This window comes from Kitasatospora sp. NPDC001540, assembly GCF_042894345.1.
Taxonomy (GTDB): Bacteria; Actinomycetota; Actinomycetes; order Streptomycetales; family Streptomycetaceae; genus Kitasatospora; species Kitasatospora phosalacinea_C.
In genome coordinates, this window is sequence record NZ_JBIAVO010000031.1 from 56,446 (window position 1) to 97,965 (window position 41,520).

40 protein-coding genes (1 of these 40 only partly in view) are annotated in these 41,520 nt (G+C 72.6%); 33 read left to right on the forward strand and 7 right to left on the reverse strand.

Annotated features, from left to right (window positions below):
* Nucleotides 1-314: the start of a class I SAM-dependent methyltransferase gene (locus ACFY00_RS29010; RefSeq protein ID WP_388034635.1), read on the reverse strand. Its footprint begins 502 nt before the window's first position; 314 of the gene's 816 nt are visible here — the first part of the coding sequence; it begins with the start codon at nt 312-314; its stop codon lies off the left edge, out of view.
* Between the two features lie 281 nt (nt 315-595).
* Between ACFY00_RS29010 and proS the strand changes: the two genes are divergently transcribed.
* The 18 genes from proS (at nt 596) to ACFY00_RS29100 (ending at nt 18,167) form a co-directional block, all read left to right on the forward strand.
* Nucleotides 596-2,008, forward strand: coding sequence for a proline--tRNA ligase (gene proS, locus ACFY00_RS29015; protein ID WP_388034638.1), 1,413 nt, complete (start codon nt 596-598; stop codon nt 2,006-2,008).
* A gap of 353 nt (nt 2,009-2,361) precedes the next feature.
* The gene (locus tag ACFY00_RS29020; RefSeq protein WP_014138263.1) at nt 2,362-2,940 is read left to right on the forward strand and encodes a hypothetical protein; all 579 of its coding nucleotides are present in this window, start codon (nt 2,362-2,364) and stop codon (nt 2,938-2,940) included.
* 345 nt (nt 2,941-3,285) lie between these two features.
* The gene (rpsP, locus tag ACFY00_RS29025) at nt 3,286-3,714 is read left to right on the forward strand and encodes a 30S ribosomal protein S16 (protein ID WP_176190176.1); all 429 of its coding nucleotides are present in this window, start codon (nt 3,286-3,288) and stop codon (nt 3,712-3,714) included.
* Nucleotides 3,715-3,716: 2 nt separating this feature from the next.
* Nucleotides 3,717-3,956, forward strand: a complete 240-nt coding sequence (locus ACFY00_RS29030) for an RNA-binding protein (protein WP_014138265.1) — start codon at nt 3,717-3,719, stop codon at nt 3,954-3,956.
* A 188-nt stretch (nt 3,957-4,144) separates the two neighbouring features.
* Nucleotides 4,145-4,777 (forward strand): ribosome maturation factor RimM, encoded by a 633-nt coding sequence (gene rimM, locus ACFY00_RS29035; RefSeq protein WP_388034641.1) that lies wholly within the window; start codon nt 4,145-4,147, stop codon nt 4,775-4,777.
* 5 nt (nt 4,778-4,782) lie between these two features.
* A complete protein-coding gene (gene trmD, locus ACFY00_RS29040; protein ID WP_388034705.1) occupies nt 4,783-5,601 on the forward strand; it encodes a tRNA (guanosine(37)-N1)-methyltransferase TrmD in 819 nt (272 codons plus the stop codon).
* A 156-nt stretch (nt 5,602-5,757) separates the two neighbouring features.
* A complete protein-coding gene (gene rplS, locus ACFY00_RS29045; protein ID WP_030458810.1) occupies nt 5,758-6,108 on the forward strand; it encodes a 50S ribosomal protein L19 in 351 nt (116 codons plus the stop codon).
* Nucleotides 6,109-6,548: 440 nt separating this feature from the next.
* Nucleotides 6,549-7,175: a signal peptidase I gene (gene lepB, locus ACFY00_RS29050; protein ID WP_388034644.1), complete on the forward strand. Its 627-nt coding sequence runs from the start codon at nt 6,549-6,551 to the stop codon at nt 7,173-7,175.
* Nucleotides 7,176-7,350: 175 nt separating this feature from the next.
* Entirely contained in the window at nt 7,351-8,229 is an 879-nt protein-coding gene (lepB, locus tag ACFY00_RS29055; protein WP_388034646.1) for a signal peptidase I, read from the forward strand.
* A 204-nt stretch (nt 8,230-8,433) separates the two neighbouring features.
* A complete protein-coding gene (gene lepB / locus ACFY00_RS29060) occupies nt 8,434-9,351 on the forward strand; it encodes a signal peptidase I (RefSeq protein ID WP_388034648.1) in 918 nt (305 codons plus the stop codon).
* 167 nt (nt 9,352-9,518) lie between these two features.
* Nucleotides 9,519-10,259 carry a signal peptidase I gene (gene lepB / locus ACFY00_RS29065; RefSeq protein WP_388034650.1) on the forward strand — a complete coding sequence of 247 codons (741 nt, stop codon included), beginning with the start codon at nt 9,519-9,521 and terminating at the stop codon, nt 10,257-10,259.
* 82 nt (nt 10,260-10,341) lie between these two features.
* A complete protein-coding gene (locus tag ACFY00_RS29070) occupies nt 10,342-10,815 on the forward strand; it encodes an NUDIX hydrolase (RefSeq protein WP_388034653.1) in 474 nt (157 codons plus the stop codon).
* A 56-nt stretch (nt 10,816-10,871) separates the two neighbouring features.
* Nucleotides 10,872-11,198 carry a DUF2469 domain-containing protein gene (locus tag ACFY00_RS29075; protein WP_388034707.1) on the forward strand — a complete coding sequence of 109 codons (327 nt, stop codon included), beginning with the start codon at nt 10,872-10,874 and terminating at the stop codon, nt 11,196-11,198.
* 166 nt (nt 11,199-11,364) lie between these two features.
* Entirely contained in the window at nt 11,365-11,871 is a 507-nt protein-coding gene (locus tag ACFY00_RS29080) for a YraN family protein (RefSeq protein ID WP_388034655.1), read from the forward strand.
* A gap of 1 nt (nt 11,872) precedes the next feature.
* Entirely contained in the window at nt 11,873-13,540 is a 1,668-nt protein-coding gene (locus ACFY00_RS29085; protein ID WP_388034657.1) for a YifB family Mg chelatase-like AAA ATPase, read from the forward strand.
* A 142-nt stretch (nt 13,541-13,682) separates the two neighbouring features.
* Nucleotides 13,683-15,200, forward strand: a complete 1,518-nt coding sequence (gene dprA / locus ACFY00_RS29090; protein WP_388034659.1) for a DNA-processing protein DprA — start codon at nt 13,683-13,685, stop codon at nt 15,198-15,200.
* 1,409 nt (nt 15,201-16,609) lie between these two features.
* On the forward strand, nt 16,610-17,452 hold the full coding sequence (gene whiG / locus ACFY00_RS29095; RefSeq protein WP_388034661.1) for an RNA polymerase sigma factor WhiG: 843 nt from the start codon (nt 16,610-16,612) through the stop codon (nt 17,450-17,452).
* 109 nt (nt 17,453-17,561) lie between these two features.
* Nucleotides 17,562-18,167 (forward strand): TetR/AcrR family transcriptional regulator, encoded by a 606-nt coding sequence (locus ACFY00_RS29100; RefSeq protein WP_388034664.1) that lies wholly within the window; start codon nt 17,562-17,564, stop codon nt 18,165-18,167.
* 6 nt (nt 18,168-18,173) lie between these two features.
* On the opposite strand, the gene ACFY00_RS29105 is transcribed toward ACFY00_RS29100, so the two are convergent.
* Nucleotides 18,174-18,581 (reverse strand): M23 family metallopeptidase, encoded by a 408-nt coding sequence (locus ACFY00_RS29105; protein WP_388034667.1) that lies wholly within the window; start codon nt 18,579-18,581, stop codon nt 18,174-18,176.
* A gap of 701 nt (nt 18,582-19,282) precedes the next feature.
* Between ACFY00_RS29105 and rpsB the strand changes: the two genes are divergently transcribed.
* From rpsB to rlmN, 6 genes are all read left to right on the forward strand, one after another.
* Nucleotides 19,283-20,167 (forward strand): 30S ribosomal protein S2, encoded by an 885-nt coding sequence (gene rpsB, locus ACFY00_RS29110; protein ID WP_388034669.1) that lies wholly within the window; start codon nt 19,283-19,285, stop codon nt 20,165-20,167.
* A gap of 132 nt (nt 20,168-20,299) precedes the next feature.
* Nucleotides 20,300-21,139, forward strand: a complete 840-nt coding sequence (gene tsf / locus ACFY00_RS29115; RefSeq protein WP_388034671.1) for a translation elongation factor Ts — start codon at nt 20,300-20,302, stop codon at nt 21,137-21,139.
* Nucleotides 21,140-21,429: 290 nt separating this feature from the next.
* Nucleotides 21,430-22,185, forward strand: a complete 756-nt coding sequence (gene pyrH, locus ACFY00_RS29120; RefSeq protein WP_033215167.1) for a UMP kinase — start codon at nt 21,430-21,432, stop codon at nt 22,183-22,185.
* Between the two features lie 80 nt (nt 22,186-22,265).
* Nucleotides 22,266-22,823: a ribosome recycling factor gene (frr, locus tag ACFY00_RS29125; protein WP_014138333.1), complete on the forward strand. Its 558-nt coding sequence runs from the start codon at nt 22,266-22,268 to the stop codon at nt 22,821-22,823.
* Nucleotides 22,820-23,875 (forward strand): phosphatidate cytidylyltransferase, encoded by a 1,056-nt coding sequence (locus tag ACFY00_RS29130; RefSeq protein WP_388034710.1) that lies wholly within the window; start codon nt 22,820-22,822, stop codon nt 23,873-23,875. The genes frr and ACFY00_RS29130 overlap by 4 nt, the downstream gene beginning before the upstream one ends.
* 84 nt (nt 23,876-23,959) lie before the next feature.
* On the forward strand, nt 23,960-25,060 hold the full coding sequence (gene rlmN / locus ACFY00_RS29135) for a 23S rRNA (adenine(2503)-C(2))-methyltransferase RlmN (RefSeq protein WP_388034673.1): 1,101 nt from the start codon (nt 23,960-23,962) through the stop codon (nt 25,058-25,060).
* An 81-nt stretch (nt 25,061-25,141) separates the two neighbouring features.
* On the opposite strand, the gene ACFY00_RS29140 is transcribed toward rlmN, so the two are convergent.
* The 4 genes from ACFY00_RS29140 to ACFY00_RS29155 all read right to left on the reverse strand — a co-directional run bounded on the left by ACFY00_RS29140 (nt 25,142) and on the right by ACFY00_RS29155 (nt 29,124).
* Nucleotides 25,142-26,281, reverse strand: coding sequence for a hypothetical protein (locus tag ACFY00_RS29140; RefSeq protein ID WP_388034675.1), 1,140 nt, complete (start codon nt 26,279-26,281; stop codon nt 25,142-25,144).
* A 10-nt stretch (nt 26,282-26,291) separates the two neighbouring features.
* Nucleotides 26,292-27,002, reverse strand: coding sequence for an ABC transporter ATP-binding protein (locus ACFY00_RS29145; protein WP_388034678.1), 711 nt, complete (start codon nt 27,000-27,002; stop codon nt 26,292-26,294).
* 257 nt (nt 27,003-27,259) lie between these two features.
* Nucleotides 27,260-28,654: an aspartate aminotransferase family protein gene (locus tag ACFY00_RS29150; protein ID WP_014138338.1), complete on the reverse strand. Its 1,395-nt coding sequence runs from the start codon at nt 28,652-28,654 to the stop codon at nt 27,260-27,262.
* Nucleotides 28,651-29,124 carry an Lrp/AsnC family transcriptional regulator gene (locus ACFY00_RS29155; protein ID WP_014138339.1) on the reverse strand — a complete coding sequence of 158 codons (474 nt, stop codon included), beginning with the start codon at nt 29,122-29,124 and terminating at the stop codon, nt 28,651-28,653. The genes ACFY00_RS29150 and ACFY00_RS29155 overlap by 4 nt, the downstream gene beginning before the upstream one ends.
* A 266-nt stretch (nt 29,125-29,390) precedes the next feature.
* Between ACFY00_RS29155 and ACFY00_RS29160 the strand changes: the two genes are divergently transcribed.
* The 5 genes from ACFY00_RS29160 to ACFY00_RS29180 all read left to right on the forward strand — a co-directional run bounded on the left by ACFY00_RS29160 (nt 29,391) and on the right by ACFY00_RS29180 (nt 34,514).
* Nucleotides 29,391-30,836 carry a gamma-aminobutyraldehyde dehydrogenase gene (locus tag ACFY00_RS29160; protein WP_388034682.1) on the forward strand — a complete coding sequence of 482 codons (1,446 nt, stop codon included), beginning with the start codon at nt 29,391-29,393 and terminating at the stop codon, nt 30,834-30,836.
* A 253-nt stretch (nt 30,837-31,089) separates the two neighbouring features.
* Nucleotides 31,090-32,448, forward strand: a complete 1,359-nt coding sequence (locus tag ACFY00_RS29165) for an aspartate aminotransferase family protein (RefSeq protein ID WP_388034685.1) — start codon at nt 31,090-31,092, stop codon at nt 32,446-32,448.
* A gap of 115 nt (nt 32,449-32,563) precedes the next feature.
* The gene (locus ACFY00_RS29170) at nt 32,564-32,878 is read left to right on the forward strand and encodes a WXG100 family type VII secretion target (protein ID WP_388034687.1); all 315 of its coding nucleotides are present in this window, start codon (nt 32,564-32,566) and stop codon (nt 32,876-32,878) included.
* Nucleotides 32,875-33,894, forward strand: coding sequence for a hypothetical protein (locus ACFY00_RS29175; RefSeq protein ID WP_388034690.1), 1,020 nt, complete (start codon nt 32,875-32,877; stop codon nt 33,892-33,894). The genes ACFY00_RS29170 and ACFY00_RS29175 overlap by 4 nt, the downstream gene beginning before the upstream one ends.
* The gene (locus ACFY00_RS29180; protein ID WP_388034692.1) at nt 33,891-34,514 is read left to right on the forward strand and encodes a hypothetical protein; all 624 of its coding nucleotides are present in this window, start codon (nt 33,891-33,893) and stop codon (nt 34,512-34,514) included. Before ACFY00_RS29175 ends, ACFY00_RS29180 begins: the two co-directional genes overlap by 4 nt.
* A gap of 27 nt (nt 34,515-34,541) precedes the next feature.
* Here ACFY00_RS29180 and ACFY00_RS29185 read toward each other — a convergent pair whose 3' ends face one another.
* On the reverse strand, nt 34,542-36,188 hold the full coding sequence (locus ACFY00_RS29185) for a PucR family transcriptional regulator (protein WP_388034694.1): 1,647 nt from the start codon (nt 36,186-36,188) through the stop codon (nt 34,542-34,544).
* A 185-nt stretch (nt 36,189-36,373) separates the two neighbouring features.
* Between ACFY00_RS29185 and ACFY00_RS29190 the strand changes: the two genes are divergently transcribed.
* The 4 genes from ACFY00_RS29190 to ACFY00_RS29205 all read left to right on the forward strand — a co-directional run bounded on the left by ACFY00_RS29190 (nt 36,374) and on the right by ACFY00_RS29205 (nt 40,968).
* Nucleotides 36,374-37,888, forward strand: coding sequence for a gamma-aminobutyraldehyde dehydrogenase (locus ACFY00_RS29190; RefSeq protein ID WP_388034696.1), 1,515 nt, complete (start codon nt 36,374-36,376; stop codon nt 37,886-37,888).
* A gap of 129 nt (nt 37,889-38,017) precedes the next feature.
* Nucleotides 38,018-38,467 (forward strand): hypothetical protein, encoded by a 450-nt coding sequence (locus ACFY00_RS29195; protein ID WP_388034698.1) that lies wholly within the window; start codon nt 38,018-38,020, stop codon nt 38,465-38,467.
* 28 nt (nt 38,468-38,495) lie between these two features.
* Complete coding sequence (locus ACFY00_RS29200; protein ID WP_388034699.1) at nt 38,496-39,335, forward strand: hypothetical protein; 840 nt, start codon at nt 38,496-38,498, stop codon at nt 39,333-39,335.
* 106 nt (nt 39,336-39,441) lie between these two features.
* Nucleotides 39,442-40,968: a CoA-acylating methylmalonate-semialdehyde dehydrogenase gene (locus tag ACFY00_RS29205; RefSeq protein ID WP_388034701.1), complete on the forward strand. Its 1,527-nt coding sequence runs from the start codon at nt 39,442-39,444 to the stop codon at nt 40,966-40,968.
* Nucleotides 40,969-41,520 lie beyond the last annotated feature (552 nt).

A 41,520-nucleotide genomic window follows, 5' to 3' on the forward strand; every position in this document is an offset into this window, starting at 1 on the left:
TCCTCCGCCCGGCCGCCGGGCGACACCTGCAGCCCGCGGGCCGCCGCGAGCTCCCGCAGCCCGCCGTCCGCCTCCACCCCCGCGACCTGCGCGCCGCGCCCGGCGGCGAGCAGCAGCGCCAACCCGGAGCGGCAGCCGACGCCCAGCAGGCTGGTGGCCGCGCCGACCTCCAACCGCCGGTAAACGTCCTGGTAGAGGGGGACGAGCATGCGCTCCTGGATCTCCGCCCAGTCCCGCGCCCGACCGCTGCGCCCCGCCGGGGAGTCCGTCCGGACCCGGTCCACGGTGCTGCCGGTCACCTGCGCTGAAGCCATCGCGGCCTCCCAATCGGTCCTCGGAATCGGCTGCGGCCCCCGCAGCCCTGCCCCCCGGTCCCCCTCCCAGCGAACAGCGGGTCGCCCCCGCCGTCCAGAGGGGTGCGAGCAGGTATCCGCGCGCCGCGGGTGTGCGCCCCGGGGTGTGCGCGGGCGCGGCGCAGTCCGGCCGGCCCGGCCCCGGGGGTTTGGGACGGCGCGGCGGGCGCGGGCGGTGGCCGCACGGCCGTCCGGTGCACCGGATTCACGGTCCGGCCCCGGTTTTCCGTACCATTCGGCCCATGGCTAAGGCACCCGTTCTCACCCCCCAGGCGGAAGACTTCCCCCGCTGGTACCAGGACCTCATCAACAAGGCCGAGCTGGCCGACAACGGTCCGGTGCGCGGCACCATGGTCATCCGACCGTACGGCTACGGCCTGTGGGAGCGGATGCAGCAGGAGATGGACGCGCGGATCAAGAAGGCCGGCGCGCAGAACGCCTACTTCCCGATGTTCATCCCGCAGTCCTACCTGACCAAGGAGGCCGAGCACGTCGAGGGCTTCGCCCCCGAGCTCGCGGTGGTCACCCACGGCGGCGGCAAGGAGCTGGAGGAGCCGGTCGTCGTCCGGCCCACCTCCGAGACCATCATCAACGAGTACTTCTCCAAGTGGGTGCAGAGCCACCGCGACCTGCCGCTGCTGATCAACCAGTGGGCCAACGTGGTCCGCTGGGAGCTGCGCCCGCGCGTCTTCCTGCGCACCACCGAGTTCCTCTGGCAGGAGGGCCACACCGCCCACGCCACCTACGAGGACGCCCGCGCGTACGCCTCGCGGATCCACACGGACGTCTACGGCGACTTCATGACCAACGTCCTCGGCATCGACGTGGTGCTCGGCCGCAAGACCGCCAAGGAGCGCTTCGCCGGCGCCATCAACACCCTCACGCTCGAAGGCATGATGGGCGACGGCAAGGCGCTGCAGATGGGCACCAGCCACGAACTGGGCCAGAACTTCGCCAAGGCGTTCAACACCACCTACCAGCTGCAGGGCGCCGAGCGCGAGCACGTCTGGCAGACCTCCTGGGGCGTCTCCACCCGCATGGTCGGTGGCCTGATCATGTCGCACGGCGACGACAACGGCCTACGGGTTCCGCCGCGGCTGGCCGCCGTGCAGGCCGTGGTCCTCGCCATCAAGGGCGAGGACGCGGTGCTGGCGAAGGTCCGCGAGATCGGCGCCCAGCTGGAGGCCGCGGGCGTCCGGGTGGTGGTCGACGACCGCACCGACACCCCGTTCGGCCGCCGCGCCGTCGACTGGGAGCTCAAGGGCGTCCCGCTGCGCATCGAGGTCGGCCCGCGCGACCTGGAGGCCGGCACCGCGATGCTGGTGCGCCGGATCGCCGGGGGCAAGGAGCCGGTCTCGGTCGACTCCCTGGCCGCCATCGTCCCCGGCATCCTGGAGGAGGACCAGGCGCAGCTGCTGCGCGAGTCCCGCGAGCGCCGCGAGTCCCGCACCGTGGACGTCAAGAGCATCGACGAGGCCGTCGAGGCCGCGGCCACCGGCTGGGGCCGGATCTCCTGGGCCGACCTCGGCCCCGAGGGCGAGGCCAAGCTGGCCGAGCAGGGCGTCTCGGTGCGCTGCCTGGTCGCCGCGGACGGCACCGTTCCGGCCGCCGACGACCAGCCCGGCAACTACGCGCTGGTGGCCCGCGCGTACTGACCGGAGCCGCGGGCCGGGGGGCGGAGAAATCCGGAACCCCGGTCCGCGTGCTGGCAGTTGAGACTACTGACCAGTCAACTCCCCGAGGTACTCCGCAAGCGGTACGGTATACGGCCCGTGGCCCTGTCAATTTTCGGACAGGGCGCGGGCCGTCCGTCGTGGGGATGTTGGGCTCCGCGGCGGGTGCCGAAGCCCGGCGAAGCCCGCCGGGCCCACACGTGCAGGGGGTTGGTCTTGCGTCAGTCCGGAGTCGCGCAATTCGCGCGCGAAAGTGCGTTCCTGAGAGTCCGCTGTGAGTTCCCGAATACGGGTACCCGCCGGAACACCGGTTCTCTCCCCATCGTTGGTACAGCGTGAGCACGACACAGCCCCTCGTCCTCGCGGCCGAACTGGCCGCCGCCTGGAGCGACATCCAGGCCCACCACCGGGACCTGCCCGACCTGGCGTCGCCCGAGGCGCTGATCGGCGAATCCTCGTCCGCCTGCGGCACCCAGCTCAACTTCGAGCGGCTGCTGCACGAGGCCGCCCACGGCCTGGCCGCCGCCCGGGAGATCCGCGACACCTCGCGGGCCGGTCGCTACCACAACCGGCGCTTCCTGCTGCTCGCCTCCGAGCTGGGCCTGGCCCACCCGGTCGAGCCGCACGCCAGCAGCGGCTTCTCCCAGGTCACGATGGGGCACGAGACCCGCGACCGCTACGCCGAGACCATCGAGCGGCTCGACCGCGCGCTCGGGGCGCACCAGCTCGCCGTCGCGGGCGAGGGCAACCACCGCGCCTTCCGCGGGCCGGCCGCGCGGCACGGCTCCTCGGGCGGCGGCGTCCGGGTCAAGGCGGTCTGCGGCTGCGGCCGCAACGTCCGCGTCGTCCCGTCCGTGCTGGCGCAGGCCGCGATCGTCTGCGGCGCGTGCCAGCAACCGTTCAAGATCGCCTGATCCCGTACGACCCCGGCCCGAACGGTGCCCGCCCGCGGACGCCGTCCGGCCGGAACGAGCGCTCGACCGGGGCGGGGTCCGGCGGCGCTCGACGACGTCAGGAGGTCCTGACGGGAGGTCCTGGATGTCGGGAGGTCCTGGAACGTCAGGAGGTCCTGCCGTACCGCGCGGGGGCGCGGTTCGGGGGGACCTTCGTGGTGTGGCACAATTGATGGCTGAGTACTCGGCAGCCCAGCAGGACCCTCTCTCCCAAAGGCTGGCGTGTCCCTTGAACGGCACCTCACGCCGCAGCCCCACGCGGCGGAGCGCTGCTCACCCACGTCAAAACCAGGAGAATCCACACCCGTGGCTGTCAAGATCAAGCTGAAGCGTCTGGGTAAGATCCGCGCCCCGCACTACCGCATCGTCGTCGCCGACTCGCGCACCAAGCGTGACGGCCGCGCGATCGAGGAGATCGGCATCTACCAGCCGACCTACAACCCCTCGAAGATCGAGGTCGACGGCGAGCGCGCCCAGTACTGGCTGTCCGTCGGCGCCCAGCCGACCGAGCCGGTCCTCGCCATCCTCAAGCTCACCGGCGACTGGCAGAAGTTCAAGGGCCTGCCGGCTCCGGAGCCGCTCAAGGTGGCCGAGCCCAAGGTCGAGGACTTCTCGCACCTGTTCGCCAAGGCCGTCGCCGGCTTCGAGGACGCCACCACCGGTGTCGCCATCACCCCGAAGGCCAAGAAGTCGGACAAGGCTGACGAGGCCGAGGCCGCTTCCACCGAGGCCTGAGCATGATCGAGGAAGCCCTCGACCACCTGGTGAAGGGCATCGTCGAGCACCCCGACGAGGTGCAGGTCCGCTCGCGCAACCTGCGCCGCGGACACACCATCGAGGTGCGCGTGCACCCTGACGACCTCGGCAAGGTGATCGGCCGGGGCGGCCGCACGGCTCGCGCGCTGCGCACCGTGGTCGGCGCCCTGGGCGGCCGCAACGTCCGGGTCGACCTGGTCGACGTGGACAGCCTCCGCTGACCTCCGCTCGACCACCGAGGGCGCCGACCACCAGGTCGGCCACCGGGTTTCAGGACCGGCCGGGACGCATCCGTCCCGGCCGGTCCTTCCCGTTTCCGGGGCACCGCCGGGGCCGCCCCGCCCCCGCCCCACCCCGCTTCCTCCGCAAGTACCTTCCAGCTCCATCACCTCTCAGGAGAACGATCACCGTGCAGCTCGTCGTCGGCAAGATCGGCCGCGCCCACGGCATCCGGGGGGACGTCAGCGTCGAAGTCCGCACCGACGAGCCGGAACTGCGGCTCGGGCCCGGCGCGGTCCTCCTCACCGACCCCGCCGCCATCGGACCGCTGACCGTCGAGAGCGGCCGGGTGCACAGCGGGCGCCTGCTGCTGCGCTTCGCCGGGGTCAAGGACCGCACCGCCGCCGAGGCCCTGCGCGGCACCATGCTGATCGCCGAGGTCGACCCGGACGAGACTCCCGAGGACCCGGACGAGTACTACGACCACCAGCTCATCGGCCTGGACGTGGTGCTGGCCGACGGCACCCGGGTCGGCGAGCTCACCGAGGTGGTCCACCTCCCGTACCAGGACCTGCTGACCGTCGAGCGACCCGACGGCACCGAGGTGCTGATCCCGTTCGTCGAGCAGATCGTCCCCACCATCGACCTGGACGAGCAGCGCGTCGTCATCACCCCGCCGCCCGGCCTGATCGACCCCGTCGACGCGGTGGTCGCCTCCGCCCGCGCGGACGTGGACGCGGACGCTGGTTCTGGTTCTGGTTCTGGTTCTGTTGCTGATGCGGGCGCGGGCGCGGGCGCGGGCGAGCAGGGGGGTGGCGCGTGAGCGACATGAGGATCGACGTCGTCACGATCTTCCCCGAGTACCTGGAGCCGCTGAACGTCTCCCTGGTCGGGAAGGCGCGGGCCCGCGGCCAGCTGGACGTGCACCTGCACGACCTGCGCTCGTGGACGACCGACATCCACCGCACCGTGGACGACACGCCCTACGGCGGCGGCCCCGGCATGGTGATGAAGCCCGAGCCGTGGGGCGCCGCCCTGGACGCCGTCCTGGCCGCCGGGCCCGAGGGCGAGGTGCCGACCCTGGTGGTGCCCACCCCCAGTGGGCGCTCCTTCACCCAGGAGCTCGCCCAGGACCTCGCCGCCCGCCCCTGGCTGGCCTTCGCGCCCGCCCGCTACGAGGGCATCGACCGGCGGGTCATCGAGGAGGCCGCGACCAGGATGCCGGTGGTCGAGACCTCCATCGGCGACTACGTGCTGGCCGGTGGCGAGGTCGCCGTGCTGGTGATGGTCGAGGCGATCGCCCGGCTGCTGCCCGGCGTGCTCGGCAACGCCGAGTCGCACCGCGACGACTCCTTCGCCCCCGGCGCCATGGCCGACCTGCTGGAGGGCCCGGTGTACACCAAGCCCGCCGAATGGCGCGGCCGGGAGGTGCCGGAGATCCTGCTCAGCGGCCACCACGGGAAGATCGCCCAGTGGCGGCGCGAGCAGGCGTTCGCCCGCACCCTCGCCAACCGGCCCGACCTGGTGGCCCGCTGGCGGCGCGAGGCGTTCACCAAGAAGGAGCGCGAGGCGCTGAGCGTGCTCGGCCTGGCCTGGGACGAGGCCGAGGGCCGATTTCGGTCCGTGGCCGAGCCTGTGGAAGAATAGGCGACTGTTGTCTGCCGCCCGGCTCCCCTCGCGGGGAGTCAGTGGACCGGTGCCCCCGCCACGGGGGGATCATCGCCAGCCGAAGCGGCCCGCAACACCACCCGGTTGAATCGAACTTCCGTGGGCGGCCCGTGGCGCCTGCGATGGAGAGCAACGATGAGCAACAAGCTCGCTGCTGTCGACGCGGCCTCGCTGCGCACCGACATCCCCGCCTTCCGCCCCGGCGACACCCTCAAGGTGCACGTCCGAGTCATCGAAGGCAACCGCTCGCGCGTCCAGGTCTTCCAGGGCGTCGTCATCCGTCGTCACGGCGCCGGCATCGGTGAGACCTTCACCGTTCGCAAGGTCAGCTTCAACGTCGGTGTCGAGCGCACCTTCCCGGTGCACACCCCGGTCGTCGAGAAGATCGAGGTCGTGACCCGCGGTGCGGTCCGCCGCGCCAAGCTGTACTACCTGCGCGACCTCCGCGGCAAGGCCGCGAAGATCAAGGAGAAGCGCGACGCGTGATCGCGCAGGCTCGACGGGGGTCGGCCCTCCAACCGGTGTAGACCGGAGGGATAAGCTCACCCCCGATGAGCACGCACGAGCCACCGACGGACCGCGACGGCAGTCCCGCACCCACGGGTGCGGACTCGCCGTCGCGGTCCGCCGTCGTTTCCGCCCCCGGAACGGCTCCCGGGACAGCTTCCGGAACGGCTCCCGGCGCCCGACCGCTCGCCGGACCGCACGCTGGACCGCTCGCTGGCTCGCGCCACGGCTCCGACGCGGGCGTCGGCACGGCCCCTGCCGCGGCGCCCGACTCCGGCCCCGGTCCTGACCCCACTTCTGACGTTGACGTTGACGCTGACGCTCACGTCGGCTCCGGATCCGGTGAGGGGAACGAGGACGGCGGTGACGGCGGTGACGGCGGGCGGCGGTGGTCGCGGGACCTGCTGTGGATCGGCGCGGTGTGCGTGGTCGCGCTGCTGTTGGTGAACGCCTTCGCGGTGCGGCCGTTCGCGGTGCCGTCCGGTTCGATGGAGGGGACGCTGGAGCCGGGCGACCGGCTGCTGGTCAACCAGCTCGCGTACGCCTTCGGCGGGCACCCCCGGCGGGGTGACGTGGTGGTCTTCGACGGCATCGGCTCCTTCCTGCCGTACCAGGACGAACCGTCCGGCCTGAAGCGGCTGTTGACCGAGGCGGGCCTGGCCCCCGCGGGCGACACGGTCTACGTGAAACGGGTGATCGGCGTCGGCGGGGACCGGATCACCTGCTGCGGCACCGACGGTCGGCTCAAGGTCAACGGCGTGCCGCTGGACGAGAGCACGTACCTGTTCCCCGGCGACTCGCCGTCGGCGGTGCCGTTCGACATCGTGGTTCCCGACGGCAAGTTGTGGGTGATGGGCGACCACCGCAGCGCCTCCCGCGACTCCCGTGACCACCTCGGCGAGCCCGGCGGCGGTGCCGTGCCCGAGGACAAGGTGATCGGCCGCGCGGACTGGGTGATGTTCCCCCTCGGCCGTGCCGGCTCCCTCGACCGACCGGCGGCGTTCGCCGCGATTGAGGGGACCGGTGGCCATGGGGAGCAGAGGTAGACCCAGGACCGCCGCCACCGGCCAGGGCCGCACCGGCTCCGCGCCCGACGTCGAGCCCGAGTCCGGGCCTGAGTCCGAGTCCGAGTCGGAGCCCGAGTCCGTGTACCTCTCCTCCGGGGACGGGGACGGGGACGGGGACGGGGACGGGGACGGGGACGGGGACGGGGCGCGTGGCGTGGGTGGTGCGGGGGCCGAGGGAAGCCGTCCCGCGCGGGGCCGCGCCGAGCGCCGCCGTGCGGCCAAGCGCGCCGCGCGCCGCAAGCAGCGCTCCTTCCTGCGCGAGCTGCCGGTGATCGTGCTGGTGGCCCTGGTCATCGCGTTGGTGATGAAGACGTTCCTGCTCCAGGTGTTCGTGATCCCCTCCGGTTCGATGGAACAGACCCTGCGGATCGGCGACCGGGTCGTCGTGGACAAGCTCACCCCGTGGTTCGGCGCCGAGCCGGAGCGCGGCCAGGTGGTGGTCTTCAAGGACCCGGGCGGCTGGTTGGAGAGCGACCACAAACCGTCCGCGGACGGGCCCGTGATGCGGAACGTGAAGTCGGTGTTCTCCGCGGTGGGGCTCCTTCCCTCCGACGACGAACGGGACTTGATCAAGCGGGTGATCGGGGTCGGCGGCGACACCGTGGAGTGCTGCGACGAGCACGGCCGGGTGAGCGTGAACGGCACCCCGCTGGACGAGCCGTACATCGCGGCCGGGAACTCGCCCTCGCGGATCACCTTCAAGGTGACGGTCCCGCAGGGGCGGCTCTGGGTGATGGGTGACCACCGCGACCTGTCCGCCGACTCCCGCTACCACATGGGCAATCCGGGCTCCGGGACGATCCCGGTGGAGAACGTGGTGGGACGTGCCTTCGTGGTCGCCTGGCCGCTCTCCCACTTCGGTCAACTGGACGTCCCCGATTCACTCTCCTCCCTGCCGGTGCGGGCCGCAGGATCCGCCGCAGTTGAACCGGTTCCTGCGGAACCCCCGCTCGTTATGGGTGTGTTGGGCGTCTTTCCGCTCCTCACCCGGTACCGCAGGACGGACCGGAGGGGCGAGTCGGTGGCCGACTGACGTTCCGGTCGGCGCGTGGGAGCACGGGCCCGTCGACCGGGAGTGATAGAGAAGTGTGAAGTGCTCGGTTGCGGCCTGGTGTCGGGCCTGCCCAGGTAGGGCAAGCCAGAGGCGGGCCCTCGACTGATCGCAGAGTGTGGTGCCCGCTGTGCGGCACTGGTGAGCGCGGGCGCGCAGGCGTCCGCACAGCAGGGAGGAGATGTCGTGGGGGATCTGGTGATCGGTGCCCGATCAGGTGCTCCGGAGCCCGACGGGGAGCCCGTCGGCAACCAGGAAGGGCTGTCCGCCGGTGACGGCGAGGAGCTCCGGGACGCCGAGGCCGGCTCGGGGACCGACGGGGACGCCGAGAATCCGTCCCGGAGGGCTCCCCGGCAGCGTTCCTTTTGGAAGGAACTGCCGATCCTGGTCGGCATCGCGCTGATCCTGGCCCTGGTGATCAAGACCTTCTTCGTCCAGGCGTTCTCGATCCCCTCGGGGTCGATGGAGAACACGCTCCAGGTCGGAGACCGCGTCCTGGTCGACAAGCTCACCCCGTGGTTCGGCTCGGAGCCGGAGCGCGGAGAGGTGGTGGTCTTCAAGGACCCGGGCGGCTGGCTGAACGACGAGCCGACCCAGCGCAGCGACAACTCCTTCGTGCGCGGCGTGCAGGACGTGTTCAGCTTCATCGGTCTGATGCCGTCCAGCAACGAGAAGGACCTGATCAAGCGCGTCATCGCGGTCGGCGGTGACACCGTCGAGTGCCAGGGTTCCGGCCCGGTCAAGGTGAACGGCGTGGCGCTCGACGAGCCGTACATCTTCCCCGGCAACACCCCGTGCGGGGAGAAGCCGTTCGGGCCGGTGCACGTGCCCAAGGGCAGCATCTGGGTGATGGGCGACCACCGCGGCAACTCGCTGGACTCGCGGTACCACATGGACCAGCCCGGGGGCGGCACCGTCCCGGTCGACAACGTGGTCGGCCGCGCCTTCGTGGTGGCCTGGCCGATCGGCGACTGGGCGACGCTGCCCGTTCCGGACACCTTCGACCAGAAGGGGCTCGCCGCCGCCGGACCGCTGGCCCCGACGACGGCCGGGGCGGCGCTCGCCGTGCCCGCGGTCTGGTGGGTGCGTCGGCGCCGCCGCTGAGTGGACACCGACTGACCGGGAACGCCTCTTGCGCGGGCCGCGGTACTGGCGAGTAATCTGCTCGCACGTGCCGCGGTCCGCAGCGCTGTCCGGACCGGGACGGCCGGCCGCGGACGGGCCGCAGGGGTTCGACCGGAGCTCCCGGCGGCCAGGAGAGGGCGGAGCCGATGAGCAGCGTCGCGGAGCGGACACCGGAGACCGGGGCCGGACCGGCCCGTCGCCGGAGTGCCGCGTCGATCGTGCAGGGCGCGGTGATCGCGCTCGGCTTCGTGATGCTGGTCGGCGGCTTCGCGGTGCTCGCCGTCCAGTACCGGCCCTACAAGATCCCCACCGGCTCGATGAGCCCGACCCTGGCGATCGGCGACACCGTCCTGGCCCGCGCCGGCGGTTCGGTCGGCCGAGGCGACATCGTGGTCTTCCAGGACCAGGACTGGGGAAACGCGACCCTGGTGAAGCGCGTGGTGGCGGTCGGCGGGGACACCGTCTCCGGCGACCGCGAGGGGCGGATCACCGTCAACGGGCACCAGGTGTCCGAGCCCTACCTCGCCCCGCTCCGGGTGAGCACGACCGAGTTCTCGGTCTCCGTGCCCGAGGGGCGGCTGTTCCTGCTCGGCGACTTCCGGGGGAACTCCCTGGACTCGCGGAGCCATCTCGACGTGGCGTTCGGCTCGGTGCCGGTCTCCGGGGTGAAGGCGAGGGTCGAGGCGGTGGTCCAGCCGTTCTCCCGGGCCGGGCTGGAGCGGCGCACCTCGTCCTTCGACGACCTGGGCGCGCCCAGTGCCCACCGGGCCGGTCCGCTGCTGCCCGCCGCGTGGACGTCGGCCGGCGGTGCGGTGCTGATCGTGGCCGCCTCCGCGGTGGGTGGAGCGGTCTCGTTGCTCCGTCGACTGCGGCAGCGGAGGGCCTGACCCCGCGGCGGAGGACGGACCGGCCCCGGCGCCGGTACCGGTGAGGAGGCGCGCGCAGCGCCTCAGGACGGAGCTGAACCAGGTGGCGGCCGAACAGCGCAGGGCCGTTCGGGTGCTGTTGCTGGACCCGGACGACCGCGTCCTGCTGCTGCGCGGCACGGACCCGGCCGAGCCCGGCACCACCTGGTGGATCACGCCGGGCGGCGGCATCGAGCCGGGCGAGGGCCCGCTGGAGGCGGCCCGGCGCGAGCTGGCCGAGGAGACCGGGCTGACGGACGTGGACTGGGGGCCGCTGGTCGCGTACGGCACGGTGGAGTTCTCCTTCCGGGGCAGGGAGTACCGACAGGAGCAGTGGTTCCGACTGGCCCGCACCACGCGGACCTCGGTGTCACTGACGGACGGTGGAGCGGACGAGCACGCGCTGTTGCTGGCCGTCCGCTGGTGGACGCTGGGTGAGTTGAGGGCCACCAAGGAGACCGTCCACCCGCGCGGACTGGCCGAACTGGTGGCACGGGTTCTGACGGATGGGCCGCCAGAACCGCCAGTAAGGCTCTGAGCACGCGCCCGGTGGTCCACAATGGGGTGGACGTGACGAGTGAGGGGACGCTTGGAATGAGTGCCGAAGACCTCGAGAAGTACGAGACCGAGATGGAGCTCAAGCTCTACCGGGAGTACCGGGATGTCGTCGGCCTGTTCAAGTACGTGATCGAGACCGAGCGGCGTTTCTACCTGACGAATGACTACGACCTCCAGGTGCACTCGGTGCAGGGTGAGGTGTTCTTCGAGGTGTCGATGGCGGATGCGTGGGTCTGGGACATGTACCGACCGGCCCGGTTCGTTCGGAAGGTCCGCGTGCTGACTTTCAAGGACGTGAACATCGAGGAGCTGGCCAAGAGCGACCTCGAGCTGCCCTCGGACGACTCCGCCTTCGGGAGCTGACCGCGCTGCGGCCGTGCCCGGGCCACCGAGACTGACCCGATCGCTCGGGCGCTGTCCAGCGCATTTTTCGATCTACGGGCATCTGTAGCTCGAACAGGTGAACGGAGTTATCCACAGGCCCGAGTTATCCACAGGATCGACGATCCCGCTGGCCCACCCCCGGCACATGGCGGCAACCTTCCGGCCGGAGGTGATTGCCGTGCAGAACCCCAACAAGACGTCCACCAACAACGGCCTCGGGCGCTACGGCGAGGAGGTCGCCGCCCGTCGGCTCGCCGAGGACGGGCTGTGCATCCTGGAGCGCAACTGGCGCTGCGCCGAGGGCGAGCTCGACATCGTCGCGCTCGACGGGGACACCCTCGCGATCTGCGAGGTGAAGACCCGTTCCGAGCGGGGCTTCCAACAGCCCGCCGAGGCGATCGACCAGACCAAGGCCGACCGGCTGCGCCGTCTCGCTGAGCGCTGGCTCGCCGAACGCTGGCCGGTGCACTTCTCCCGCCTGGTGCTCGCTGCCGAACGGGCGGTGGGAGCCGGGGGAGCCGCCCGGCAGCCCGACGCGGAGAGCGGCGGTCCGGCTCCGCCGCCGCCCGGCGGGGTCCGCATCGACCTGGTCGCCGTGGTCAGCCCCCGCCGGGGCGCCGCCGCGGTCGAGCACCTGCGCGGGGCGGTGTGAGATGGCGTTCGCCCGCACCTGCTCGGTCGCCCTGGTCGGGGTGGACGGCGTCGTGGTCGAGGTCCAGGCCGACCTCGAACCCGGGCTCGCGGCCTTCAGCCTGGTCGGCCTCGCCGACAAGGCCCTGTTGGAAGCCCGCGACCGGGTGCGCGCCGCCGTCTCCAACAGCGGCGAGAAGTGGCCGCTGCGAAAGCTCACCGTGGGCCTCACCCCGGCCTCCGTGCCCAAGAGCGGCAGCGGGTACGACCTGGCGGTGGCCTGCGCCGTCCTGGCAGCCGCCGAACGGCTCGACCCCGCGTCGATCGACGGCCTGCTGATCATCGGCGAGCTGGGGCTGGACGGCCGCGTGCGCCCGGTGCGCGGAGTCCTGCCGGCGGTCCTGGCGGCGGCCGACGCGGGCTACCGGCAGATCGTGGTCGCCGAGCAGACCGCCGCCGAAGCCAGACTGGTGCCCGGAGTCTCCGTCCTCGGCGTGCGCAGCCTGCGCCAACTCATCGCGATCCTCACCAACGCCCCCGTCCCCGACGAACCACCGGACGCGCTCACCGGCCGCCCCGACTCCTCGTTCGCCGGGCTGCTACTGCCCGGCCTCGGCGTCCGCGACCTCACCTCGGAACAGTCCGTCCGGCCCGACCTCGCCGACGTGGCCGGGCAGTACGAAGCCCGCCAAGCCCTGGAGATCGCCGCAGCGGGCGGGCACCACCTCTACCTGAAGGGCCCGCCCGGGGCCGGCAAGACGATGTTGGCCGAACGGCTTCCGGCCCTGCTCCCGCCCCTCACCCCCGCCGAAGCCCTCGAAGTGACCGCGATCCACTCCGTGGCCGGCCTGCTCCCACCCGACCGCCCCCTGATCGACACCCCGCCCTACTGCGCTCCGCACCACTCGACGACCATGCCCGCCATCGTCGGCGGCGGCACGGGACTGCCCAGGCCCGGAGCCGTCTCCCTCGCCCACCGAGGCGTGCTGTTCCTCGACGAGGCACCCGAGTTCCCGGTCCGGGTCCTCGACGCGCTGCGCCAACCCCTGGAATCGGGAGAGGTGATGATCGCCAGGGCCGCGGGCTCGATGCGGCTGCCCGCCCGCTTCCTGCTCTGCCTGGCCGCCAATCCCTGCCCCTGCGGCCGCTATTCACTGAGAGGAGAGGGATGCGAATGCACACCCGTCATGGTCAACCGCTATCAAGCGAGGCTGTCAGGACCGTTGTTGGACCGGGTGGACCTCCAAGTCCAGGTCGCCGGAGTCACCAAGGCCGAGCTGATGCAGCGAGGCGGAAGGGCCGAGAGCACGGCGACGGTCGCCGCACGCGTGCAGGAAGCCCGGGCACGGGCCGCCGCTCGCCTCGCCGACACCCCGTGGCGGACCAACGCCGAAGTGCCAGGGCACGAACTGCGCATGCGCTGGCAACTCGCACCCGGCTCGCTGGCCGACGCCGAGCGTGACCTCGACCGCGGCCTGCTCACCGCACGCGGACTCGACCGCGTCCTGCGGGTCGCCTGGACGGTGGCCGACCTCGCCGGTCGTGGCCGTCCCAACCGGTCCGACATCCAGAGCGCGCTGACCCTCCGCACCGGCGTCCAGCGCGCCACCCGCCCGACGGACCGCAGGAACGACCAGTGCTACCCGTACGCCGACGCCACCACCGACACGGATACGGGGGACGAGTGCTGACCACGCCTCACCCGCCCCGAGTCGGAAGCCGGCCGAACCACTCCGGGCCGACCGCCCAGTCCGACCGGCCCGTCCAGCCACCGCCGTCCGCAGCGCAGAAGCGGACGGGAACCACGAGCAGACCCGAGCAGAAGGAGTACCGATGACCGTGCACCCCGCATCCCGCGCAGGCGCCGACCAGCCCGCCGCCCCGTCGGACGCCCCGGCCGTCGATCCGGTCGGCGCCCGGGTGGGATGTGACGGCGGCGAGCGGCTCCGGCACCTGGTCCGCGGCGCCGGGCCGCCGTCCGTGCACCGCTCGCGCCACGGGCCGACGGAGCCGGTCCGGGCCGTGCCGAGGACGGACGGCGGCCCGGACCCGGTCGACCCGGCGGGCCCGCCGCCCGACGGCCGACCCGGTCAGCCGCACCGGGCGGCCACGGCCACGGCCGCAGACCGACCCGCCCGTACCGGGACGGCACGGGGCGAGCACCGGGTCATCCGCCCCACGGCGTGGGCCGCGCCGACGGCTCCACCGGATCCGCCCGAGCCCGAGCGGATCTCCCGGGCGGCGCTCACCAGGCTGATCGAACCGGGCGACGCCGCGATCGGCCGGGCGATCCGACGACTCGGTGCGGTCCAACTGCTGCGGGGGTTCTACGAGGGAGCACCCGCGGACCGGCTCGGGCTCGGTGCCGACCGGATCGCGGCCTACCAGGAGAGGCTGCGAAAGTTCAACCCGGTCGCCGACCTGGAGCGCATCGCCAAGCTCGGTGGGAAGTTCATCATTCCGGGCGACAGCGAGTGGCCCTCCCAGCTCGACGACCTCGGCGACAGCCGCCCGGTCGGACTGTGGACCCGCGGCCTCCCGTCCCAGCGCCTGCCGTCGCTGCGCCTGCTCGCCCTGAGATCGGTGGCCGTCGTCGGATCACGGGCCTGCACCGCCTACGGACGGCACGTCGCCGGTCAGCTCGGGTCCGAACTGGCCGAGCGGGGCTGGGTGGTGGTGTCCGGGGCGGCGTACGGGGTGGACACCGCCGCGCACCTGGGGGCGTTGGCGGTCAACGGGATGACGATCGCCGTGCTCGCCAGCGGTGTCGACATCTGCTACCCGCGCGGGAACGAGGGACTGATCCAGCGGATCGGGCGCGAGGGGCTGCTGGTGAGCGAACTGGCGCTCGGGATGAACCCGACCAGGTTCAGGTTCGTGCTGCGGAACCGGGTGATAGCAGCGCTCACCCGCGGCACGGTGGTGGTCGAGGCCGCACCGCGCAGCGGCGCGCTCAGCACCGCACGCCGGGCCCGGGACCTCAACCGGCACACCATGGGTGTCCCCGGCCCGATCACCTCCGAACTCTCGGCAGGCGTGCACACGTTGATCAGGGCAGGGGCGGCCACCATGGTCACCAGCGGCGCAGAGGTGGGCGAGCTGATCGGCGCCATCGGGGCGGACCTGGCGCCGGAGCGGGTCGGCCCGATCCTGCCGAGGGACGCACTGGAACCCCCGGTGGCCCGCGTCCTGGAAGCGGTGCCCGCCAGCGCGGACGGCGCACCGGTCCAACGACTCGCCCACTACGCGGCGCTCTCCGAGGCCGCCACCGTCCAACACCTCCACGAGCTGAGCTCGCTCGGCTTCGTCGAACGGCACGGAGCGCATTGGAGGCTGGTGCGTCGCAAGTGATCACAACCGGGCAGAGCCGGACAGGCTGATGGGAAACGAGCGGGGCAACCGGTCAACAGGAGGTGGTGCGAGGCGAGTTGAGGGACGATGACGGAGCGGCGGGTTGAGCCGGACGCCGTGCGGGCCGACCGGACCCGGGTGCTCGACGGGGCGCGCGGGTGAGCGCCGGTCGGTGCTGGCCGGTGCTGGTCGGCGGGCGGCCCGGGCGGGAAGGGGCCCGGCCGGTCCGGGCGCCCCCGTCCGCGACGCGCCGACGCCGCCCTTTGCTGCCACCGGATCGGGCGACGCCCGAGTGGCGGTAGCACTGTGCAGCGACTCGGTCACGCTACGCTCGCCCATGGCGTCCCTATCAGCACATGACTCGGCAGAACGGCGCAGACCAACGCATGCCCACTCACATTCCCGGACACAGGGTGACCGGTGACGGTCGGTCCCCGGACGGGACGGGGGCCGAGACCCACAACGCCGCGGAACTGCGGGCCAGATCCGGGGGAGTCGTGGGAATGACGCGACCGGGCAGCCCCCCGGCCGCGCCCCCGCAGCCCCAGCCCCGTCCCGCCCCTCCCTCCCCCCTTCCGCGCCCGCCCGCCCCGTCGGGGCCCGCAGCCCGACCGGCCCCGGCCCGTCCACCGACCGACCGGGCTGGCCAGGCGCTGCCCTGCCCGCAGGCGGCGCCGCCCGGTGCGGCGACGAAGCCGCGGCCGTACGGCGACGAGACCGCCCGCCCGGGCGTGGGCGCGGGGGCGGGGGAGGGGACCGGGACGAACGGTCCGGCCGGAGCCGAGGGCCGGGACGGCGGCGACCGGGGCGAGGGCGGTCGCGGCGGCGGAGCTCCGAGGGGTACCGACGGGCAGCGGCCGGGGCCGGTCGGCACCGAGCACCCGTCTCCGGGAGCGCCCGCGGCCGGGCGTACGGTGCGCGGCCAGTCCAAGCGAGGGGCCCGGTCGAAGGCGAAGGAGCCGTCCGCCCGGAGCACCCAGGTCCGCAGGCAGGCGGGCGGGCCGCCCCCCGCGCGCTCGCCGGAACCCCCGGCACCGGCCCCGAGCGGGGGCCAGGAGGCGCGCGGAGGCCAGAACGCGAGCGGGAGTTCGGGCCCGCGGCAGGGTGCACCCTCACCGGTCCCGCTGCCGGCCCCCGCACCCGGGCCGGGCAGCGGGAGCGGCCACGCTGGCGGAAGCGGCCACGGCGGCGGGAGCGGACAGCCGTCACCGGCGCCGGGTGCGCCGTCGGCGGTGCCGTCCCCCGCAGCGGCCGTGCTCCCGGCCGGGGTCGCGGCCCCGACCGGGCCTGCATCTCCTGGAGCGCCCGGGGCTTCCGGCGGAGCCGCGCCGTCCGCGAAGACCGCCGTCCGCGACGCGCCGTCGGGCAGCGCTGCGGGCGCGGGCGCGGGCGAGCGTGCCGGAGCCACGGTGCCCGCGCCGGCCTCCGCGCCCGGTGCCCGCAGCGGTGCGGCGGACGAGGGGAAGGCAGGGGAGCGGCCGAAGGGCGCCGATCAGTCGGCGCTGCAGGCGTTGTGGCGCTCGTACAAGGAGACCGGCGACCACGGGCTCCGGGACCAGCTGATCCTGCACTACTCGCCGCTGGTGAAGTACGTGGCGGGCCGGGTCGGGGTCGGGCTGCCCGCCAACGTGGAGCAGGCGGACTTCGTGTCCTCCGGGGTCTTCGGGCTGATCGACGCCATCGAGAAGTTCGACATCGACCGGGCGATCAAGTTCGAGACCTACGCGATCAGCCGGATCCGCGGTGCGATCATCGACGAGCTGCGGGCGCTGGACTGGATTCCCAGGTCGGTCCGGCAGAAGGCCAAAGCGGTCGAGCGGGCCTACGCCACGCTGGAGGCCCGGCTGCGGCGGACGCCGCACGATCCCGAGGTCGCGAGCGAGATGGGCATCTCGCTCGACGAACTGCACACCATCTTCAGCCAGTTGTCGCTGGCCAACGTGGTGGCGCTGGACGAGCTGCTGCACTCGGCGGGCGAGGGCGGCGACCGGCTCACCCTGATGGAGACGCTGCCGGACAGCGGTGCGGACAACCCGGTCGAGATCGCCGAGGACCGCGAGCTGCGGCGGCTGCTCGCCTCGGCGGTCAACACGCTGCCCGAACGGGAGAAGACCGTCGTGACGCTCTACTACTACGAGGGCCTGACCCTGGCGGAGATCGGCCAGGTGCTCGGGGTGACCGAGAGCCGGGTCAGCCAGATCCACACCAAGTCGGTGCTGCAACTGCGGGCGAAGATGTCCGACGTCCGCTGAGCGCCGGACGGTGCGCCCGGCGCGTGGCGGTCGGCGGGAGCGCGATGTCGCGCCCACCGGTCGTCGGCGTCCGTAGAGTTGGGCCGTGCCGAAAATCCGGGCGGCCACGGTGGCCGAGCATCGACAGTTGCAGCAGGCGGCGCTGCTGGACGCCGCACGCGCCCTGCTGGCGGAGGGCGGCCGGGAGGCGCTGAGCTTCGGCGCGCTCGCGGCACGCACCGGCCTCGCCAGGTCCTCGGTGTACGAGTACTTCCGCTCGAAGTCCGAACTGGTGGAGGCGCTCTGCGCGGTCGACCTCCCGCTCTGGGCCGCCGAGGTCGAAGCGGGCATGGCGGTCCGCGACAGCGCGGTCGAGCGGATCGAGGCGTACGTCCGCGGCCAGGTGTCGCTGGCCACCGACCCGGTGCACCGCGCCGTGGTCGCCGTCGCCGAGTACGAACTCGACGACGCCGCGCGGGCCAGGATCAGAGCGGCCCACGCCGGGCTGACCGCCACGGTGGTCCGCACCCTGGAGGACCTCGGCCACGACCGGCCCGGCGTCGCGGCCGCGCTGCTCCAGGGCGTGGTGGAGGCGGCGGTCCGCCAGGCCGAACGGATCCGCGGCGAGGACGCCGCCGGGGCCGGGGCCGTCCGGGAGATCGCCGACACCGCGGTGCGCTTCGCCCTCGACGGCCTGCGCCCGGCGGACCGGGGAGGAGAGCGCCCGGCGGGCTGACCCGGCTCACGGCGGGGCGAGCGGCAGCAGCCGGGCCCGGCCGGAGCCGAGCAGGGCGAGCGGGTCGAGGTAGTGGTCGCCGCGGAGCAGCCCCCAGTGCAGGCAGTCGGCCGGGCAGTGACCGGAGCCGGCGGCCACCACCCCGATCGGGTCGCCCGCCGCGACGCCCGCGCCGACCGCTGCGGAGGCGGCCACCGGTAGGTAGGTGGTCCGCAGCGGAGGAGCACCCGACCCGGTGTGGGTCACCACGACCACCGGACGCCCGGCGACCTCCCCGGCGAAGGTCACCACGCCCGGCGCCGCCGCCCGCACCACGGTGCCCGGCGCCGCCGCCAGGTCCACCCCGCGGTGCCCCGCGGCCCAGCGCGTCGGAGGGGGATCGAACCGCCGCAGCAGCCCCGACCGATCGCCCACCGGCCACACCCGCCCCGGCCCGGGCTCGACCGCGAGGGACCCGACCACGGGAGCCCCCGCCGTGAGAGCCCCCGTTGCGGGGGAGCGCACCGCCCCCACCGCAGGCGCGAACCCGCCGAACGCCATCAGCGCCAGTCCCTGCACCAGCGACAACGCCACCCACATCCGCACCCGCACCCCTGCCACCCCGCACCACCGTCCCGTCCGCACCAGCCGTTCCTCCCCGTGTCGACACCCGTCCGTTCCCGTCAGCGTGGGGCCCGCGGTGCCCGGCGCGCACATCGGTTCCGGGGCCTGTGGACAGACCGGGGGCTGTGGACAACTGCCGTCCCCCGTAGGGGTGAACGGTGGGCGGTGGGCCGCTCGGAGCGGCGCTGAACAGGGTCGTGGGAACGCGGGGAGTCGCCCGTCGCTCGGGGCTTCCCGTACACTTCACACGCGACCCGGTCTGCCGGGTCGACTTCGCACGCCCCGCCACCGGCGGCCCGCCCCCTCGGGGGAGCGGTCGTCACGGTGCGAGTGCCGCTCGGTCCGCCGAGCCTGCCGAGGCCGCAAGCCTCACGCAGGCCGAGCGGCTTGGCACGTCGGGGCGTCAGGCGTGACGGTCGCCCGACCGGCACGGACAAAACCGAGTACCCCGGCACCCCACAGGCTGCAAGCCGCCGAACGGCGCGCCGGGCAACACACGAGGAGCACGGCACATGGCCGTCGTCACGATGCGGGAGCTGCTGGAGAGCGGCGTCCACTTCGGTCACCAGACCCGTCGTTGGAACCCGAAGATGAAGCGCTTCATCTTCACGGAGCGCAACGGCATCTACATCATCGACCTCCTGCAGTCGCTGAACTACATCGACCGCGCCTTCGAGTTCGTCAAGGAGACCGTTGCCCACGGCGGCAGCGTCCTCTTCGTCGGCACCAAGAAGCAGGCCCAGGAGGCCATCGCCGAGCAGGCGACCCGCGTGGGCATGCCGTACGTCAACCAGCGCTGGCTGGGCGGCATGCTGACCAACTTCTCGACCGTCTACAAGCGTCTGCAGCGCCTCAAGGAGCTCAGCGAGATCGACTTCACGGACGTGGCCGGCTCCGGCCTCACCAAGAAGGAGCTCCTGGTCCTCCAGCGTGAGTACGACAAGCTGGAGAAGACCCTCGGCGGTATCCGCGACATGCAGCGCGTGCCCAGCGCCGTCTGGATCGTGGACACCAAGAAGGAGCACATCGCGGTCGGCGAGGCCCGGAAGCTCAACATCCCGGTCGTCGCCATCCTCGACACCAACTGCGACCCGGACGAGGTCGACTACAAGATCCCGGGCAACGACGACGCCATCCGCTCCGTCACCCTGCTGACCCGCGTGATCGCCGACGCCGTCGCCGAGGGCCTGAAGTCCCGCGCCGGTGTCGCCAAGGGCGACGCCAAGGCCGAGCCGGGCGCCGACCAGCCGCTGGCCGCCTGGGAGAAGGAGATCCTCGAGGGCGAGAAGGCCGCCGAGGCCCCCGCCGCCGACGAGGCTGCCGCTGTCGAGGCTCCGGCCGAGGCCGCCACCGAGGCCCCGGCCGAGGCTCCGGCCGCCGAGGCCGAGCAGGCCTGACGTACCACCAGGGTGAGGGGCACCGGCCGGGCTGAGCCGGTGGGTGCCCCTCTCTCCCGTGCCGGGGGTCCGCACCCCGGAGCCCGGCACTTTCCCACGCAGACACGCGAGACGTGAGAAGAGATCACAACCATGGCGAACTTCACCGCCGCGGACGTCAAGAAGCTCCGTGAGCTCACCGGCGCCGGCATGATGGACTGCAAGAAGGCCCTGGACGAGGCCGAGGGCGACGTCCAGAAGGCCGTCGAGCTCCTGCGCATCAAGGGCCAGAAGGGCGTTGCCAAGCGCGAGGGCCGTGACGCCTCCAACGGCGCCGTCGCCGCGCTGATCAGCGAGGACAAGAAGTCCGGCGTCCTGGTCGAGCTGAACTGCGAGACCGACTTCGTCGCCAAGGGCGGCAAGTTCGTCGAGGTCGCCAACGCGATCGCCGCCCACGTGGCCGCCACCTCCCCGGCCGACCTGGACGCCGCCCTGGCCTCCGAGATCAACCCGGGCCAGACCGTCCAGCAGTTCGTGGACGAGGCCAACGCGACCCTCGGCGAGAAGATCGTCTTCCGCCGCTTCGCGCAGTTCGACAACGACGGCTTCGTCGCCGTCTACATGCACAAGTCGGACCCGGACCTGCCGCCGACCATCGGTGTCCTCGTCGAGCTCGACCAGGAGAACGCCGAGACCGCCAAGGACGTCGCGCAGCACATCGCCGCCTTCGCGCCGAAGTACCTCTCCCGCGAGGAGATCCCGGCCGAGGAGCTGGAGAACGAGCGCCGCGTCGCCGAGGCCACCGCTCGCGAGGAGGGCAAGCCGGAGGCCGCCCTGCCGAAGATCGTCGAGGGTCGGGTCACCGGCTTCGTCAAGGAGAACGCCGTCCTGGAGCAGGCGTTCGCCAAGGACAACAAGAAGTCCGTCGCCAAGGTCCTCGACGAGGCCGGCGTCACCCTCAAGCGCTTCGTCCGCTTCCGCGTCGGCGCCTGAGAACCGCTCCCCGCGGTCCGTCCCGCCCCGCCCGGCCCCGTGCCGGACATAAGGTAGGGGGACCGCCCCCGTCCGCGAGGACGGAGGAGCGCGCCGATCGAGCCCTCCAGCACCCCCAGGGGGCGGCGTCGGCACCATGAACGACGAGGAGGCCATTGCCGTGCAGGAGACCGTACCGGTTCCCGCGGCAGTGGCCTCCTCTCGTGTACACGGCACCGGGTCCGCACGCCCGGCGCCGTGACCAGCACTTTGCAGATCTGCTGACCAGCAGGCGGAGAAGGAGAAAGTCCATGCAGGAGACGCAGGAGACCGCGCCGGGCGGTGCACGCCGCCGGGTACTGCTCAAGCTGTCCGGCGAAGCGTTCGCCGGCGGAGGCGGCCTCGGCGTCGACCCGGACGTGGTGCACGCCATCGCCCGCGAGATCGCCACGGTGGTCCGGGCCGGGACGGAGGTCGCCATCGTGATCGGCGGCGGCAACTTCTTCCGCGGCGCCGAACTCCAGCAGCGCGGCATGGACCGGGCCCGCTCCGACTACATGGGCATGCTCGGCACCGTGATGAACTGCCTGGCGCTCCAGGACTTCCTGATCAAGGAGGGCATGGAGACCCGCGTGCAGACCGCCATCACCATGGGCCAGGTCGCCGAGCCGTACCTGCCGCTGCGCGCCATCCGGCACCTGGAGAAGGGCCGCGTGGTGATCTTCGGCGCGGGCATGGGCATGCCGTACTTCTCCACCGACACCACCGCCGTGCAGCGCGCCCTGGAGATCCACGCCGACGTCCTGCTGATGGGCAAGAACGGCGTCGACGGCGTCTACGACTCCGACCCGCGCACCAACCCGGCCGCGGTCCGGTTCGACGCGCTGGACTACACCGAGGTGATCTCCCGCGACCTCAAGGTCGCCGACCTGACCGCGATCACCCTGTGCAAGGACAACGGACTGCCGATCCTGGTCTTCGAGCTGCTCGCCGAGGGCAATATCGCCCGCGCGGTCAAGGGTGAGAAGATCGGCACACTCATCAGCGAGGACTCCGCCCGGGCCTAGGCGTCGGGACTCCGAGCAGCACCAGCCGTCCGGGGCACCGGGACGGGACAACAGCAGATGAACCGGACAGGGAGCAGACAGTGATCGATGAGACCCTCCTCGAGGCCGAGGAGAAGATGGAGAAGGCCGTCGGCGTCGCCAAGGACGACCTCGCGGCCATCCGCACCGGGCGCGCGCACCCGGCGATGTTCGCCAAGATCGTCGCGGAGTACTACGGTGCCCTGACGCCGATCAACCAGCTGGCCTCGTTCTCCGTGCCGGAGCCGCGGATGGCCATGGTCACCCCGTTCGACAAGACCGCGCTCAAGGCCATCGAGACCGCGATCCGCGACTCGGACCTGGGCGTCAACCCGTCGAACGACGGCTCCGTCATCCGGGTGGTGCTCCCGCAGCTCACCGAGGAGCGCCGCCGCGAGTACATCAAGCAGGCCCGCGGCAAGGGCGAGGACGCCAAGGTCTCGGTCCGTTCCATCCGCCGCAAGGCCAAGGACGCGATCGACAAGCTGGTCAAGGACAAGGAGATCGGTGAGGACGACGGGCGCCGCGGCGAGAAGGAGCTCGACGACCTGACCGCCAAGTTCGTGGCGCAGATCGACGAGCTGCTCAAGCACAAGGAAGCCGAGCTGCTGGAGGTCTGATCCGGACCCCTGCGCGCAACGCCCCGGACCGGCGGCCCGACCGCCCGGCCCGGGGCGCGGCTCCACCCGGGCCCGAACCCGCTCCGCACGGGACGGCACCGGCGGCCCGACCCGGCCGACACCAAACGGGTCACGCGCGGCGGCCCCCGGCATGGCGAGGGGGCGGCGCGGCACAGACTCAGATCATGCCCCCCGCCCAGGAGACCTCCGTGGCCCAGACCGACCAGCAGCCCCGCAAGCCGCGCGGCGGCCGCAACCTGCCCGCCGCGATAGGCGTGGGCGTCGGACTCGGAGCGGTGGTCGCGGCCTCGCTGTTCGTGGTCAAGGCGGTCTTCATGGCGGTCGTGGCGGCCGCCGTGGCCGTCGGCATCTGGGAGCTGACCAGCCGGCTCGCCGAGCGCAAGGAGGTCCGCGTCCCGCAGGTCCCGCTGCTGGTCGGCGGCGTCGGCATGGTCGTCACCGGCTACTTCGAGGGCGGCCAGTGGGCCGCCGCGATCCTCGCCGTGACCGGCCTGGCGATGATGGTCGCCCGGATGTCCACCCCGCCCGAGAACTACCTGCGCGACATAACGGCGGGCGTCTTCACCGCCTTCTACGTCCCGTTCCTGGCCACCTTCGTCGCCCTGATGCTGGCCGCCGAGGACGGCGCCTGGCGGATCCTGCTGTTCCTGGTCGTCACCATCTGCTCCGACACCGGCGCGTACGCCGTCGGCTACAAGTTCGGCCGCAACAAGCTCGCGCCGACCATCAGCCCCGGCAAGACCCGCGAGGGCCTGGCGGGCGGCATCGGCCTGTCGATGATCGCGGGCGCCCTGCTGATGCAGTACCTGATCGACGACGGCACCTGGTGGCAGGGCCTGATCCTGGGCGGCTGCGCGGCCGTCACCGCGACCCTCGGCGACCTCGCCGAGTCGATGATCAAGCGCGACCTCGGCATCAAGGACATGGGCACCCTGCTCCCCGGCCACGGCGGCATCATGGACCGGCTGGACTCCCTGCTGCCCACCGCCCCCGTGGTCTGGCTGCTGCTCGCCGTCTTCGTCGGCAGCTGAGCCCCGCCGCCCGCCCGGACCGGACGGCCCCCGCGACGCCACCGCGTCCGGGGGCCGTCCGGCATCTGCGACACTGGAACAACCATGCCTAAGCCCGGAGAACTGACCTTTGTCGCGCCGCGAGGCGCCAAGCCCCCGCGACACCTCGCCGACCTCAGCCCTGCCGAGCGCAAGGAGGCCGTCGCCGAGCTGGGCGAACAGCCGTTCCGCGCGAAGCAGTTGTCGAACCACTACTTCGGCCGGATGTCCGCGGACCCGGAGACCTGGACGGACATCCCGGCGGCGAGCCGGGCGAAGCTGACCGAGGCGCTGCTGCCCGAGCTGATGTCCGTGGTGCGACACGTCTCCTGCGACGACGACGCCACCCGCAAGACGCTGTGGAAGCTGTTCGACGGCACGCTGGTCGAGTCGGTGCTGATGCGCTACCCGGACCGCGTCACGATGTGCATCAGCTCGCAGGCGGGCTGCGGCATGAACTGCCCGTTCTGCGCGACCGGCCAGGCGGGGCTGACCCGGAACCTCTCCACCGGGGAGATCGTCGAGCAGATCGCGGCCGGGATGCGCGACCTGAAGTCCGGGGCCGTCCCCGGCGGCGAGGCCCGGCTGTCGAACGTGGTGTTCATGGGCATGGGCGAGCCGCTGGCCAACTACAACCGGGTGCTGTCGGCGATCCGCCGCCTGACCGACCCGTCCCCGGACGGCTTCGGCCTCTCGCAGCGCGGCATCACCGTCTCCACCGTCGGCCTCGTCCCGGCGATGCACCGCTTCGCGGACGAGGGCCTGAGCTGCCGCCTCGCGCTGTCGCTGCACGCCCCGGACGACGAGCTGCGCGACGAGCTGGTGCCGGTCAACACCCGCTGGAAGGTCGACGAGGTGCTGGACGCCGCGTGGAACTACGCGGAGAAGTCCGGTCGCCGGGTGTCCATCGAGTACGCGCTGATCAAGGACATCAACGACCAGGCGTGGCGCGCGGACCTGCTCGGCCGCCTGATCAAGAACCGCCGGGTGCACGTGAACCTGATCCCGCTCAACCCGACCCCGGGTTCGAAGTGGACGGCCTCCCGGCCCGAGGACGAGCGCGAGTTCGTCCGCCGCCTGCAGGCCCACGGCGTGCCGACCACCGTCCGCGACACCCGCGGCCAGGAGATCGACGGCGCCTGCGGCCAGCTGGCCGCTGCGGGCTGAGCAGGGCGCGGGAAGGGCCCGGGAGGACGCGTTCCTCCCGGGCCCCGGTGCGTTCTGCAGCCGCTACAGCCGCTGCAGCAGCTACAGCAGCGGGCAGAGCAGCACGGTCAGCCCGCCGGTCAGCAGCACGACGGTGCCCGCGGCGAGGGTGCGCAGGGCGGCGGTGCCGGTGAGCAGGCCGGGCGGGGTGCCGAGGCGGTCGAGGGCGTCGAGGGCGGGGCGGCGGTCGGCGCGCAGCTCGTGCAGGCGGGCGGCGAGGGCGGCGAGGGCGCAGGCGAGGACGAGGGCGCCCTCGACCAGGGTCAGGGCGGGGACGTCGCCGCCCGCCCGGGCCCGGTTGCGCCAGGCGACCAGCAGCAGCGCGGCGACCGCGGCGAGCACGGCCAGCGGCGCGCCGAGGCGGCGGGCCTGGGCGGTGAGGCCGCGGCCGGCCAGCAGGCGCAGCGGCGCGGGGCTGCGCAGGGCGAGCAGCCGGCCGGCCAGGGCGAGCAGCGGGCCGGTCCACAGGGCGAGGGCGAGGGCGGTGAGCGTCCAGCCGGTGAGCAGCGCGGGGCTGGTGGCGGGCAGTCCGGCGGGGAGGGCGAGGGTGCGTTCGGCGTCGGTCGCGTCGGGGCGCAGTCCGTACAGTTCGAGGCCGAGCCCGGCGAGCAGGACGGGTGCGGGCAGCAGCAGGCGCAGGGCGCCGTACCGGGGGACGGCGGGTTCGGCGGGGCGGCCGGGGAGGCGCTCGGGGAGGCGGACCGCGCAGGCCGCGGAGACCCCGGCGACCAGCGGGAGGACCGCGAGCAGGGTGACCGGGGCGGCGGCGGGCAGCGGGACGCCCATGCCGAGGTCGGGGGCGAGCGAGGGCCCGGCGATGTCGTTGCGCAGGATCAGGAACAGCAGCAGGGTGAACGCGGAGCCGAGCGCGCAGGCGAGCGCGATCTCGCCCGCGACGAGCAGCCGGATCCGGGTCGGCCCGGCACCGGCCGCGGTGAGGCCGGTGATCCGCTCGGGGTGCTGGGCGGGGACGGCGCGGGCCGTGACGGCGGCGAACCAGGCGACCGCGGCGAGCGGCGGCAGGCACCAGAGCAGCCGCTCCAGGTTGCCCCCGGTGCCGTGCAGGGCGCGGCCGAGGGCGCGCAGCAGGAAGGCGGCGACCACGGCGGCGGCGGTCGCGCTGAGCAGCCAGCGGGCGAGGTCGAGGGCGCGGTAGCCGCGGGCGAGTCTGAGGTAGTACACGGTGGCCCTCTCAGTGCCCGGCGGCGACGGCGGCGGCGGGTTCGGGCGCGATCCGGCCGTCGACCAGGTGGACGGTGCGGTCGGCGAAGCGGGCGAGCGCCGCGTCGTGGGTGGCCAGGACGAGGGTCAGCCCGTGCGAGCGGGCGGCGCTGGCCAGTATCCGCAGGACCTGTTCGCGGGCGTCGCGGTGCAGCGGGGCGGTGGGGTCGTCGGCGAAGACGACCGGCGGTTCGGGGGCGAGGGCGCGGGCGACGGCGATCCGCTGGCGCCGGTCCTGCTGCAGGTCGGCGGGCCGCAGCTTGGCGCAGTCGGCGACGTCCAGGCGCTCCAGCCACTCGCCCGCGGCCCGGTGGGCGGCCCGGTGCCCGGCACCGGCCAGCAGCAGCGGCAGGGCGACGTTCTCCCGGGCCGTCAGTTCCGGCACCAGGTGCGGCTCGGGGCCGACGTAGCCGAAGCGCTCGCGGCGCAGCTTCTCGCGTCCGGCCCGGCCCAGGGTGTGCACGGGGGAGCTGTGGAACCAGACCTCGCCCTCGTCGACCGGGAGCTGCGCGGACAGGCAGCCGAGCAGGGTGGACTTGCCGGAGCCGCGCGGACCGGTGACGGCGAGCATCTCGCCCTCGCGGACGCCCAGCGAGACTCCGCGCAGGGCGGGGGTGCCGTGGTGGGACTTGACGATCCCTCGGGCCCAGAGCACGTCGTTGTCGGGCGGGGCCGCTGACATGAGATCCATCCAGGTGCCGACGGGGATATGACAGTCGTCAGATTAGAACGATCGGGCGGTCGCGCGGGTACGGCGCACTGCTCCGAACAGGGAGGAATCACCCCGAAAGCGGCGTGTTGGCCCGCAGATTCACCTCGCGGGTCCGTGCGGGCCCGTTCCGGCGGGTCCGTTCCGGCGGGGCCGCGCGGGGAACGCCGAAGGGCGGCCCGGCGGTGAGGAGCCGGGGCCGCCCTTCGGTGGAGGGTGGGGAAGGAGGATCAGATCTTCTGCCACGCGTCGGAGAGGCTGGTCCGCAGGATCTGCTCGATCTCGTCGAAGGTCGACTGGTCGGAGATCAGCGGCGGGGCCAGCTGCACGACCGGGTCGCCGCGGTCGTCGGCGCGGCAGTACAGGCCGTTGTCGAACAGCGCCTTGGACAGGAAGCCGTACAGGACGCGCTCGACCTCGTCGTCGTTGAACGACTCCTTGGTGACCTTGTCCTTGACGAGCTCGATGCCGTAGAAGTACCCGTTGCCGCGGACGTCGCCGACGATCGGCAGGTCGCGCAGCTTGTTCAGGGTGGCCAGGAACTTCGACTCGTTGTCGAGGACGTGCTGGTTCAGGCCCTCGCGCTCGAAGATGTCGAGGTTGGCCAGCGCCACCGCGGAGGACACCGGGTGGCCGCCGAAGGTGTAGCCGTGCAGGAAGGTGTTGTCGCCCTTGTAGAACGGCTCGGCGATGCGGTCCGAGATGATCGTGGCGCCGATCGGGGAGTAGCCCGAGGTCATGCCCTTGGCGCAGGTGATCATGTCCGGCACGTAGCCGAACTTGTCGGCGCCGAACATGGTGCCGAGGCGGCCGAAGGCGCAGATGACCTCGTCCGAGACCAGCAGCACGTCGTGGCGGTCGCAGATCTCGCGCAGGCGCTGGAAGTACCCGGGCGGCGGCGGGAAGCAGCCGCCGGCGTTCTGCACCGGCTCGACGAAGACGGCGGCGACGGTCTCGGGGCCCTCGAAGAGGATGGCCTGCTCGATCTCGTCGGCGGCCCAGCGGCCGTAGGCCTCCGGGTCGACGGTGCCGTCGGGGCCGGCCAGGAAGGCCGGGGCGCGGTAGATGTTGGTGTTCGGGGCCTTGTGGGTGCCCGGCACCAGCGGCTCGAACGGGGCCTTCAGGCCCGGCAGGCCGGTGATCGACAGCGCGCCCTGCGGGGTGCCGTGGTAGGCGACGGCGCGGGAGATGACCTTGTACTTGGTCGGCTTGCCGGTCAGCTTGAAGTACTGCTTGGCCAGCTTCCAGGCGGTCTCGACGGCCTCGCCGCCACCGGTGGAGAAGAAGACCTTGTTCAGGTCGCCCGGAGCGTAGTTCGCCAGGCGCTCGGCCAGCTCGACGGCCTTCGGGTGGGCGTAGCTCCACACCGGGAAGAAGGCGAGCTCCTTGGCCTGCTTGGCGGCGGCCTCGGCGAGTTCCTCGCGGCCGTGGCCCGCCTGCACCACGAACAGGCCGGCCAGGCCGTCGAGGTACTTGCGGCCCTTGTCGTCCCAGACGTAGGTGCCCTCGCCCTTGACGATCGTCGGCACGGGGGAGTTCTCGTACGACGACATGCGGGTGAAGTGCATCCACAGGTGGTCGTAGGCGGTCTTGGAAAGGTCCTTCTGGGCCGGGTCGGCTGTCATCGGGTGCCCCAGGTGTAGGTCTGTTTCCGGAGCTTCAGGTAAACGAAGCTCTCGGTGCTCCGCACGCCGGGAAGCGAGCGGATGCGCTTGTTGATCAGTTCGAGAAGGTGCTCGTCGTCCTCGCACACCAGCTCGGCGAGGAGGTCGAACGAACCCGCGGTGCAGACCACGTAGTCGACCTCGTCGAAGGCGGCCAGCGCGTCGGCGACCGGCTCGATGTCGCCCTCCACGCGGATGCCCACCATCGCCTGGCGGGTGAACCCGACGGTGAGGGGGTCGGTCACGGCGACGATCTGCATCACGCCTTGGTCGAGCAGCTTCTGGACGCGCTGCCGGACGGCCGCCTCGGACAGGCCCACGGCCTTGCCGATGGCGGCGTACGGACGGCGCCCGTCCTCCTGGAGCTGCTCGATGATCGCCTTGGAGGCGGCGTCGAGGGGAACGCTGGCGTTCCGGTCACGGTTGGCCACGCCGCCACTGTGCCCGACGGGCGTCGGAATCGCAAGCCGCCCTGCTGCTGATTTCGTCGCTGTTTCGAAGATCGGGAACGGAATGCGTGGCTCTTCGCGTGGACGCCTGTCGATAACGGCAGGGATCTGGGTACCCTGGCTACGTACATGCGCGAGCCTGCACACCGCCGATCGTGGCTTGTCGCTGACATGCCGTGGTGACCCGGACCCCGGAGTAACCTGACGCCCGGGGCTGCAACGTCGCAGGCCCAGACCGAGGAGAGACCGTGAGCGAGCTTCGTACGCTGCGCAACTACATCAACGGCGAGTTCGTCGACGCGGCGGACGGCCGCACGCTCGACGTCGTCGACCCGACCACGGGCGAGGTCTACGCGACTTCCCCGCTCTCCGGCGCGGCCGACGTGGACGCCGCGATGGCGGCCGCCGCCGCGGCGTTCCCGGTCTGGCGGGACTCCACCCCCTCCACCCGGCAGAAGCTGCTGCTCAAGGTCGCCGACGCGGTCGAGGCCCGGGCCGACGAGATCGTGGACGCGGAGGTCCGCAACACCGGCAAGCCGCGCGCGCTGACCCTCTCCGAGGAGATCGGCCCGATGGTCGACCAGCTGCGCTTCTTCGCCGGCGCCGCCCGCCTGCTGGAGGGCAAGGCCGCGGGCGAGTACATGGACGGGCTGACCTCCATCGTCCGCCGCGAGCCGGTCGGCGTCTGCGCGCAGGTCGCGCCGTGGAACTACCCGATGATGATGGCGGTGTGGAAGTTCGCCCCGGCGATCGCCGCGGGCAACGCGGTGGTGCTCAAGCCCTCCGACACCACCCCCGCCTCCACCGTGCTGCTGGCCGAGATCATCGGCGGCGTGCTGAAGGACATGGAGCTGCCGGCCGGCATCTTCAACGTGATCTGCGGCGACCGCGAGACCGGCCGCCTGATGGTCGAGCACCGCACCCCCGCGATGGCCTCCATCACCGGCTCGGTCCGGGCCGGCATGCAGGTCGCCGAGTCCGCCGCGAAGGACGTCAAGCGCGTCCACCTGGAGCTCGGCGGCAAGGCCCCGGTCGTGGTCTTCGAGGACGCCGACATCGCCGAGGCCGTCGAGGGCATCTCGGTGGCGGGCTACTTCAACGCCGGCCAGGACTGCACCGCCGCCACCCGCGTCCTGGTGCACGAGTCGATCCACGACGCCTTCGTCGAGGCACTGGCCAAGGCCGCCGCCGACACCAAGACCGGCGGCGTGGACGACGAGGACGTGCTCTACGGCCCGCTCAACAACGCCAACCAGCTCCAGCAGGTGGCCGGCTTCATCGAGCGCCTGCCCGCGCACGCCAAGGTCGAGGCCGGCGGCCACCGGGTCGGCGACAAGGGCTACTTCTGGGCGGCGACCGTGGTCTCCGGCCTGCGGCAGGACGACGAGATCATCCAGAACGAGGTCTTCGGCCCGGTCATCACCGTGCAGAAGTTCACCGACGAGGACCAGGCCGTCGAGTACGCGAACGGCGTCGAGTACGCGCTCGCCTCCTCGGTGTGGACCAAGGACCACGCCCGCGCGATGCGGATGTCCCGCCGGCTCGACTTCGGCTGCGTGTGGATCAACACCCACATCCCGCTGGTCGCCGAGATGCCGCACGGCGGCTTCAAGAAGTCCGGCTACGGCAAGGACCTGTCCTCGTACGGGTTCGAGGACTACACCCGGATCAAGCACGTCATGACCGCGATCTAGCGGGTCGTGACCGTTGGGCGCAGTATGACCGCGATCTAGCGGGTCGTGACCGTTGGGCGCAGTATGACCGCGATCTAGCGGGTCGTGACCGTTGGGCGCGGTACGACCGCGATCCAGCGGGTCGTGGGACGTTCGCCGGGGCGTGGGGAGTTCTCCTCGCGCCCCTGGCGTTTGTCAGACTGTCAGGGCGTTCCGCGACGCGCGTGACAGGATGAAACTGCCCCGGGCGGGGCGGGCTCCCTACGCTGGTCGCATGAGCACTCCCACCGCTGACTCGGTCGCCGGGCAGGCCGTCAAGGCCGCCGACCGCGCGCACGTCTTCCACTCGTGGTCCGCCCAGGCACTGATCGACCCCCTCGCGGTGGCCGGTGCCGAGGGCTCCTACTTCTGGGACTACGACGGCAACCGCTACCTGGACTTCTCCTCGCAGCTGGTGAACACCAACATCGGCCACCAGCACCCGAAGGTGGTCGCGGCGATCCAGGCGAAGGCCGCGCAGCTGTGCACCATCGCGCCGGGCTTCGCCGAGGAGTCGCGCAGCGAGGCCGCCCGGCTGATCGCCGAGCGCACCCCCGGCGACCTGGACAAGATCTTCTTCACCAACGGCGGCGCCGAGGCGAACGAGAACGCGATCCGGATGGCCCGGCTGCACACCGGTCGGCACAAGGTGCTCTCCACCTACCGCTCGTACCACGGCGCCACCGCCAACGCGATCGCCCTGACCGGCGACCCGCGCCGCTGGGCGAACGAGGCGGGCGTCTCGGGCATCGTGCACTTCTGGGGCCCGTACCCGTACCGCTCGAACTTCCACGCCGAGAACGAGGCGCAGGAGTGCGAGCGCGCGCTCGCGCACCTGGAGCAGACCCTCGCGTTCGAGGGTCCGGGCACCGTCGCGGCGATCATCCTGGAGACCGTGGTCGGCACCGCGGGCATCCTGGTGCCGCCGGCCGGGTACCTGGCGGGCGTGCGGGAGATCTGCGACCGGTACGGGATCGTGTTCATCCTGGACGAGGTGATGGCCGGGTTCGGCCGCACCGGCGCGTGGTTCGCCGCCGACCACTGGGGGATCACCCCGGACCTGCTGACCTTCGCCAAGGGCGTCAACTCCGGCTACCTGCCGCTGGGCGGCGTGGCGATCTCCGGGGCGATCGCGGAGACCTTCGCGCAGAAGGCGTTCCCGGGCGGCCTGACCTACTCGGGGCACCCGCTGGCCTGCGCCTCCGCGGTGGCGACGATCAACGCGATGGCCGAGGAGGGCATCGTGGAGAACGCGAAGCTGATCGGCGAGACCGTGCTCGGCCCCGGCCTGCGCGAGCTGGCGGAGCGGCACCCCTCGGTCGGCGAGGTGCGCGGCCTGGGCGTGTTCTGGGCGCTGGACCTGGTGAAGAACCGGGAGACCCGCGAGCCGCTGGTCCCCTACAACGCGGCCGGTGCCGACAACGCGCCGATGGCGCAGCTCGCGGCGGCCTGCAAGCAGCGCGGCCTGTGGCCGTTCACCAACATGAACCGCTTCCACGTGGTGCCGCCGTGCACCATCACCGCGGAGGAGGCCAAGACCGGTCTCGCGGTGCTGGACGAGGTGCTCACCCTCACCGACGCGCACACCGTCTGACGATCCTTCACCTTTTCTCCACGGGGCCCCGGGCGATCCGCCCGGGGCCCCGTGATGTCTTTGCCAATCCCATCAGTACGATGATCGACCTGACCGGGAGAGCAAAGGAACAACCATGGGGGACACGGGGTTTCGGGTCGAACCCGAAGCGCTCACGGCGTACGCCGCCGTTCTCGACGCCCAGGCCGAACGGATCGCGCAGATCCGCTCGGCCCTGGCGGGCGTCCGGCTCTCGTCCGAGGACTTCGGCAAACTGCCGGGCTCGGGCGAGCTGTACGACTCCTACCAGGAGCACGCCGACGCCGAGCGGGAGAACTTCGCCGACCTGATCGACCTGCTCGACGCGACCGGCGGGGGTCTGCGGGCCACGGTGGACAACTACGAGACCAACGAGCAGGACACCGCCGAGGTGTACGGGGGCGGCCGATGAGCACCCTGGCCCCCGGTTCGTTCGGCGACGCCGTCGACGCGTACAGGTGGACCCGCGACCGGGTCACCGAACAGCTGCCGCCGCTGCCCAGCTTCGAGAACCCCGTCAGCGAGGGGCTCGACGCCGGTCTCGACTCCGTCGTCAAGGCGGCGCTCGACGCCACCGGGCTGATGGACAAGCTGGAGGAGGTCACCGGCAACCTGCAGGCGCTGACCGCCGCCGCGCACGAGTGGCAGGCCCAGGCGAAGGCCATGCAGGAGGTCGCCGAGGAGCTGCGCTCGGCCGGAACCGGGGTCGACGCGGCCTGGGAGGGCGCGGCCTCGGCGGCGTTCGGCGCCCACATGACCACCGTCGTCGAGGCGATCGACGCCACCGCCGCGGACATGGCGCAGGTCGCGCAGATCATCAGCCAGGCCGCCGCCGAGTGCCAGCTCGCCGAACAGCTGATCATCGAGATCATCCGCGAGGCGATCGAGACCCTGATCATCACGCTGGCCGCCGGGCTCGTGGTCGACATCCTCACCCTGGGCCTCGCCACCGCCGCCGAGGCCCTCATCGTCGAGGGCGAGATCGCCGTCTACATCGCCCGGGTGGGCCAGGTCTCGCTCAAGCTGGAGAAGGCGCTCAAGGAGCTGCACGAGGCGATCAAGGCGATGAAGGCGGCCCGCACCCTCGGGTCGATCAAGAAGGCCCGCGCGGCCGCCAAGGCCGTCCGCAAGCTCGGCGGCAGGGGCAACCGGCTCAAGTCGGGCTGGGACCTGGTCCGCAGCCCCTCGGCGGAGAACCTCGGCGAGTTCGCCACCGCCCAGGTCCTCGGGAAGGGCTTCGGCGCCGTCAAGGGCGGCGTCAAGACCGGCCTGGGCGCGGCCATCGGCGCCGGGGACTTCACCGGCGTCCTCACCGACAACCTGCTCACCGACCAGGGCCTGGACACCGTCGCCGGAGCGCTCGACGGCCCGCCCGAGGGTGCCCCGTACCGGGTGCCGCGCAACCGGGTCGAGGAGGCCTTCGGATGAGCCACCCCCACCACCCCCCGTACGGCGCCCCGCCACTGCCCGGGGCCCAGCGCCTGCCGGAGGTCGCGCACCTGCTGCCGCCCGGCGAGCAGCCGCGCGGCGTCGTCGACGCCGACCTGTGCGACCTGGTCCGCCGCCCGCCCCGGCGCTACCGCAACGAGCGCTCCGGGCGGGCCGCCGAGGCCGCGTTCGGCTGCCTGTTCGTGTTCGTCAACCTCGCCGAGTACCTCGCCGACCTGCTGGAGGACTGCACCTGGGGGCTGATCCGCAGCCTCCGCAGGCTCTTCCGCGGACGGGGCCTCACCGGCGGCTGGGAGAGCCAGGCCGGACGGTTCGCCCGCGCGGTGCGCGGCGCCGACAACGACTACGAGAACGACGACGTGCTGCTGCTCTTCACCGACCGGCGGATCCTGCTGGCCGGCAGCGGCGACAACACCCCCGCCGACCGGCGGGCCGTCCGCGTCCTGGGCGAACTGCCCTACGCCCACCTGAGGCGGGTCGAGCCCCGGCACACCTGGATCTCCTCCCGGGTCGACCTGCACTTCGCGGACGGCTCGCTGCTCGCGCTGGAGGTCTACGAGAGCGACCTCGCCGCGCTGGTCGCCCTCGGCCCGCGCTGACCCCGCGGTGCGCCGCCGACCGGGAGGTCAGCGGCGCACCGCGTCCAGCGCCAGCAGCGCCACGTGCAGCGACAGGCAGGACTCCACCTGGTCCAGGTCCACGCCCAGGATCCGCTCCACCTTGTGCAGCCGGTCGTAGAAGGACGGACGCGACAGGTGCGCGGCGTCGGCCGCCGCCGACTTGTTGCGGCCCTGCTCCAGGTAGATCCGCAGCATCTGCACCAACTGCCCGCCGTGCTCCGCGTCGTACGCCAGCAGCGGCCCCAACTCCCGTTCCACGTACGTCTGCAGGCGCTCGTCATCGCGCAGCAGGTGCAGCAGGCCGCGCAGCCGGACGTCCGGCAGGCGGTAGTACGCGGCCCGGCCGCCCGGCGCGTCGTGCAGGGCCGCGTCCGCGACCTGGGTGGCCTCCAGCAGGGTGCGCCGGGCGTCCCGGACCGAACCCACCGAGGAACCGACCGCTATCACCGGCCCGTCCGCCGAACCGTCCCGGCCCGCCTCCGCGGAGAGCCGGCGCAGCGCCGCCGCGAAGGCCTCCAGCGAGGCGTGCTCGTCCTGCTGCGAGCCGAGCGCCACCAGCAGGCCCACCCCCTCGTCGTCCAGCGCGCCCACCAGCGCCGACAGCCGCGCGTTGCGGATCGCGGTCGCCGCCAGCTCGGTGAAGTCCCGCAGCCGGGCCTGCGCCTCCAGCGCCGCGGGCAGCGGCCCCTCCCGGCGGCGCAGCACCACGCCCACCAGGCGGCGCCCCTCCAGCGGCACGCCCAGCGCCTGCGCGCGCAACGCCACCTCGGAGACCGTCAGCGCGTGCGTCAGGATGCCCGACAGCAGGGTGCGGTGGGTCTGCCGCTCCAGCGACTCCCGGTCGCGCACCACCAGCCGGTTCAGCGCCAGCGTCGCCGCGCCGCGCTCCAGCAGCATCGCGTGCGGGTGCGGTACGTCCGGCGGCAGCGGCACCGGATCGTCCACCAGCACCAGCCGCCCCCAGTCCTGGCCGCGCGCGCCCACCGTGGTCACCAGCCAGCCCGAGCGCGGGTCGTGGCCGGTGCGGCCCGGCGGGTGCACGCCGCGCGAGCGGTGCTCCCAGTTCTCCAGCAGCTCCTGCTCGCCGCGCCCCGCCGGGTCGTGCGCCAGCACCTGGTGCGCCAGGTTCTCCAGCACCACCGGCGCCCCCGCCATCCGGGCCACCTGCCGCACCACCTCGGCGGGCTCCGCGCCCTCCGTCGCCAGCTCGTTGAACACCTGGTGCACCGCCTCGGACACCCGCAACTGCTCCAGCTGCGCGTTCACCACCAGCGCGTGCACCGCCTCGGTCACCGCGACGAACTTCAGCTCCCGGCGCAGCACCACCAGCGGCAGGCCGTGCCGCTCCGCCGCCGCCACCAGCGCCCGCGGCAGCGAGTCGAAGTACCGGCGGCCGAACTCGATCACCAGCCCCGCCACCCCGACCTCGGCCAGCTCCCGCACGTACCGGGCCAACCCGTCCCGGTCCTCCGGCAGCGCGATGCCCGTCGACAGCACCAGCTCGCCGCCGCGCAGCACCCCTGCCACGTCCGGCAGCTCGCTCACGTGCACCCAGCGCACCGGGCGCTCCAGCGCCCCGGCCCCGGCCACCACCTGGGGCAGACCGCGCCGCATCACGTCGAGGTCGAGCACGCGGGCGACGGTGGGGAGCATCGGGGATACCTCCAGGGGGTTCGCAGGGTGTCAGGACAATCATGCTCGACGGCGACGCCCTGTCACCCGGACACGGCCTTGCAGCATGTAAGGCCCTTCGGCCGGGCCGTTGCTGAGTGATGCTTGCCCCGGGCACCCGAACCGAGGCATCGTCGGCCGGGTCGAGTAGGCAATGGAGGCAGCTCATGGACCTGACCAGCTTCAACGAGGGCGCGCAACACATCGCGGGCCGCCCGGCCCGGAGCTCCGGCGGTGAACCCTTCGCCGTGGTCAACCCCGCCGACGGCGCCACCGTCCAGCAGGTCGAGCTCGCCACCACCGCCGACGTCGACGCCGCCGTCGCGGCCGCCCGCGCCGCCCTCCCCGAGTGGTCCGGCGCCACCCCCGGCGCCCGCTCCGACGCGCTGAACCGCCTCGCCGGGATCCTCGCCGAGCACGCCGAGGACTTCGCCCGGGTCGAGACCGCGCAGACCGGCAAGCCGATCAAGCTCTCCACCGAGTTCGACGTCCCCGGCACCGTCGACAACACCGCCTTCTTCGCCGGGGCCGCCCGCAACCTGGAGGGCAAGGCCGCCGGGGAGTACAGCGGCGACCACACCTCGTACGTGCGCCGCGAGGCGGTCGGCGTGATCGGCAGCATCGCGCCCTGGAACTACCCGCTGCAGATGGCCGCCTGGAAGATCCTCCCGGCGATCGCCGCGGGCAACGCCATCGTCCTCAAGCCCGCCGAGATCACCCCGCTGACCTCGCTGATGTTCGCCCGCGCCTGCACCGCCGCGGGCATCCCCGACGGCGTCGTCAACGTCGTCACCGGCGCCGGACGGACCGCGGGCGAGCACCTGATCGGCCACCCCGACGTCGCCATGGTGTCCTTCACCGGCTCCACCGCCGTCGGCAAGCGCGTCGCCGAGATCGCCACCGCCACCGTCAAGCGCACCCACCTCGAACTCGGCGGCAAGGCCCCCTTCGTGGTCTTCGACGACGCCGACCTCGACGCCGCCGTGCACGGCGCCGTCGCCGCCTCCCTGATCAACAGCGGCCAGGACTGCACCGCCGCCACCCGCGCCTACGTCCAGCGCCCGCTGTACGACGCCTTCGTGGCCGGCGTCGCCGAGCTGTACGAGGGCATCCGGCTCGGCGACCCGTTGAACCCGCACACCGACATGGGCCCGCTGGTCTCCTTCACCCACCGCGACCGGGTCGCCGGCTTCGTCGAGCGCGCCCGCTCCTACGCCACCGTCGTCACCGGCGGCGCCGCCACCGGCAAGGGCCACGACGGCACCGACCTCGCGCTCGGCGCCTACCACCGCCCCACCCTGATCACCGGCGCCGCCCAGGACAGCGAGGTCGTCCAGGGCGAGATCTTCGGCCCGGTGCTCGTCGTGCTGCCCTTCGACAGCGACGAGGAGGGCCTGCGGCTCGCCAACGACACCCCCTACGGCCTCGCCGCCTCCGCCTGGACCCGCGACGTGCACCGCTCGCTGCGCGCCACCCGCGAGATCGCGGCCGGCTGCGTCTGGGTGAACGACCACATCCCGATCATCAGCGAGATGCCGCACGGCGGGTACAAGGCCTCCGGCTACGGCAAGGACATGTCGCAGTACTCGCTCGACGAGTACACCCAGGTCAAGCACGTCATGTTCGACACCACCGCGGTCGCCCGCAAGGACTGGCACCGGACGATCTTCGGCGACCGCTGACCGGGAGCCCCGCCCCGGACGCCCCGCGATCCGTGTAAGAGAACCCCGGTACCCCGCTCTCCCGGGTGACGGCAGCAGGCACCCCGCCCGCCGCCCGTTGCCCCGCCCGGGAGAGACGAGGAACCGCACGTGAGCACCACCCGCCATCCCAGCGCCCTGCACTGGCTGGCCGCCGCCGCCCCCGACCCCGACGCCTGCCGCCGCACCTGGGAGCGCACCCGCTTCGGCCTCGCCCTGCTCCCCGCCGGACACCGCTGGGACGTCCTGCACGCCCCCGGCCCGCTCGGCCGTCCCGCCGCCGCGCTGCTCGACCGGCCCGGCGGCGGTCCCGTCCTGGAGGACCCCGACGGCGACACCGTCGGCTTCCTCGTCCCCGTCGGCACCGCCGAACGCTGGACCGGCACCGGCATCCGCGGCTCCGGCCACGGCACCTGGATCGCCGTCCCGCACCCCACCCGCCCCACCGCCCGCGGTCCGCACTGGCTCGTCCCCCCGCACCCCGACGGACGGCTCGTCGACCCCCGCGCCCTCGAACTCGCCCTCCACGACGCCGCCGCCCACCTGCACCGACCGCACTAGACGGCGCCGGACGGGACAGACTGTCCCCATGGACGACGTGAGCACCGTGAACGGCGTGGAGGACGTCGACGCCGGGAGCGTCGGGGAGAGCGGGGACGTCCCGGCCGCCCCGGGGAACGGCCGCGGCCTCGACCGCGGCGTCGATGCGCTGCCCGCCCGGCGCGCCGCGCTGCTCGCCGACGCCCGGCCGTACTGTCTGGAACAGGCCCTCGCGCTGGCCGGCCCCGACGCGCTGCGCCTGCACGGCCTGGCCGCGCCCGTCCGCGGCACCGACCTGTTGCTGGTCACCGCCGAGGGCCCGCCGCTGGCCGAACTCGCCACCGGACTCGCCGAAACCCTGCGCGCCGCCGGGCACCGCGTCGAGGAACCGCCCGGCACGGCCCGCCGCCACCAACTCGCCGTCAGCACCGGCGAGGCGTCCCTCGACAGCCTCGCCGGGGAGCCACCGCTCGGCATCGAACTGCGCCGCGAACCGCTGCGCCACCCGCCGACCCTCCCCGCCCTCGTTTCCGTTCCCGCCCCCGTCCCCGTCGCCGCGCTGGACGACGCCGCCGCCCTCGCCGTGCTCACCCTCTGCGAACGCGCCCTGCCCGCCGACCTGCAGGCGCTGCGCGCCCTCACCGACCGGCGGCGCGAAGGCGAACTCCTCGCCCTGGCGGGCGCGTTCGACGAGGACTTCAGCCCCCGCACGCTCGCCGACCGGCTGGAGAGCGCCGCCGCCCTGCTCTCCGCCGACGGCGCCGAGGCGGTCGACACCGTGAAGTGGGCCGAGGACTGGGCCCAGGACCTGCGCCTCGACCTGCTGGAGACCACCGAACTCGCCGACGGCCTGCACGACCCCTACCTGGACCGCTCCGACGACCTGTAAGGGTGAATCGCGCTTCCCCGTCAGGGTGCTCGTTGAGCGGGCCCGCCGCCCCGCGCAGACTGGAGAACGAGCGCGGGACATCCGTGGACATCGGAGGCAGAGACCCTTGAGCAGCAAGCACATCACCCACTGGATCGGCGGCCAGTACGTCGCCACCGCCGGAACCGCGCCCCGCCGCGGCGACATCCACGACCCGGCCACCGGCCAGGTCACCGGTCAGGTGGACTTCGCCGAGATCGCCGAGGTCGATCAGGCGGTCGCCGCCGCCGCCCAGGCGTTCACCAGCTGGCGCAAGGCCTCGATCGCCAAGCGCACCCAGGTGCTGTTCAACTTCCGCGAGCTGTTCAACGCCCGCAAGGACGAACTCGCCGCGATCATCGTCTCCGAGCACGGCAAGGTGCACTCCGACGCCCTCGGCGAGCTCGCCCGCGGCCAGGAGGTCGTCGAGTACGCCTGCGGCATCCCGCAGCTGATCAAGGGTGGCTTCACCGAGCAGGCCTCCACCGGCGTCGACGTCTACTCGATCCGCCAGCCGCTCGGCCCGGTCGCCATCATCTCGCCGTTCAACTTCCCGGCCATGGTGCCGATGTGGTTCTTCCCGATCGCGATCGCGGCCGGCAACACGGTCGTGCTCAAGCCCTCCGAGAAGGACCCGTCCGCCGCCAACTTCATCGCCGAGCTGTGGAAGGAGGCCGGCCTCCCCGACGGCGTCTTCAACGTCGTCCACGGCGACAAGGCCGCCGTCGACCGCCTGCTGGAGCACCCCGACGTCAAGTCGGTCTCCTTCGTCGGTTCCACCCCCATCGCCCGCTACGTGTACGAGACCGGCACCCGCTACGGCAAGCGCGTGCAGGCCCTCGGCGGCGCCAAGAACCACATGCTGGTCCTCCCCGACGCCGACCTCGACCTCGCCGCCGACGCCGCCATCAACGCCGGCTTCGGCGCGGCGGGCGAGCGCTGCATGGCCGTCTCCGTCCTGGTCGCCGTCGACCCGATCGGCGACGAGCTGGTCGCCAAGATCAAGGAGCGGATGGCCACCCTCAAGGTCGGCCCCGGCTGCAACGGCGACTCCGAGATGGGCCCGCTGGTCACCGGCCAGCACCGCGACAAGGTCACCTCCTACGTCGAGTCCGGCATCGCCGACGGCGCGGAGCTCGCCGTGGACGGCCGCAAGCACGCCATCGCCGCCGAGGACGCCACCGGCGCCCCCACCACCGACGGCTTCTGGCTCGGCCCGACCCTGTTCGACCACGTCAAGCCGGGCATGTCCGTCTACAACGACGAGATCTTCGGCCCGATCCTGTCGGTCGTCCGGGTCCCCTCCTACGACGAGGGCCTGGAGCTCATCAACGCCAACCCGTACGGCAACGGCACCGCCATCTTCACCAACGACGGCGGCGCGGCCCGGCGCTTCCAGAACGAGGTCGAGGTCGGCATGGTCGGCATCAACGTGCCGATCCCCGTCCCGGTCGCCTACTACTCCTTCGGCGGCTGGAAGGCCTCGCTGTTCGGCGACACCCACGCCTACGGCCCCGACGGCGTCCAGTTCTTCACCCGCGGCAAGGCCGTCACCCAGCGCTGGCTCGACCCCTCGCACGGCGGCATCAACCTGGGCTTCCCCACCAACAGCTGAACAGCCCACCGCGTCACGGCGCACCCCGGAAGGCCGGCCCCTGGTGGGGGTCGGCCTTCCGGCAGTTCAGGCCTGGCGCCGGAGACCCTCGACGCGTGGCGGGGCGCGCGTTTGCATCCGTTCGCCAGTCGGCGTAGTGTTGACTGGTCGCTCGGCAGGGAGCACCGGACACGCATCTGTGTGGACGGTCCCGGGGCGGCCAATCCCTTGGAAAACCAGTGAGCTGATCCGTGACGGGTCGCGTCCTTTTCGCGTCCCCGTTCGTATTCCGCTGTGCGGTTTTCCGGAGATTGCGGCCGATTCGCTTTCCGGAGCGGGGATCGGCTAGAGTTTGAAACGTCGGACGGGCCGTCAGGGCGCGGAAGACGAAAGCGAGTCGGGAAAGAGCACAAGCTCGGATCTGATAAGCTGGAAACACGAAAGAACGAAGCGCCCGGAGGGTCCGCAGGGATGCGGCTCGAAGGAAGCGTCCGTTCCTTGAGAACTCAACAGCGTGCCAAAAGTCAACGCCAGATATGTTGACATCCCCGGCCTCGGCGATCTCGTCGGGGT

Bases quoted from the DNA above. Each gene is read 5' to 3' on its own strand.
- proS (WP_388034638.1), top strand. From the start codon at position 596: ATGGCTAAGGCACCCGTTCTCACCCCCCAGGCGGAAGACTTCCCCCGC.
- ACFY00_RS29030 (WP_014138265.1), top strand. From the start codon at position 3,717: ATGATCGAGGAAGCCCTCGACCACCTGGTGAAGGGCATCGTCGAGCAC.
- trmD (WP_388034705.1), top strand. From the start codon at position 4,783: ATGAGGATCGACGTCGTCACGATCTTCCCCGAGTACCTGGAGCCGCTG.
- rplS (WP_030458810.1), top strand. From the start codon at position 5,758: ATGAGCAACAAGCTCGCTGCTGTCGACGCGGCCTCGCTGCGCACCGAC.
- lepB (WP_388034650.1), top strand. From the start codon at position 9,519: ATGAGCAGCGTCGCGGAGCGGACACCGGAGACCGGGGCCGGACCGGCC.
- ACFY00_RS29075 (WP_388034707.1), top strand. From the start codon at position 10,872: ATGAGTGCCGAAGACCTCGAGAAGTACGAGACCGAGATGGAGCTCAAG.
- ACFY00_RS29080 (WP_388034655.1), top strand. From the start codon at position 11,365: ATGGCGGCAACCTTCCGGCCGGAGGTGATTGCCGTGCAGAACCCCAAC.
- ACFY00_RS29085 (WP_388034657.1), top strand. From the start codon at position 11,873: ATGGCGTTCGCCCGCACCTGCTCGGTCGCCCTGGTCGGGGTGGACGGC.
- dprA (WP_388034659.1), top strand. From the start codon at position 13,683: ATGACCGTGCACCCCGCATCCCGCGCAGGCGCCGACCAGCCCGCCGCC.
- rpsB (WP_388034669.1), top strand. From the start codon at position 19,283: ATGGCCGTCGTCACGATGCGGGAGCTGCTGGAGAGCGGCGTCCACTTC.
- tsf (WP_388034671.1), top strand. From the start codon at position 20,300: ATGGCGAACTTCACCGCCGCGGACGTCAAGAAGCTCCGTGAGCTCACC.
- pyrH (WP_033215167.1), top strand. From the start codon at position 21,430: ATGCAGGAGACGCAGGAGACCGCGCCGGGCGGTGCACGCCGCCGGGTA.
- rlmN (WP_388034673.1), top strand. From the start codon at position 23,960: ATGCCTAAGCCCGGAGAACTGACCTTTGTCGCGCCGCGAGGCGCCAAG.
- ACFY00_RS29145 (WP_388034678.1), bottom strand. From the start codon at position 27,002: ATGTCAGCGGCCCCGCCCGACAACGACGTGCTCTGGGCCCGAGGGATC.
- ACFY00_RS29150 (WP_014138338.1), bottom strand. From the start codon at position 28,654: ATGACAGCCGACCCGGCCCAGAAGGACCTTTCCAAGACCGCCTACGAC.
- ACFY00_RS29165 (WP_388034685.1), top strand. From the start codon at position 31,090: ATGAGCACTCCCACCGCTGACTCGGTCGCCGGGCAGGCCGTCAAGGCC.
- ACFY00_RS29170 (WP_388034687.1), top strand. From the start codon at position 32,564: ATGGGGGACACGGGGTTTCGGGTCGAACCCGAAGCGCTCACGGCGTAC.
- ACFY00_RS29175 (WP_388034690.1), top strand. From the start codon at position 32,875: ATGAGCACCCTGGCCCCCGGTTCGTTCGGCGACGCCGTCGACGCGTAC.
- ACFY00_RS29180 (WP_388034692.1), top strand. From the start codon at position 33,891: ATGAGCCACCCCCACCACCCCCCGTACGGCGCCCCGCCACTGCCCGGG.
- ACFY00_RS29185 (WP_388034694.1), bottom strand. From the start codon at position 36,188: ATGCTCCCCACCGTCGCCCGCGTGCTCGACCTCGACGTGATGCGGCGC.
- ACFY00_RS29190 (WP_388034696.1), top strand. From the start codon at position 36,374: ATGGACCTGACCAGCTTCAACGAGGGCGCGCAACACATCGCGGGCCGC.
- ACFY00_RS29200 (WP_388034699.1), top strand. From the start codon at position 38,496: ATGGACGACGTGAGCACCGTGAACGGCGTGGAGGACGTCGACGCCGGG.